The 56,820-nt window shown below is 63.5% G+C and carries 51 protein-coding genes and 2 tRNA genes; 19 read left to right on the forward strand and 34 right to left on the reverse strand.

The window, feature by feature from the left end; translation table 11 throughout:
* The 3 genes from HFRIS_RS18135 to HFRIS_RS18145 all read left to right on the forward strand — a co-directional run.
* Positions 1–472: elongation factor 1-alpha C-terminal domain-related protein (locus tag HFRIS_RS18135; RefSeq protein WP_006712766.1), on the forward strand; the 472-nt coding region annotated here is incomplete at its 5' end.
* 38 nt (positions 473–510) lie between these two features.
* The gene (gene cobA, locus HFRIS_RS18140; protein ID WP_006712769.1) at positions 511–1,272 is read left to right on the forward strand and encodes a uroporphyrinogen-III C-methyltransferase; all 762 of its coding nucleotides are present in this window, start codon (positions 511–513) and stop codon (positions 1,270–1,272) included.
* Between the two features lie 167 nt (positions 1,273–1,439).
* Positions 1,440–1,811 (forward strand): tRNA-binding protein, encoded by a 372-nt coding sequence (locus tag HFRIS_RS18145; protein ID WP_006712771.1) that lies wholly within the window; start codon positions 1,440–1,442, stop codon positions 1,809–1,811.
* 93 nt (positions 1,812–1,904) lie between these two features.
* Here HFRIS_RS18145 and HFRIS_RS18150 read toward each other — a convergent pair whose 3' ends face one another.
* Genes HFRIS_RS18150 through lptF form a run of 3 tightly spaced genes read right to left on the reverse strand, consistent with a single transcriptional unit; the run spans position 1,905 to position 4,587 of the window.
* On the reverse strand, positions 1,905–2,276 hold the full coding sequence (locus HFRIS_RS18150) for a sirohydrochlorin chelatase (protein ID WP_006712773.1): 372 nt from the start codon (positions 2,274–2,276) through the stop codon (positions 1,905–1,907).
* 48 nt (positions 2,277–2,324) lie between these two features.
* Positions 2,325–3,455 carry an LPS export ABC transporter permease LptG gene (lptG, locus tag HFRIS_RS18155; RefSeq protein ID WP_006712775.1) on the reverse strand — a complete coding sequence of 377 codons (1,131 nt, stop codon included), beginning with the start codon at positions 3,453–3,455 and terminating at the stop codon, positions 2,325–2,327.
* Position 3,456: 1 nt separating this feature from the next.
* Entirely contained in the window at positions 3,457–4,587 is a 1,131-nt protein-coding gene (lptF, locus tag HFRIS_RS18160; RefSeq protein WP_006712777.1) for an LPS export ABC transporter permease LptF, read from the reverse strand.
* A 154-nt stretch (positions 4,588–4,741) separates the two neighbouring features.
* On the opposite strand from lptF, the gene HFRIS_RS18165 reads away from it, so the two are divergent.
* From HFRIS_RS18165 to xth, 5 genes are all read left to right on the forward strand, one after another.
* Positions 4,742–6,262, forward strand: a complete 1,521-nt coding sequence (locus tag HFRIS_RS18165) for a leucyl aminopeptidase (protein ID WP_039876372.1) — start codon at positions 4,742–4,744, stop codon at positions 6,260–6,262.
* 268 nt (positions 6,263–6,530) lie between these two features.
* A complete protein-coding gene (locus tag HFRIS_RS18170; protein ID WP_006712780.1) occupies positions 6,531–7,655 on the forward strand; it encodes an alkene reductase in 1,125 nt (374 codons plus the stop codon).
* Positions 7,656–7,892: 237 nt separating this feature from the next.
* Positions 7,893–8,660, forward strand: a complete 768-nt coding sequence (locus tag HFRIS_RS18175) for a MipA/OmpV family protein (protein ID WP_006712782.1) — start codon at positions 7,893–7,895, stop codon at positions 8,658–8,660.
* Between the two features lie 470 nt (positions 8,661–9,130).
* Positions 9,131–9,703 carry an FxDxF family PEP-CTERM protein gene (locus tag HFRIS_RS18180; RefSeq protein WP_006712785.1) on the forward strand — a complete coding sequence of 191 codons (573 nt, stop codon included), beginning with the start codon at positions 9,131–9,133 and terminating at the stop codon, positions 9,701–9,703.
* 297 nt (positions 9,704–10,000) lie between these two features.
* Positions 10,001–10,768, forward strand: coding sequence for an exodeoxyribonuclease III (xth, locus tag HFRIS_RS18185; protein WP_006712787.1), 768 nt, complete (start codon positions 10,001–10,003; stop codon positions 10,766–10,768).
* A 38-nt stretch (positions 10,769–10,806) separates the two neighbouring features.
* Here the strand turns inward: xth and HFRIS_RS18190 are convergent, their stop codons facing one another.
* The 6 genes from HFRIS_RS18190 to prpB all read right to left on the reverse strand — a co-directional run bounded on the left by HFRIS_RS18190 (position 10,807) and on the right by prpB (position 16,694).
* Complete coding sequence (locus HFRIS_RS18190; protein WP_006712789.1) at positions 10,807–11,079, reverse strand: hypothetical protein; 273 nt, start codon at positions 11,077–11,079, stop codon at positions 10,807–10,809.
* Positions 11,079–11,582, reverse strand: a complete 504-nt coding sequence (locus HFRIS_RS18195; protein ID WP_006712791.1) for an arsinothricin resistance N-acetyltransferase ArsN1 family B — start codon at positions 11,580–11,582, stop codon at positions 11,079–11,081. The genes HFRIS_RS18190 and HFRIS_RS18195 overlap by 1 nt, the downstream gene beginning before the upstream one ends.
* Before the next feature lie 106 nt (positions 11,583–11,688).
* Positions 11,689–13,575 (reverse strand): propionate--CoA ligase, encoded by a 1,887-nt coding sequence (locus HFRIS_RS18200; protein WP_006712793.1) that lies wholly within the window; start codon positions 13,573–13,575, stop codon positions 11,689–11,691.
* Positions 13,576–13,921: 346 nt separating this feature from the next.
* Positions 13,922–14,350 (reverse strand): hypothetical protein, encoded by a 429-nt coding sequence (locus HFRIS_RS18205; RefSeq protein WP_006712794.1) that lies wholly within the window; start codon positions 14,348–14,350, stop codon positions 13,922–13,924.
* A gap of 250 nt (positions 14,351–14,600) precedes the next feature.
* Positions 14,601–15,755, reverse strand: coding sequence for a bifunctional 2-methylcitrate synthase/citrate synthase (gene prpC / locus HFRIS_RS18210; protein ID WP_006712797.1), 1,155 nt, complete (start codon positions 15,753–15,755; stop codon positions 14,601–14,603).
* 48 nt (positions 15,756–15,803) lie between these two features.
* Positions 15,804–16,694 (reverse strand): methylisocitrate lyase, encoded by an 891-nt coding sequence (gene prpB, locus HFRIS_RS18215; protein ID WP_006712799.1) that lies wholly within the window; start codon positions 16,692–16,694, stop codon positions 15,804–15,806.
* 341 nt (positions 16,695–17,035) lie between these two features.
* Between prpB and prpR the strand changes: the two genes are divergently transcribed.
* Together prpR and HFRIS_RS18225 are read left to right on the forward strand one after the other, a co-directional pair.
* Positions 17,036–18,694, forward strand: coding sequence for a propionate catabolism operon regulatory protein PrpR (prpR, locus tag HFRIS_RS18220; RefSeq protein WP_006712801.1), 1,659 nt, complete (start codon positions 17,036–17,038; stop codon positions 18,692–18,694).
* Positions 18,695–18,948: 254 nt separating this feature from the next.
* Positions 18,949–20,232, forward strand: coding sequence for an MFS transporter (locus tag HFRIS_RS18225; protein WP_006712803.1), 1,284 nt, complete (start codon positions 18,949–18,951; stop codon positions 20,230–20,232).
* A gap of 206 nt (positions 20,233–20,438) precedes the next feature.
* Here the strand turns inward: HFRIS_RS18225 and ntrC are convergent, their stop codons facing one another.
* The 3 genes from ntrC to glnA all read right to left on the reverse strand — a co-directional run bounded on the left by ntrC (position 20,439) and on the right by glnA (position 24,728).
* Positions 20,439–21,938 (reverse strand): nitrogen regulation protein NR(I), encoded by a 1,500-nt coding sequence (gene ntrC, locus HFRIS_RS18230; RefSeq protein ID WP_006712804.1) that lies wholly within the window; start codon positions 21,936–21,938, stop codon positions 20,439–20,441.
* 136 nt (positions 21,939–22,074) lie between these two features.
* Complete coding sequence (gene glnL / locus HFRIS_RS18235) at positions 22,075–23,148, reverse strand: nitrogen regulation protein NR(II) (protein WP_006712806.1); 1,074 nt, start codon at positions 23,146–23,148, stop codon at positions 22,075–22,077.
* 164 nt (positions 23,149–23,312) lie between these two features.
* The gene (gene glnA / locus HFRIS_RS18240; RefSeq protein ID WP_006712808.1) at positions 23,313–24,728 is read right to left on the reverse strand and encodes a type I glutamate--ammonia ligase; all 1,416 of its coding nucleotides are present in this window, start codon (positions 24,726–24,728) and stop codon (positions 23,313–23,315) included.
* A 488-nt stretch (positions 24,729–25,216) separates the two neighbouring features.
* On the opposite strand from glnA, the gene HFRIS_RS18245 reads away from it, so the two are divergent.
* Complete coding sequence (locus HFRIS_RS18245) at positions 25,217–25,678, forward strand: rhodanese-like domain-containing protein (RefSeq protein ID WP_006712810.1); 462 nt, start codon at positions 25,217–25,219, stop codon at positions 25,676–25,678.
* 20 nt (positions 25,679–25,698) lie between these two features.
* Here HFRIS_RS18245 and HFRIS_RS18250 read toward each other — a convergent pair whose 3' ends face one another.
* Positions 25,699–26,403, reverse strand: a complete 705-nt coding sequence (locus HFRIS_RS18250; RefSeq protein ID WP_039876378.1) for an Hpt domain-containing response regulator — start codon at positions 26,401–26,403, stop codon at positions 25,699–25,701.
* Between the two features lie 23 nt (positions 26,404–26,426).
* A complete protein-coding gene (locus tag HFRIS_RS18255) occupies positions 26,427–27,149 on the reverse strand; it encodes a response regulator transcription factor (RefSeq protein ID WP_039876380.1) in 723 nt (240 codons plus the stop codon).
* A 496-nt stretch (positions 27,150–27,645) separates the two neighbouring features.
* On the opposite strand from HFRIS_RS18255, the gene HFRIS_RS18260 reads away from it, so the two are divergent.
* Both HFRIS_RS18260 and HFRIS_RS18265 read left to right on the forward strand, forming a co-directional pair.
* Entirely contained in the window at positions 27,646–29,160 is a 1,515-nt protein-coding gene (locus HFRIS_RS18260; RefSeq protein ID WP_006712816.1) for a DUF1800 domain-containing protein, read from the forward strand.
* Positions 29,161–29,179: 19 nt separating this feature from the next.
* Positions 29,180–30,499 carry a DUF1501 domain-containing protein gene (locus HFRIS_RS18265; protein ID WP_006712818.1) on the forward strand — a complete coding sequence of 440 codons (1,320 nt, stop codon included), beginning with the start codon at positions 29,180–29,182 and terminating at the stop codon, positions 30,497–30,499.
* 71 nt (positions 30,500–30,570) lie between these two features.
* Here HFRIS_RS18265 and iscX read toward each other — a convergent pair whose 3' ends face one another.
* The 9 genes from iscX to iscR form a co-directional block, all read right to left on the reverse strand.
* Positions 30,571–30,765 carry a Fe-S cluster assembly protein IscX gene (gene iscX, locus HFRIS_RS18270; RefSeq protein ID WP_006712820.1) on the reverse strand — a complete coding sequence of 65 codons (195 nt, stop codon included), beginning with the start codon at positions 30,763–30,765 and terminating at the stop codon, positions 30,571–30,573.
* 34 nt (positions 30,766–30,799) lie between these two features.
* Positions 30,800–31,138, reverse strand: a complete 339-nt coding sequence (gene fdx, locus HFRIS_RS18275) for an ISC system 2Fe-2S type ferredoxin (RefSeq protein WP_006712821.1) — start codon at positions 31,136–31,138, stop codon at positions 30,800–30,802.
* A gap of 44 nt (positions 31,139–31,182) precedes the next feature.
* Positions 31,183–33,048, reverse strand: a complete 1,866-nt coding sequence (hscA, locus tag HFRIS_RS18280; RefSeq protein ID WP_006712822.1) for a Fe-S protein assembly chaperone HscA — start codon at positions 33,046–33,048, stop codon at positions 31,183–31,185.
* A gap of 25 nt (positions 33,049–33,073) precedes the next feature.
* A complete protein-coding gene (locus tag HFRIS_RS18285; RefSeq protein WP_006712824.1) occupies positions 33,074–33,700 on the reverse strand; it encodes a LysE family translocator in 627 nt (208 codons plus the stop codon).
* A 16-nt stretch (positions 33,701–33,716) separates the two neighbouring features.
* Entirely contained in the window at positions 33,717–34,232 is a 516-nt protein-coding gene (hscB, locus tag HFRIS_RS18290) for a Fe-S protein assembly co-chaperone HscB (protein ID WP_006712825.1), read from the reverse strand.
* A gap of 196 nt (positions 34,233–34,428) precedes the next feature.
* Positions 34,429–34,752: an iron-sulfur cluster assembly protein IscA gene (gene iscA, locus HFRIS_RS18295; protein WP_006712826.1), complete on the reverse strand. Its 324-nt coding sequence runs from the start codon at positions 34,750–34,752 to the stop codon at positions 34,429–34,431.
* Between the two features lie 60 nt (positions 34,753–34,812).
* Positions 34,813–35,211, reverse strand: a complete 399-nt coding sequence (gene iscU, locus HFRIS_RS18300; protein WP_006712827.1) for a Fe-S cluster assembly scaffold IscU — start codon at positions 35,209–35,211, stop codon at positions 34,813–34,815.
* A gap of 82 nt (positions 35,212–35,293) precedes the next feature.
* On the reverse strand, positions 35,294–36,547 hold the full coding sequence (locus HFRIS_RS18305; protein WP_006712829.1) for an IscS subfamily cysteine desulfurase: 1,254 nt from the start codon (positions 36,545–36,547) through the stop codon (positions 35,294–35,296).
* 16 nt (positions 36,548–36,563) lie between these two features.
* Positions 36,564–37,058: a Fe-S cluster assembly transcriptional regulator IscR gene (gene iscR / locus HFRIS_RS18310; RefSeq protein ID WP_006712831.1), complete on the reverse strand. Its 495-nt coding sequence runs from the start codon at positions 37,056–37,058 to the stop codon at positions 36,564–36,566.
* 340 nt (positions 37,059–37,398) lie between these two features.
* Here iscR and HFRIS_RS18315 point away from each other — a divergent pair, with 340 nt between their 5' ends.
* Positions 37,399–38,169, forward strand: coding sequence for a FadR/GntR family transcriptional regulator (locus HFRIS_RS18315; protein WP_006712834.1), 771 nt, complete (start codon positions 37,399–37,401; stop codon positions 38,167–38,169).
* 320 nt (positions 38,170–38,489) lie between these two features.
* On the forward strand, positions 38,490–39,410 hold the full coding sequence (gene kdgD / locus HFRIS_RS18320) for a 5-dehydro-4-deoxyglucarate dehydratase (protein ID WP_006712835.1): 921 nt from the start codon (positions 38,490–38,492) through the stop codon (positions 39,408–39,410).
* 184 nt (positions 39,411–39,594) lie between these two features.
* Here the strand turns inward: kdgD and HFRIS_RS18325 are convergent, their stop codons facing one another.
* The 4 genes from HFRIS_RS18325 to HFRIS_RS18340 form a co-directional block, all read right to left on the reverse strand.
* The gene (locus tag HFRIS_RS18325; RefSeq protein ID WP_006712837.1) at positions 39,595–41,385 is read right to left on the reverse strand and encodes a methyl-accepting chemotaxis protein; all 1,791 of its coding nucleotides are present in this window, start codon (positions 41,383–41,385) and stop codon (positions 39,595–39,597) included.
* Between the two features lie 295 nt (positions 41,386–41,680).
* Entirely contained in the window at positions 41,681–42,793 is a 1,113-nt protein-coding gene (locus HFRIS_RS18330) for a lactonase family protein (protein ID WP_006712839.1), read from the reverse strand.
* Positions 42,794–42,872: 79 nt separating this feature from the next.
* Positions 42,873–44,441 (reverse strand): galactarate dehydratase, encoded by a 1,569-nt coding sequence (gene garD / locus HFRIS_RS18335; protein ID WP_006712841.1) that lies wholly within the window; start codon positions 44,439–44,441, stop codon positions 42,873–42,875.
* A 77-nt stretch (positions 44,442–44,518) separates the two neighbouring features.
* Positions 44,519–45,862: an MFS transporter gene (locus tag HFRIS_RS18340; RefSeq protein WP_006712843.1), complete on the reverse strand. Its 1,344-nt coding sequence runs from the start codon at positions 45,860–45,862 to the stop codon at positions 44,519–44,521.
* Between the two features lie 399 nt (positions 45,863–46,261).
* On the opposite strand from HFRIS_RS18340, the gene HFRIS_RS18345 reads away from it, so the two are divergent.
* Positions 46,262–47,341 carry a permease gene (locus HFRIS_RS18345; protein ID WP_039876384.1) on the forward strand — a complete coding sequence of 360 codons (1,080 nt, stop codon included), beginning with the start codon at positions 46,262–46,264 and terminating at the stop codon, positions 47,339–47,341.
* 7 nt (positions 47,342–47,348) lie between these two features.
* Here the strand turns inward: HFRIS_RS18345 and mnmH are convergent, their stop codons facing one another.
* From mnmH to HFRIS_RS18370, 5 genes are all read right to left on the reverse strand, one after another.
* Positions 47,349–48,470 (reverse strand): tRNA 2-selenouridine(34) synthase MnmH, encoded by a 1,122-nt coding sequence (gene mnmH, locus HFRIS_RS18350; RefSeq protein ID WP_006712845.1) that lies wholly within the window; start codon positions 48,468–48,470, stop codon positions 47,349–47,351.
* Positions 48,470–49,504: a selenide, water dikinase SelD gene (gene selD, locus HFRIS_RS18355; protein WP_006712847.1), complete on the reverse strand. Its 1,035-nt coding sequence runs from the start codon at positions 49,502–49,504 to the stop codon at positions 48,470–48,472. Before selD ends, mnmH begins: the two co-directional genes overlap by 1 nt.
* Before the next feature lie 225 nt (positions 49,505–49,729).
* Positions 49,730–49,805 (reverse strand) — tRNA-Asn (locus tag HFRIS_RS18360).
* Between the two features lie 181 nt (positions 49,806–49,986).
* Positions 49,987–50,062 (reverse strand) — tRNA-Asn (locus HFRIS_RS18365).
* 127 nt (positions 50,063–50,189) lie between these two features.
* The gene (locus HFRIS_RS18370) at positions 50,190–51,407 is read right to left on the reverse strand and encodes an amino acid aminotransferase (RefSeq protein WP_006712848.1); all 1,218 of its coding nucleotides are present in this window, start codon (positions 51,405–51,407) and stop codon (positions 50,190–50,192) included.
* 421 nt (positions 51,408–51,828) lie between these two features.
* Here HFRIS_RS18370 and uvrB point away from each other — a divergent pair, with 421 nt between their 5' ends.
* Both uvrB and HFRIS_RS18380 read left to right on the forward strand, forming a co-directional pair.
* Positions 51,829–53,910 (forward strand): excinuclease ABC subunit UvrB, encoded by a 2,082-nt coding sequence (gene uvrB, locus HFRIS_RS18375; protein ID WP_006712849.1) that lies wholly within the window; start codon positions 51,829–51,831, stop codon positions 53,908–53,910.
* Between the two features lie 100 nt (positions 53,911–54,010).
* Positions 54,011–54,829 carry a uracil-DNA glycosylase family protein gene (locus tag HFRIS_RS18380; protein ID WP_039876395.1) on the forward strand — a complete coding sequence of 273 codons (819 nt, stop codon included), beginning with the start codon at positions 54,011–54,013 and terminating at the stop codon, positions 54,827–54,829.
* Between the two features lie 287 nt (positions 54,830–55,116).
* On the opposite strand, the gene HFRIS_RS18385 is transcribed toward HFRIS_RS18380, so the two are convergent.
* Positions 55,117–55,371 carry a hypothetical protein gene (locus tag HFRIS_RS18385; protein WP_006712851.1) on the reverse strand — a complete coding sequence of 85 codons (255 nt, stop codon included), beginning with the start codon at positions 55,369–55,371 and terminating at the stop codon, positions 55,117–55,119.
* A gap of 103 nt (positions 55,372–55,474) precedes the next feature.
* Between HFRIS_RS18385 and HFRIS_RS18390 the strand changes: the two genes are divergently transcribed.
* Positions 55,475–56,413: a LysR substrate-binding domain-containing protein gene (locus tag HFRIS_RS18390; protein WP_039876387.1), complete on the forward strand. Its 939-nt coding sequence runs from the start codon at positions 55,475–55,477 to the stop codon at positions 56,411–56,413.
* Between the two features lie 23 nt (positions 56,414–56,436).
* Here HFRIS_RS18390 and HFRIS_RS18395 read toward each other — a convergent pair whose 3' ends face one another.
* Positions 56,437–56,754, reverse strand: coding sequence for a putative quinol monooxygenase (locus HFRIS_RS18395; RefSeq protein WP_006712853.1), 318 nt, complete (start codon positions 56,752–56,754; stop codon positions 56,437–56,439).
* Positions 56,755–56,820: the final 66 nt, after the last annotated feature.

Raw genomic sequence — 56,820 nt, forward strand, 5'->3', positions numbered from 1 at the left:
GCCCAGCGGCCAGAGCGCGACCGTCAAGGACATCCAGACCCTGGATGGTTCCCTGGAGTCGGCCACGGCCGGCCAGTCGGTGACCATCCTGCTGGACGAATATCTGGACATCTCGCGCGGCGACCTGCTGGCCGCCGCCGCCCAGCCCTCGACCATCCTCAAGACCGTCAACGCCGACGTCTGCTGGCTCTCCGAGGAACCGCTGGACCTGCGCCGCAAGTACTGGCTCAAGCACACCACCAAGCAGGTGGCTGCACGGGTGGCCAAAGTCGATACGCTCCTGGACATCAATACCCAGGAACGCCGCCCGGCCGAGACCCTGAAGCTCAACGACATCGCCCGCATCAGCGTCAACGTGCAGCAGCCCATCGCCGCCGATGCCTACCAGGATATCCGCGCCACCGGCGCCTTCATCCTGATCGACGAAGTGAGCCACCAGACGGTCGCCGCTGGTATGATTCGGATCGACTGAATTTCCTTCGATCCGCAATCGTACCTTGTACCAAGGCCATGGCCACCGAACAGGCAGCAAACCCATCCTCTTCCGACACTCCCGCACCCAGCCCGGACCATCCGGGCCAGGTGTGGCTGATCGGCTCCGGCCCCGGTGCGGCTGACCTCTTGACGGTGCGCGCCGCGCGCCTGCTGGCGCAGGCCGACATCGTGCTGCACGACGCCCTGGTCACCGAAGAAATCCTGGCCCTCTGTCCGCAGGCGGTGCAGGTGTCGGTGGGCAAGCGCAGTGGCCAGCGCTCCACCGCCCAGCCGGTCATCAACCAGAAACTGGTGGAAGCCGCCCAGCAATACCGCCGCGTGGTGCGTCTCAAGGGTGGGGACCCCATGCTCTTCGGCCGCGCCGACGAGGAAATGCGGGCCCTGGAAGAACACCATATCCCCTACGAGATCGTCCCCGGCATCACCGCCGCCCTGGCCGCCGCCTCGGCCGCCAAGCGCCCGCTGACCCGGCGCGGCATCGCGCGTAGCGTGTCGCTGTTCACCTCCAGCACAGGCGTGGACGAACCGGATGAAGTGCGCATGCCCAATGGCGATACGCTGGTGCAATACATGGGCGGGCGCGAAGCCACGGCCACTGCACAGCGCCTGCTGGCACTGGGTCATGCGCCCGATACCCCGGTGGTGGTAGTGGAAAACTGCAGCCGCCCCGACCAGCACATCTACCACCTGCAACTGGCGGGCCTGGAAGCCGGGCTGCAAGCCTGCAGCGGACCGGTGCTGGTGATGATCGGCCCGGCATTGGCAGACAGGGAGTAAGGAACTGCCCCCATTGATGGGCTCACCACTGACCGTTCGACCTGAGTAGCGGCAACGCCGCGTATCGAAGGCGCTCCGCCTCTGCGCCTTCGATACGGCCCTGACGGGCCTACTCAGTCCGAACGGTTGTCAGCCTGATTTACTACCGTTGCTGAGATCACTGTCCTATGCACCTCCTGCACGACACCAATGCCCCCGCCGCCGATGCCATCGATTTCGATGCTTTCCTGAAGGTCGATATCCGCATCGGCACCATCGTCTCGGCCGACGCCTTCCCCGAAGCCCGCAAGCCGGCCTTCAAGCTGAAGATCGACTTCGGCCCCGGCATCGGCGTGCGCCAGAGCAGCGCCCAGATCACCACGCATTACACGCTGGACCAGCTGGTGGGCCGGCAGGTGGCAGCGGTGGTGAATTTCCCGCCGCGCCAGATCGGCAAGTTCATGTCCGAAGTATTGACGCTGGGCTTCCCCGATGCCCAGGGCGAGGTCGTCCTCTTCAAGCCCGACCAGGCGGTGCCGAACGGCGCGCGCCTGTTCTGACCCAGCCACCGCCAAATCAGCTGCCCCAAAAGAAGATGGCCCGTTCATTCAGGACGGGCCATCTTCTTTTGTACTGCCAGGGGCGCGAACTGCTCAGCTCTGCAAGGTCCCGATGCAATAGGCGGCAATCGCCTGCAACACGGCCTCATCCTCGCCCACTGCCGGCACGGTGCGAATCTCCACCTCCGGATGCGCCTGGCGCAACTGCTCCAGCAATTGCGGCAAGTCGCGCCTTACATGGCCACCCTGCCCCAGGAATACCGGAATCACCGTCACGCGCCGGCTGCCGGCCGCCACCTGCTGCGCCACCACGGTGGGCAGGTCGGGCTGCATCAGTTCAAGGAAGGCCAGCTCCACGCCGACAGCCGGCATGGCGGCGCGGGTCAGCGCGCGCAGACGTTCGAAGGGTGCGGCCCAGGCCGGGTCGCGGGCGCCATGGGCGAAGAGGATCAGGCTTTCTTGCATAAGGACGTCGGTTCAGGTTGGGACAGGATCAGCTGGGTTCAACTGAGATCAGGTGCGTTCCACCCACCACAGGGCGCCGATCGCCAGCGCCATGAACAGCAGACTGGGGAGCGCCGCCGTGACGAAGGCCGGCCAGGTATTGAGCAGGCCCAGGTGCGAAAAGAGGCTGTTGATCAACTGGAAGCATACCCCGATCATGATGCCGGTGAAGATCTTCAGGCTCACGCCACCGGCGCGGAAATGCAGATAGGCGAAGGGCAGCGCCAGCGCCATCATCACGAAGATGGACAGCGGGTAGACGATCTTCTTCCAGAAGGCGATTTCATAGCGGTCGGTGCGCTGGTTGTTGGCTTCCAGGTGCTTGGTGTAGGCCAGCAGGTCATAGGCCGACATGCGGTCCGGGTCGGCGAACAGCACCGACAGGATTTCCGGCGTCACCTCCGAGACCAGCTTCATCTGCGCCGTCTTCACGGTCTTGACCGGCTCGGTGATCTTGCGGTCACGGCCGCCGGTGAAATCGGATTGCACCACCTCATTGAGCACCCACTGGTGATTGCCCTCGTACAGGCCGGACTTGGCGGTGATCATGCGGGCCATGTGGAAGTCGGTATCAAGCTCGTAGAGCTTGACGCCCTCAATGCGGCCATCGGGCTGCACGGTCTGGATGTTGATGAAGCGGCTGCCGGTCACATTGCCTTCCAGGCCCTTGTCCTTGATCACGTCCTTGGCCCACATGCCCGAGCGGAACTGCGAGGACATCGACGCCCCCTGCGCCTGCAACTTGAGCTTCTCGGCCCACTCGCTGGCCTTGGGCGCAATCAGCTCGCCGAAGACGATGGTCAGCACCGCAAAACCGACGCCGATGCGCAGCAGCACCTTGGCCGCCATGCCGGTGGACATGCTGGAGACCCGCATGATGGTGAATTCGGAGCGCGCCGCCAGTTGCGACAAGGTATAGATGGTGCCGATCAGCACGGCCGTGGGCATCAGTTCATAGACGTTGCCGGGCAAGCCCATGAGCACGTAGAACACCGCCTCCTGCAGCTTGTAGCCATTGCGGCCGACCTGCTCCAGCTGGCCCATCATTTCGAAGAAGGCGAACAGCGCCAGGAAGGCCGCCAGGGCGAACAGCACCGAGCGCGTGATCTCGGAGGTGAAGTAACGTTGGATGACTCTCATCTCAGGCCTCGCGCTGGAACGTCATGGCGCGGCGTATACGGCTCCACAACCGGGATGGGTGATAGGGGTGGTTGATGTTGAGTCGCAGCACGAACATGCCCACGATCAGTGCCGCCACGATCACGTGCACCGGCCACCAGGCCATCATGAAACTGGTGCGCTGCTGCGCCACCGAGGCCTGGAACACGCTCACCGTATTGCTGTACACCACGAACAGCAGCAACGCCACCAGCAGCCCCAGGGAACGGCCGGCACGCGGGTTCACGAAGGACAGCGGAATGGCCAGCAGCATCAGGGCCAGTGCCATCAGCGGCAAGGCGATGCGCCACAGCAGTTCGCCGCGCGCATAGCCGTCGCTCTTGGCTACCAGTTCCCCCATCTGCAGCGCCCGCGCCGAACGCTCACCGGCAGCCGCCTGCGACTGGTTGCCGATCAGCAGGCCATAGCGTTCGAAGTCGACGATCTGGAAATCCGGCAGGCTGGGAGAACCGTCATAACGGCGGCCCTTGTTCATGACCACGAACTTCTCGCCATCGGGATCGATGACGGTCTCACCTTCCTTGGCCACCACCACGCTGTTCTTGCCGTCGGCATTGATGGTGTTGACGAAGATGTTGCGCACCTTGGAGGCATCGCCGGAAATGCCTTCGACGAAGAAGATGCGGTTGGCCGCGGCCGATTCCTGGAACTTGCCGGGGGAGACGCGGGCGATGTCCTCGCGCTGCTCGAAGCGGCTGCGGTATTCGCTGCTCTGTTCATTGGCCCAGGGCGTGACCACGAAGGACAGCGTCGCCACCAGGGCCACGATGGGCCAGCCGAATTTCAGTATCGGCACGATCCAGCGCGTGAGCGACAGACCGCAGGCGAACCAGACCACGATCTCGGAATCCTGGTAGCTGCGCGTCATCACCAGCAAGACCGAGATGAAGCCGGTCAGGATGAGGATGATGGGCATGTAATTCAGGGACTGGAAGCCGATCAGGGCGATCACGTCCTGCGAAGCCACCTGGCCGCCGGCCGCCTGGCCGAGGATCTTGATCAGCATCACGGTCAGCGTGATGGTAAACAGCGTCGTGAAGACCCCACCTGCGGTGCTGGTCAGTTCGCGACGCAGAGCGCGCTGGAAAATCATGGGAATGCTGGAATTGTCTCTGGTATCGGGGTCAATGAATCGGTGGCCTGGCCCTGCGACGCATCCGGCACTGGCCGGGCTGGCGCGAACTCACGCGCGCGTGGCGTCGAAATGGGCTCTATAATTGCCAGGTAATTCATACAAAGGACGAACGATGGACTTTAGCACAAAAACATTGGACGCAAAAAACGCCGTGACCGCCGTCAAGACCGGCGCGCTGGTCGTTGGCATCTATGAAAACCGCAAGCTGTCCAAGGCAGCCGGGGCGCTGGACAAGCTGGGCGCGATCAGCGCCGCGCTGAAGTCGGGCGACATTTCCGGCAAGCCGGGCTCGACCCTGCTGCTGCGCGGCGTCACCGGCATCGCCGCCGAACGCATCGTGCTGCTGGGCCTGGGCGCCGAGGAAGAGATCGCCGACAAGAGCTTTGCCGCTGCCAGCGCCGGCCTAGTGCGCTGCCTGGCCACCCTGGGCTGCGACGACGCCGCCCTGGCCCTACCCTTCGATGGCATCAAGGGCCGCGACCTGGCCTGGGCCATTCGCAACGTGGTACTGGCCGGCCGCGATGCGATCTATCGTTCCGACACCCTGAAGAGCAAGAAGGACCCCGCTCCCACCGGCGTCAAGAAGATCACCCTGCTGGTGAACGCCGCCGACGGCGTGACCGCCAAGGCCGCCCTGGGCGAAGCCGTGGCCCTGGCCAACGGCATGGCGCTGACCAAGGAACTGGGCAACCTGCCCGGCAACGTCTGCACCCCGACCTACCTGGCCAATACCGCCAAGAAGCTGGCCAAGGAATTCAAGCTGGGCGTGGAAGTGCTGGACCGCAAGCAGCTGGAAGCCCTCAAGATGGGCAGCTTCCTGTCGGTCACCAACGGCAGCGACCAGCCGCCCAAGTTCATCGTATTGAAGCACCTGGGCGGCAAGTCCAAGGACGCCCCGGTAGTGCTGGTGGGCAAGGGCATCACCTTCGACACCGGCGGCATTTCGCTCAAGCCGGGCCTGAACATGGACGAGATGAAGTACGACATGTGCGGCGCCGCCTCCGTACTGGGAACCTTCCGCACCATCGCCGAACTGGGCCTGAAGCTCAATGTCATCGGCGTCATCCCGACCTGCGAAAACATGCCCTCCGGCCGCGCTACCAAGCCGGGCGACATCGTCACCTCGATGTCCGGCCAGACCATTGAAGTGCTCAACACCGACGCCGAAGGCCGCCTGATCCTGTGCGACGCCCTGACCTACGTGGAACGCTTCAAGCCGGCCGCCGTGATCGACATCGCCACCCTGACCGGTGCCTGCGTGGTCGCCCTGGGCCATCACAACACGGGCCTGTTCACCCGTGAAGACGAGGCCCACGACCAGCTGGCCAACGGCCTGCTGGCCGCCGGCCGCGACAGCGGCGACACCGCCTGGCGCATGCCGATCCAGGACGTCTACCAGGAGCAGTTGAAGTCCAACTTCGCCGATATCGCCAACATCGGCGGCCAGCCCGCCGGCAGCGTCACCGCCGCCTGCTTCCTGGAGCGCTTCACCCGCAAGTACACCTGGGCGCACCTGGACATCGCCGGCACCGCCTGGAAGAGCGGCGCCGCCAAGGGCGCCACCGGCCGCCCGGTGCCGCTGCTGACCACCTGGCTGCTCGGCCAGGCGCGCGCCCGCTCGGCACGCGGCTGAGGCACACCGCTCAGGCAGGGCCAGGGCAGGAGCTGGCCCCTGCCCGCGCAGCAACCGCAGTACCCGCCACCGCGCAAGCGGTGGTTTTTTTTCGTCCCCGCATCGCGAATTGCCACCTGGCAAGATCCAGGCAGGTGCCCGACCGCCAGCAAGCAAAGCGCTTCCCGTCTAGACTGTTGATCCATTTCCGGAACGCTGCCGATCCGCCGTGGTCGGTAACAGGGTCGACCACTGTCGCCCCCTTCAATGCCAACAAGAAAGGAACAGCATGACCAACGCCAATACCAGTGCCAATGCCAACGTCCACGCCAGCAGTGACCTCTTCAAGCCCATGCAGCTGGGCGCGGTGCAACTACAGAACCGCATCGTCATGGCCCCGCTCACACGCAGCCGCGCCCAGGCTGGCGATGTCCCCACGCCACTGGCGGCCGAATACTACGCCCAGCGCGCCAGCGCCGGCCTGATCATCGCCGAGGCCACGCAGATCTCGCCGCAGGGCAAGGGCTACGCCTGGACCCCTGGCATCTACGACCAGGCCCAGGTAGCCGGCTGGAAGAAGATCACCGATGCCGTGCACGCCAAGGGCGGCCGCATCTTCCTGCAGCTGTGGCACGTGGGCCGCATCTCCCATCCCGACCTGCAACCGGGCCATGCCCTGCCGGTAGCCCCCTCGGCCGTCAAGCCCGAAGGCAATGCCTTCACCGAAACCGGCTTCAAGCCCTTCGTCGAACCGCGCGCGCTGGAACTCTCCGAATTGCCCGCCCTCGTCGAGCAATACAAGACCGCCGCCCAGCTCGCCATCCAGGCCGGCTTTGATGGCGTGGAAATCCACGCGGCCAACGGCTACCTGCTGGACCAGTTCCTGCGCGACAAGACCAACCAGCGTACCGACGCCTATGGCGGCAGCATCGAAAACCGCGCCCGCCTGCTGCTGGAAGTGGTGGCCGCCGTCACCTCAGTGGTGCCCAGCGAACGCGTGGGCATCCGCCTGTCCCCGATCAGCCCGGCCAACGACATTGCCGACAGCGATCCCAAGGCCCTCTTCAGCTACGTGGTGCAGCAGCTGAACCGCTACAAGCTGGTCTACCTGCACGTGGTGGAGGGCGCGACCGGCGGCCCGCGCGAAGTGGCTGGCGGCTTCGACCTGCAGGTACTGCGCGACCTCTTCCAGGGCATCTACATCGCCAACAACGGCTATGACTTGGAAATGGCCGCCAAGGCACGCCAAGGCAACCTGGCCGACCTGGTGGCCTTCGGCCGCCCCTTCATCGCCAACCCCGACCTGGTGGAACGCTTCAAGGCCGGGGCTGCACTGGCCGACTTCAACCAGGCCACGCTGTACGGTGGCGGTGCCGAAGGCTATACGGACTACCCGCCCTTGCGAGCGTCCTGAGGCTTCGTCGCCGACGAAGGCTGATCAAGGCTGACGAAGGCTGAAGAAGGCTCAACACGCGCCGACAATGGCCTGCCGCAATGGCAGGCCATTGTTCGTCGTTGTTCATCGTTGTTCATTGCCACGTTGCCTCGGCTGTGGCTGACCGGCCGCATCCAGCCAGCGCCACGGCATACAAGCCGGCGCAGCGCCCTGGCGACCGCTACAATGCCATCTGCCCCACCACCACTGCCCATCATGAAAACAATATTCGCCACCCTGACCCTGGCCTGCTGCGCCCTGCCCGCCCTGGCCCAGCAAGCCGATGCCGGCAACGGCAACGCCGATCCGCTGCAACTGCACGACCGCATCACCGGTGACCTCGGTGCCGGCGGCTACCGGCTCGAACGCAATGGCCTCGACCGCAGTGCCCGCAACACGGTCCTGCCCTACGCCTACTTCGACTATGGGCGCTTCTTCGCCCGGCTCGATACCTTCGGCATCAAGACCGCGCGCATGGGCTACGGCTACCTGGAACTGGCCGGACGCGTCGACCTGCAAGGCTTCGATGCCGACCGCGGCCTGCAACGTCGTTCCGATCCCATCCCGCTGGGCCTGGGCACCTACCAGGAAACCCCGTTCGGGGCCTTCTTCCTCAACGTCTTCCGTGACTTCAACAAGTCCCATGGCACCCTGGCAGAAGCCATCTATGCCGCCCAGTTCGATGTCGGACCGGTGAGCTTCTACCCGCAGCTCGGCGTCGAATATCGCAGCGCCAGCTACAACGATTACTTCTTCGGCGTCTCCGCCAGCGAATCTGCCGCCAGCGGCGTGCGTCAGTACCGCGCCGGCGCCTCCACCAGTCCCACCCTGGGACTGGCAGCCGATGTACCGCTCACCGGCGACTGGCACCTGAACCTGCACTGGCGTCGCAAGTGGCTCGACAACAGCGTCAGCGACAGCCCGCTGGTACGCCGCCACACCGACGACACCGCCATCGTGGCGGTGAGCTACCGCTTCAAGTAATTCAAGCAATCCCTCCTTCTCTGGCTCTGCAGGATCGCGACAAGCACTGCAGAGCTTGCCTCAACGGATGAGCTTCATCGAGCTCATCCGCATCGACAAGTCAGATTTCCTGACGCATTTCCACCGCAAATTTCCAGCCCACGGGAACGCCTTGGTGCTCGAGAAAAACTTAGTTTCCGCATCCAAACAAATCCGCACGGAAATTTAAGCTCATCGTCGGAAACCCTTTACCAGTGGGACTTCCAGGAATCCTACAGCGCAACACCGGTTACCGGTAAAACGTAATATTTAGTTGTAATAGTTAGTAATTTTCCATTATTCTCTGCACGTCCCGTCGAACAAAAATCACAAACTGGGACGCCCCCGCGTCGACCTCGCCAACATCAACAATAAAACCCGTCGACGTAAAAAATCCCCCTTGCAGTGCTTTCAAAATCAACCAATCAATCGAACCCGAAAGAGGTATCCCAATGAAAAAGCTGTTGAGCAGTTTCCTGATCGCGTCCGCCTTCGTCGCCATGGCATCCTCGGCCAGCGCCGCCGATCTGGAACGCACGCGCGAACTGGTCTGGACCGACGCCACGTCGACCTTCAGCGCCCGCTATGGCGATGGCACTACCGGCCAGAGCTTCCTGGAAAACTTCACCTTCAACGTCGGCGGTGCTGGCACTGCGGTGTCGTCGGCCCTGGTCTCGATCGCACTGGATGGTCTCTCCCGCGTGGGCATCAGCAGCTTCACGCTCAGCGGCAACGGCCAGACCTACACCGGCACCCAGCTCTCCAGCGGTGACCTGCAGACCTTCAGCCTGCGCACCAACGGCCTGACCAGCGGCCTGTACACCCTGTCGGTGGCCGGCACCGTGCTGGGTTCGGCTGGCGGCAGCTTCGCCGGCAACATCAGCGTGGCACCGGTGCCGGAAGCCTCCACCACCGCCATGATGATCGGCGGCCTGGGCCTGGTCGGCTTCGCCGCCTATCGTCGCCGCCGCAAAGCCGGTGACGACGGCGCGCAGATGACCAGCGCACAGATGATGCCGGCTTGATCGTCGCCGCACTCTGATCGTTGAAAAGTGCAAGGGGAACGGCCGCGAGGCCGTTCCCCTTGTCATGTCAGGTCAGGCAATCGAGGGCCAGGATGTCGGCGGGAAATTCGTTTAAAAAATCTGCCAGCATGGCCTCTGCCCTCCAAGCGGAAGCGACCAGGCCCGGTCGCTGATGCTATAGTGCCGTCCACGCTCATTGTTGCGCCGGCATGCATCTCCCTGTGGTGATCCGGCAATCGTCCCACGATTGCCACGCTTGCGGCGCACACCCGCACTACACAAGGATTGCGCACACTCATGAAAATCGCCACCTGGAACGTCAACTCCCTCAAGGTCCGCCTGCCGCAGGTCCTGAAATGGCTGGAAGAAAATCCGGTCGACGTGCTCTGCCTGCAGGAAACCAAGCTCACCGACGACAAGTTTCCCGCCGCCGAAATCGCTGCCGCCGGTTACCTGGTGGAATTCTCGGGCCAGAAGACCTACAACGGCGTGGCCATCCTGTCGCGCCATCCGATGAGTGACGTGGTCAAGAACAACCCGCTGTTCCCCGATGAGCAGCAGCGCATCATCGCCGCCACCATCGAAGGTGTGCGCTATGTCTGCGCCTATATTCCCAACGGGCAGTCGCTGGAGTCCGAAAAGTATCCCTACAAGCTGAACTGGCTGGCGGCGCTGCACGAGTGGCTGGCGCAGGAAAAGGCGAAGAACCCGCGCCTGGCGCTGCTGGGCGACTACAACATCGCACCCGAAGACCGCGATGTGCACGATCCGGTGGCCTGGCAAGGTCAGGTGCTGGTGTCGGAGCCGGAGCGCGAGGCCTTCCGCAAGCTGCAGGCGCTGGGCCTGACCGACTCCTACCGACTGTTCGAACAGCCGGAGAAGATGTATAGCTGGTGGGACTACCGGCAGATGGGTTTCCGCCTCAATCGTGGCCTGCGGATCGACCACATCCTGCTGTCCGAAGAACTGCTGCCGCGTTGTACCGCCTGCGTCATCGACAAGGTGCCGCGCAAGTGGGAGCAGCCTTCCGACCACGCGCCGGTGATTGCGACCCTGGCCGACTGACGCCGCCCACGGGCCAGCCAGTATCGACGAACGCCGCCTCAGGGTGGCGTTTGTTCTTTCTTGTTGCGCATGTTCTTTTCGAACTGCACATCGAGCTTGCTGACGCGCTTGGCCTTTTGCGGTCCCTGGGCGTTGACGAAGCTGACGAAGTCGTCCAGTTCCATTGCTTCATTGAGCTTTTCCAGCGGCTGGCCGGCCACGCGGCGGGTCAGGATGAAACGCTCATCGGAGGTGCGCAGCATGGAATACTCGCGCGATTCGGTGCGGTTGTTCAGGCGCTCGATGGCGCTGGCGGCGCGGGTCGATCTCATCATTGGGCCTCTTGCAATTTGAGCTGCCAGTAACCGACGTCGATCCAGCGTCCCATCTTGTAACCGACCTCGCTGAAGACGCCGCATTTCACGAAGCCCAGGCTCTCGTGCAGGGCCACGCTGGCCGCATTGGGCTGGGCGATGCCACCGATGACCAGATGCACGCCCAGGGGTTTCAACTGCGCGAACAGCTCACCGTACAGCAGCTTGCCAATGCCGCGTCCGCCGGCGTCGTGACGCAGGTAGACCGAGCTTTCCACCGAGCGCTGGTAGGCCGCGCGCGGCTTCCATTTGCTGGCGTAGGCATAGCCCAGCACCTCGCCCTCCTGTTCGAATACCAGCCAGGGAAACTGCGCCTGCACATCCGCAATGCGGGCGGCCATGCCCTCGACAGTCACCGCTTCGGTCTCGAAACTGATGACGGTGGTGTCGACGTAGTGGTTGTAGATGCCACAGATGGCAGCGGCGTCGGCGGCAGTGGCCGGGCGGATTGAGGGATGCATGACCGGAAGCTTTGAAGAGGGACGATGGGATGAAGTTGCCAGTGTAACCAAATTACGGCATCAGCGGCGGCCAGGTCCGGTATCGGCCGCCGCTTGCTGGCAGGGATCAGTCGCGCAGCGCCAGTCGCACCTGCTCCAGCGCTGCCGGGTCCTCGATGGTGGGCAGGTCGCCCGGATCGCGGCCTTCGCAGATCGACTGGATGGCCCGCCGCAGCAGCTTGCCGGAGCGCGTCTTGGGCAGGCCGGTGACGAAGAACACCCGTGCCGGGCGGCCGACCGCGCCGATCTGCTTGTCGACCACACCCATGATCTCGGCTTCCAGCGCCTTCCTCTGCTCCGGGGTGGCAATCGCGTCGGCCTGTTTGGCGATGGCAAAGGCAATCGCCACCTGCCCCTTCAACTTGTCTTCCACTCCGACCACGGCCACTTCGGAGACGTTGGGATGGCTGGAGATGCTCTCCTCGATCTCGCGGGTCCCCAGACGGTGGCCGGCGACGTTGATGACGTCGTCGGTGCGACCGAGGATGAAGTAGTAGCCATCCTGGTCCTGGATGCCCCAGTCGAAGGTGGAGTAAACCTCCCGTGGCAGGCTGCGCCAATAGGTGTTGACGAAGCGCGCATCATCGCCGTACACGGTCTGCATGCAGCCCGGCGGCAGCGGGCCTTCGATGGCGACCACGCCCTTCTGGCCGGCTGCGCAGGGCTCGCCGCTGGCCTCGTCGAGGATGGCCAGGCGGTAGCCCGGCATGGGCACGCCGGGGCTGCCAAGGCGGGTCGGCTTGTCGCTGATGCCCTTGGCGATCGAGATGATGGGCCAGCCCGATTCGGTCTGCCAGTAGTTGTCGATCACCGGCACCTTCAGCGCCGCCGAGATCCAGTTGGAGGTGGTCTCGTCCAGCGGTTCGCCGGCCAGATAGAGCGCCTTGAGCGAAGAGGTGTCGTAGCGTTCCATGCATTCGGCCGGCTGCTTCTTGAGCACGCGGATGGCCGTCGGTGCGGAGAACATGCGGGTCACCTTGTACTTCTCGACGATGCTCCACCAGATGCCGGCATCAGGCCGGATCGGCAGGCCTTCGTAGAGCACGGTGGCCATGCCGGCGATCAGCGGGCCATAGACGATGTAGGAGTGACCTACCACCCAGCCGATGTCGGAGGTGCAGAAATAGGTCTCGCCCGGCTTGCCGCAGAAGATGTGCTGCATGGACGACGCCAGCGCCACCGCGTAGCCGCCCACGTCACGCTGCACGCCCTTGGGCTTGCCGGTGGTGCCGGAGGTGTAGAGCACGTAGCTGGTTTCGTTGGACTCCAGCCAGGTCACCGGGACCGGCTGGTCCAGGTACTGTGCGCGCAGGCCGGCAAAGTCGACATCGCGCTCAGGCGTGCGCGCCATCGGCGCCAGGCCGCGATCGACCAGCAGCACACGCTGCGGCTTGTGCTGGGCCAACTGGATAGCATCGTCCAGCAGGCCCTTGTAGGGAATCACCTTGCCACCGCGCGAGCCGGCATCGGCCGAGACGATCAGGCGCGGCTGCGCATCATCGATGCGCGAAGCCAGGCTGTTGGACGCAAAGCCGCCGAACACCACCGAATGCACCGCCCCGATGCGGGCGCAGGCCAGCATGGCGAACACCGCCTCGGCGATCATGGGCATGTAGATCAGCACCCGGTCGCCGCGCTGCACACCCAGGGCCAGCATGGTGGCGGCCATGGCCTGGACTTCGCGATGCAGTTCGGCGAAGTCGTAGACGCGTTCGCTGTTGGTCTCGGTGGAAATGGCGATCAGCGCTGCCTGCGAGGCGCGTTCGGCCAGGTGACGATCGACGGCGTTGTAGCAGAGATTGGTCTTGCCGCCGATGAACCAGCGCGCAAAGGGCGCGCGCGAATAATCCAGGGTGCGGGTGAAGGGCTCTTCCCAGTGGATGCGCTGTGCTTCTTCGGCCCAATAGGTGTCGGGATGCTCGATGGAGCGGCGATAGAAATCCTCGTATTGCATGACGTCTCCTCATGTCTTTCGTATTGGAAAACTGTGTTCGCCCTGGACATGCGTGGTCTGCGGGTCGATCGTCGACGGCTTGATACCGGGTGCCGGCTTGCAGCACCCCCTGTCCGGCCTTCATGCGACGTTTGATCCAGTCTTGCACCTGAAGCTTATGGGTGGCTGAATTCGCCCAGCCGGCGCCGCTTTGCGGCTGATGCAGATCAAGCGCGACGACGAAAAAAGCGGATGCGATGTCACCGGTACGAGACCGGCGACATGCCAGAAGAAGAGGAAACGAAGGAGGAGGGAGAAACGCGCCGCGGTCAGCTCATCGCCACGGCACGCTGCACAGAGGATGCAATCAGCGCGTGCGGCAATCGTTGGCGAGCTGCTGCCCGATCTTCGAATTGAGCAGCATGGACTTCGACGGAATCTGGATCCACACCAGGCCTTCACCCTTGTTCTCCAGTCGCACTGCACCGGTCGAGGTGCTGACCGGGTTCATCATGTAGCTGCTGCCCTTCCACACCAGGGTCACACCATCGGTCACGCGGCCATCCATGCGGATCTCGACCTTGTTGCCCATCTCGCAGCTGAAGGCGCCGGTCTTGAGCTGGGTCGCCCAGCTGGGCTGGGTGGCCGCCGGGGCCTGCAGCAGTTGTGGCAAGACCGGCTTGGTGTCGCTCACTGGTACCGGGGTGTTGGAAGAACAGGCGGCCAGCACGGAACTGGCGGCCGCGCACAGGCAGACCTGCTTGAAAAAACGACGGGAAGCGATGGCAGCAATCATCGGATGATCCATGGAGAGTCGGGGGCGGAGATGGGCCGGAAGCGGGCCAAAAACGAGCCGAAAACGGCCCGACCGCATCTTAGCAAGTAATTACACCGGACTCGACCACATGTAACGCTTGTTACAAATCCGGAAGGCGACGGCCGCTCCCGCGGGCCGTCGCTTCCATCGCTGCACTGCTTCACCACTATTGCACTGCGGCGCTACTACTCCCCTTGCTCCCCTCCCCCTACCCTGCTGCCCGCTCGCCTTACTTGCGCTTGGCGATGGGCACGAACTTCAGATCTTCCGGGCCGACATAGTTGGCCGACGGGCGGATGATCTTGTTGTCGATGCGCTGCTCGATGATGTGCGCCGCCCAGCCCGAGGTGCGGGCAATGACGAACAGCGGCGTGAACATCGCGGTGGGCACGCCCATCATGTGATACGACACGGCCGAGAACCAGTCCAGGTTGGGGAACATCTTCTTGATGTCCCACATGACCGTTTCCAGGCGTTCGGCGATGTCGAACATCTTGGTCGAGCCGGCTTCCTTGGAGAGCTTGCGCGCCACTTCCTTGATGACCTTGTTGCGCGGGTCGGAGATGGTGTAGACCGGGTGACCGAAACCGATCACCACTTCCTTGTTCTCCACGCGACGGCGGATGTCGGCTTCGGCTTCATCCGGGTTGTCGTAGCGCTTCTGGATCTCGAAGGCCACCTCGTTGGCGCCACCGTGCTTGGGGCCGCGCAGCGCGCCGATGGCGCCGGTGATGGCCGAGTGCATGTCCGAGCCGGTACCGGCGATGACGCGACCGGTGAAGGTGGAGGCGTTGAACTCGTGCTCCGCGTACAGGATCAGCGAGGTGTGCATGGCCTTTTCCCAGGCATCGGATGGCTTCTCGCCGTGCAGCAGGTGCAGGAAGTGGGCGCCGATGGAATCATCATCGGTTTCCACTTCGATGCGGTTGCCGTTGTGGCTGTAGTGGTACCAGTACAGCAGCATGGAACCGAGCGAGGCCATCAGGCGGTCGGCGATGTCGCGCGCGCCGGGGGTGTTGTGGTCATCCTTCTCCGGCAGCACGCAACCCAGGGCCGAGACGCCGGTACGCATCACATCCATCGGATGCGAGGCCGCAGGCAGCCATTCCAGCGCCGCCTTGACGTTGGCCGGCAGGCCGCGCAGGGCCTTGAGCTTGGCCTTGTAGGCGCGCAGTTCGGCGGCGGTGGGCAGCTTGCCATGCACCAGCAGGTGGGCGATCTCTTCGAACTCGCAGTTGTCGGCCACGTCCAGGATGTCGTAGCCGCGATAGTGCAGGTCATTGCCGGTCTTGCCGACGGTACACAGGGCGGTGTTGCCGGCGGTGACGCCGGAGAGGGCAACGGACTTCTTGGGCTTGAAACCTGCGGCTTGTTGTTCGCTCATCGTGTTCTCCTCGTAGCGTGTTCGGTGAAACTGAATTGTCGGAAGGGATTACTTGTTCTTCTGCTGGGCAAACAGCGCATCCAGGCGCTGCTCGTAGCTGTGGTAGTCGATGCGGTCGTACAGTTCCATGCGGGTCTGCATGGTATCGACCACGTTCTTCTGGGTGCCGTCTCGGCGGATCGCCTGATAGACGTTTTCGGCCGCCTTGTTCATGGCGCGGAAGGCCGACAGCGGATAGAGCACCAGGCCGACGTCGGCGCCCTTGAGTTCGTCCACGGTGAACAGCGGGGTCGAGCCGAATTCGGTGATGTTGGCCAGGATCGGCACCTTCACCGCATTGGCGAACTGCTTGTACATACCCAGGTCGGTGATGGCTTCCGGGAAGATCATGTCGGCACCGGCTTCGACGCAGGCCACGGCGCGCTCCACGGCGGCTTCCAGGCCTTCCACGGCCAGTGCATCGGTGCGCGCCATGATGACGAAATTCTCATCGGTACGGGCATCCACGGCGGCCTTGATGCGGTCCACCATTTCCTGCTTGCTGACGATTTCCTTGCCGGGACGGTGACCGCAGCGCTTGGCGCCGACCTGGTCTTCGATGTGCATGGCGGCGGCACCGAACTTGATCATCGACTTCACGGTGCGGGCCACGTTGAAGGCCGAGGCGCCGAAGCCGGTATCGACATCCACCAGCAGCGGCAGGTCGCACACGTCAGTGATGCGGCGCACGTCGGTGAGTACGTCGTCCAGGTTGGAAATCCCGAGGTCGGGCAAGCCCAGGGAACCGGCCGCGACGCCGCCGCCGGACAGGTAGATCGCACGGAAGCCGGCGCGCTTGGCCAGCAGGGCGTGATTGGCGTTGATCGCGCCGATGACTTGCAAGGGGGATTCTTCCTGGACGGCCTGGCGGAACGCTGCGCCTGCGGAGTGGAGAGCCATGATGGACACCTTCTGTAAGGGTTGCTGGAGGTAGCGGACTATGGAGGGCCTTATTGCAACGGCCGTGCCATCGCACTGCAACATCCTGCGAAACCTGGCGGGCCTCTTTTGGGGTGATGTGAAACTTCCTTCCAGATCAATGACTTGCGAACAAAACCTGGCTCCCCTGCCACGCCAGCAGGCAGACCGGACGGGCGCTCCGGAGGCACGCCACCCTGTTTCATCAGTGTTACACTAATGTTTCACTGAAACATGGTGAACGTTTCTTCCTGGCTGGCTTCAGGCCTTTCCAGCCACCCTGAGTCGTCGTCCATCACCCTCAGCCACCCAGCGCCACGCCCATGAAACGCCCTGCCCCCACCGACCGCCACGCCGACAAACCCGTGATCTGGACCGCTTCGGTATCGCGCCTGTCGGAGCTGTTCCGCGACATCACGCTGGAGTTCGACGCGCTGGCCGACATCGAGCCCATCCACCTGGGGTTCGACGAGGCCGTGCGCGAGATCCGCGAACGCCTGGCCACGCAGCGCTGCGACGTGGTCATCTCGGCCGGCTCCAACGGCGCCTACCTCAAGAGCCGGTTGCCGGTGCCGGTGGTGGTGGCGCGCGCCAGCGGCTTCGACGTGATGCAGGCGCTGGCACGGGCGCGCCAGATCACCACGCGCATCGGCCTGGTCAGCTATCAGGAAGAGATGCCGGCACTGGCCGAGTTCCAGCAGATGTTCGGACTGGACATCGCCCAGCGCACCTATGCCACCGAGGAAGATGCGCGGGCCGTGGTCAATGAATTGAAGGCCGGTGGCATCGAGGCCGTGGTGGGTGCCGGCCTCATCACCGACCTGGCTGAAGAGGCCGGCATGCACGGCATCTTCCTGTATTCCTCGGCCACGGTGCGCCAGGCCTTCGAGGATGCGCTGGAACTGGCGCGCCTGACGCAACTGGAGAGCACGCGTGGCGCGCTCCTGCCGGTGGCCGACAGCCTGCGCGCACGTCATCACCTGAAGGACCTGCGGGGCGAATCGGCTGCCATGGAAGCGGTACGGCAATCGATCACGCTGTTTGCCCGTTCACCGGCCAGCGTACTGATCCAGGGCGAGACCGGCACCGGCAAGGAGCTGGCGGCGCAAGCCATCCATCGCGCCCATCCGCTGATGCAGGGCAAGACCCACGCAAGCCATCCCTTCGTGGCCATCAATTGCGGCGCGCTGGCGGAGTCGCTGCTGGAGTCCGAACTGTTCGGCTATGAAGAAGGTGCCTTCACCGGTTCGCGCCGGGGTGGGCGTGCCGGCGTGTTCGAGGCGGCCCATCGCGGCACGCTGCTATTGGATGAAATCGGCGAGATGCCGCTGCCCCTGCAGACCCGCCTGCTGCGCGTGCTGGAAGAGCGCGAGGTGGTGCGCGTCGGTGGCACGCGGCCGATCCCGGTGCAGGTGCGCATCATCAGCGCCACCCATTGCGACCTGGAGGCCAGGGTGCGCGAGGGCCGTTTCCGGGCCGACCTGTATTACCGGCTCAGCGTGCTGCGCCTGCCCCTGCCACCGCTGCGCGCACGCAGCGACGACGTGCCGGCACTGGTCGAGTGGCATCTCAAGCATGCACTGGCGGCGCTGGATGCCCGCCCGCATGCCAACCTGGGTGCGGAAATCCTGCGCTGCTCACCGCTGCTGTGCGCCTACGCCTGGCCGGGCAATGTGCGTGAACTGCGCAACCTGATGGAACGGCTGGCCCTGTTCCTGGCGGCCGAGCCGCTGCAGGCGCTGACCCCGGCCCTGATCCTGCGGGTAGCACCGGAACTGGCGCAGCACGCCAGCATGGCCAGCGCGACCGTGCAGGAGCCAGATGTCGTCACGGCCGCACCTGACGATGCGCAGATCCAGGCCGTGCTGCGCCGCTATCGCGGCAATCGCGCTGCCGCCGCACGCCATCTGGGGATGAGCCGGACCACCCTGTGGCGCCGCTTGAAGCAGCTATCGGATGAGGTCGACGAAGCTCAGCAATGAGCCGTCCGGCGTCAATCATTTACCCGATGCGACAGGCTTCCTGCGTCCTGATAATCCACCGCAGCGCGCCTTGACAGCCCCGCACTGCGGCGCCTATCCTCGCCCGCTGTAACGCCCACGGCCGATCGCATTTGCCCCGTGAGCGCGACAGGGAGCCCATAACCATCATTCAACCAGCCAGGCAGTCGTCCGCCCCGCCCGGGCGAGACCGGCGCGCAGCTCCTCCATCCACAGTCATCCATCAGGGAGTCTCCATGACCAGCAACACCACGGCGCCTGGCGCCGCCACCACGCATCCGCAGGCGCGGCGCGCGATCATCTCGTCTTCCATCGGCAATGCGCTCGAATGGTTCGACATCCTGATCTACGGCGCCTTCGCCGTGGTCATCGCCAAGCAGTTCTTCCCCACCGGGGACGACAGCGTTTCGCTGCTGCTGACGTTCGCCACCTTTGGCGTGTCCTTCTTCATGCGTCCGCTGGGCGCGGTGGTGCTGGGTGCCTATTCGGACCGCGCCGGCCGCAAGGCGGCACTGATGCTGTCGATCATGCTCATGACCATCGGCACCGCCATGATCGCCTTCATGCCCAGCTACGCCAGCATCGGCCTGCTGGCACCGGCCGGCATTGCACTGGGAAAGATGATCCAGGGCTTCTCGGCCGGTGGCGAGTTCGGTAGCTCCACCGCCTTCCTGGTGGAACACGCACCGCATCGCCGTGGTTACTTCTCCAGCTGGCAGGTGGCCAGCCAGGGCATCAGCCTGTTGCTGGCGGCGATCTTCGGCGCCGTGCTCAACAACATGCTCACGCCCGAGCAACTGGCTTCCTGGGGCTGGCGCGTGCCGTTCTTCTTCGGCCTGCTGATCGCACCGGCGGGTATCTACATCCGTCGTCACCTGGATGAAGCACCGGAATTCAAGGAGTCCAGCGAAAAGACCAATGCGCCCCTGCGCGATACCTTCACCAGCCAGAAGCTGCGCCTCCTGATCGGTTCGGGCAGCGTCATCATGGCCACCGTCTCGGTCTACCTGTCGCTGTACATCCCGACCTACGCGGTCAAGCAGCTGGGCCTGCCGGCATGGTCGTCGTTCGCCGCGATGTCGGTGGCCGGCCTGATCATGTTCATCGGCTCGCCGCTGGTGGGCGCAGCCTCCGACAAGATCGGCCGCACGCCGTTCATGATCGTCAGCAGCGCCCTGTACATCGTGCTGACCTATCCGATGTTCGTGTTCCTGACCAATTCGCCGGGCTTCCTGCAGCTGCTGTTGCTGCAGACCGTGATCGGCGTGCTCATGACCATGTACTTCGCCGCCATGCCGGCCCTGCTGGCCGACATCTTCCCGGTGGCCACGCGCGGCACCGGCATGTCGCTGGCCTATAACATCGCGGTGACCATCTTCGGCGGCTTCGCTGGCCTGATCATCACCTGGCTGATCGACTTCACCGGCAACAAGCTGTCGGTGAGCTACTTCGTCATCTTCGGCGCGGTGCTGAGCCTGATCGCTTCGGCGGCGGCGCGTTATGTGCTGAAGCTGCGCTGAGCGGCGATCGCGTAAATGATATAAATCGTTTCTCCCGGCAGTGTGGCGGGAGAAAATAAAAATGGCCTGGATCGCGAGATCCAGGCCATTTCCTTTTTTGTTTGCCGCCGCCTCTTCCCCTTGTTGCTCCTGCCCACGCGGCGGCACGCGGGCAGGCCTCCCCTGCTTGACTCGAGTTGGATCAGATGTGATCCGGTGCTAGCCGATCAATCGTCCTCGGCACCGCCAATACCCAGCTCCTGGATCTTGCGGGTGATGGTGTTGCGGCCGATGCCCAGGCGCACGGCGGCGTCGTTCTTGCGGCCGTGGGTGTGCTTGAGGGCGATCTTGATCAGCGCGGCTTCGAACTGGCGGCCGAGGATATCCATCACCTCCGGCTGCTCCGAGGCCAGCATCTGCGCGGCTTCGGTTTCCAGCAGCGAGATCCAGTTGCCGGCGACGGCTTCAGCCGGTGCCGCGCCTGCCGACAGCTCGGGCTGGGCCAGCGGTGCAGGCGTTCCGGCAGCCGAGGCCGGTGCCGACACGATCTGCGCCGGTTGCGGTGCATGCACGCGTTCTTCCACCAGGTCCTGCGGCAGGTCCTTGATTTCCACGGTCTGGCCCGGGGCCATGACGGTGATCCAGTTGCACAGGTTTTCCAGCTGGCGCACGTTGCCGGGGAATTCCAGTTGCGACAGGAACTGCATGGCCTGCGGTGACAGGCGCTTGGCTTCCACGCCCAGCTGGCGGGCGCTCTGGGTGAGGAAGTAGCGCGCCAGGATGGGAATGTCTTCGCTGCGCTCGCGCAGGCTGGGCAGGCGCAGGCGGATGACGTTGAGGCGGTGGTACAAGTCCTCGCGGAACAGGCCTTCGCGCACCCGGTGTTCCAGGTTCTGGTGGGTAGCGGCGATGACGCGCACGTTGGCCTTGAGCGATTGATGGCCGCCGACGCGATAGAAGTGGCCGTCGGAGAGCACGCGCAACAGGCGCGTCTGCAGGTCCAGCGGCATGTCGCCGATTTCGTCGAGGAACAGGGTGCCGCCCTCGGCCTGCTCGAAGCGGCCACGGCGCATGGCTTGCGCGCCGGTGAAGGCGCCGCGTTCATGGCCGAACAGTTCGGATTCCAGCAGGTCCTTCGGGATAGCAGCCGTGTTCAATGCCACGAAGGGCTGGCTGGCGCGCGGGCTGTGCTTGTGCAGGGCGCGTGCCACCAGTTCCTTGCCGGAGCCGGACTCACCGGTGATCAACACCGTCACGTTCGATTGCGACAGGCGACCGATGGCGCGGAACACGTCCTGCATCGCGGGCGCCTGGCCGAGGATTTCGGGGGTCTGTGCGGCACCTTGCTCGATATCGGTTTCGCGCAGGCTTTCATCCAGGGCGCGACGGATCAGTTCGACCGCCTTGTCGACGTCGAAGGGCTTGGCCAGGTATTCGAAGGCGCCGCCCTGGAAGGCCGAGACGGCCGAGTCCAGGTCCGAGAAGGCGGTGATGATGATCACCGGAATCCCGGGGTGCTTGGCCTTGACGGTCTGCAGCAGTTCCAGCCCGGAGGCGCCGGGCATGCGGATGTCGGAAACCAGCACTTGCGGCGTGCCGTTCTGCAGGGCCGCCATGGCATCGCGTGCGCTGGAAAAACTCTGCGTGGCGAGATTTTCTCGGGCCAGTGCTTTCTCAAGCACCCAGCGTATCGATTCGTCGTCGTCAACAATCCAGATCGGTTTCATAAATAGCTTTTTCCTGCGTTGGTCATGCTGTTAATGCTCCCGCGGCCACGACGCTTCTGACGCCGTGCCACAGCCCCCATGATGACGGGATGCCTTCCGTCATTCCGGCTTTGGCGCGCCGCCTGCGGCCATGGGCTCACGGCAGCGGTATAAGTATTCTGAAATCGGTACAACCCGGCCGGCTGTCGCATTCGATCACGCCCATGTGCTGATGCACGAAGGTCTGCGCCAGGGTCAGCCCCAGTCCGCTACCACCCTCCCGACCCGACACCAGGGGATAGAAGATTCTTTCCTGGATGTCTGGCGGAATACCCGGACCGTTATCGATGATATGCAAGTCTAGTGCCAGCCGGTATCTGACCTTGGATAGCGTCACCTGGCGGGAAACGCGGGTACGCAGGATCAGCTCGGCGTCACCCGCACGGATGCGGTCGGCCAGGGCCTGGGCCGCGTTGTGGACGATGTTCAATACCGCCTGGATCAGCTGTTCCTTGTCGCCCCGGAATTCGGGGATGGAAAGATCATAGTCGCGCTTGATGGTCAGCCCCTGCGGGAACTCGGCCATCACCAGGCTGCGCACGCGCTCGCACACTTCGTGGATGTTGACGTCGCCCACGATGTGGGGATGGCGGTGCGGTGCCAGCAGGCGATCGACCAGGGTCTGCAGGCGGTCGGCTTCCTTGATGATGACCTGGGTGTATTCGCGCAATTCCTTGAGGTGGCGCTCGGGCAGTTCCAGCTCCAGCAACTGGGCTGCGCCACGGATGCCGCCCAGCGGGTTCTTGATCTCGTGGGCCAGGTTGCGGATCAGTTCCTTGTTGGCCTGGCTCTGGTCGAACATGCGCTCTTCACGGTCCAGCTTCAATTGCTGGACGTTCTCGCGCAGCTCCAGCAGGACCGGCATGTCGGTGCTGTCCAGGGGCGTAACGATGGTGTGCACCTGCAACGGTTCGCGGTTGGCGCGTTCCAGCACCAGGTCCAGGCGCTTGTCGGCAAACTGGTGTTCGATGGCCTGGTAGAACAACGCGGTCAGCTCCTTGCCATTGAGGAAGAGCTCCGACAGCTTCTGCTGCGAGAGCACCTTGAAGGAACTCTCCAGCAGGTTCTCGGCGGCGGCGTTGGCATAGACGATGCCACCGGCAGCGTCCAGGATGATGACGGCCGAGGCCAGCAGGTCAAGACCATCGAGGGAAGGAAGAGGTGTCTTCATGGGAGGATTCGTGATGCCAGGGGTCATGTCGTCTTGCTCGGGCTAATGCAGTCATTGACCAGTCTGTCTAGCAATTTTCGGGCGCGCTGCCCGCCGTGGTCGGCGCCGCTGCCCATAAAAAAAGGGGAAGCAAGCTTCCCCTTTTTCTCCGGATGCGGATTCGATTACAGCGAGTAGTACATGTCGAATTCGATCGGGTGCGTGGTCATGCGGAAGCGTTGGACTTCCTGCATCTTCAGCTCGATGTAGGCATCGATCATGCTGTCGGTGAACACGCCACCACGGGTCAGGAACTCGCGATCCTTGTCCAGGTGATCCAGGGCTTCATCCAGCGAGGCGCAGACGGTCGGGATCAGCTTGTCTTCTTCCGGCGGCAGGTGGTACAGGTCCTTGGTCGCAGCTTCGCCCGGGTGAATCTTGTTCTGCACGCCATCCAGACCGGCCATCAGCAGCGCCGAGAAGCACAGGTACGGGTTGGCCAGGGGATCCGGGAAGCGGGTTTCGATACGACGGCCCTTCGGGTTGGCGACGTGGGGGATACGGATCGAGGCCGAGCGGTTACGGGCCGAGTAGGCCAGCTTGACCGGGGCTTCGAAGCCGGGGACCAGACGCTTGTACGAGTTGGTGCCGGGGTTGGTGATGGCGTTGAGTGCCTTGGCGTGCTTGATGATGCCGCCGATGTAGTACAGCGCGAATTCCGACAGGCCAGCGTAGCCGTCGCCTGCGAACAGGTTCTTGCCATCCTTCCAGACGGATTGGTGCACGTGCATGCCGGAGCCGTTGTCGCCGACCAGGGGCTTGGGCATGAAGGTAGCGGTCTTGCCGTAGGTGTGGGCAACGTTCCAGATCACGTACTTCAGGGTCTGGGTCCAGTCAGCGCGCTCGACCAGGGTCGAGAACTTGGTGCCCAGTTCGTTCTGGCCAGCGCCAGCCACTTCGTGGTGGTGCACTTCGACGGGGATGCCCAGGGATTCCAGGATCAGGGACATTTCCGAACGCATGTCCTGGAAGCTGTCGACCGGAGGAACCGGGAAGTAGCCGCCCTTGACGGTCGGACGGTGGCCGGAGTTGCCGCCTTCGATCTTGGCGCCGGTGCTCCAGGAAGCTTCTTCGGAGTCGATCTTGACGAAGGAGCCGGACATGTCAGCACCCCAACGCACGCCGTCGAAGATGAAGAATTCGGGTTCCGGACCGAAGTAGGCGGTGTCGCCCAGGCCGGAAGACTTCAGGTAGGCTTCAGCGCGCTTGGCGATGGAGCGCGGATCACGGTCGTAGCCCTTGCCGTCGGACGGCTCGATCACGTCACATTGCATGAAGAGGGTGGTCTCTTCCATGAACGGGTCGATGTTGGCGGTGTTCGGGTCCGGGATCAGCAGCATGTCGGAGGCTTCGATACCCTTCCAGCCGGCGATCGACGAACCGTCGAAGGCGTGACCGGATTCGAACTTGTCGATGTCGAAATGCGAAACAGGCACGGAAACGTGCTGTTCCTTGCCACGGGTGTCAGCGAAACGGAAGTCAACAAACTTGACTTCGTTGTCCTTCACCATCTTCAAAACCTCTGCGGCCGTCCTTGCCATGCGAATCTCCTAAAACGAGGAAGTAGTATAAATTGGGGTGTGAGCCGTTTTCTGCGACTGGATCTTTGCATTTGATACAACGGTCTTGCGCCGAACTCAGTCGCGGATGATAGCAGATTCCATGCCATCGACCTTTGGGGTAGCCCGATAATGGAATATTTTAGGGAGGACGCGGCCTTCGGGCCGTTCCCCACGGTGCAGGAATCAGCATCACAAGCCTTGTTTTGGTGCATTTTTCTTCTTTTGCACCAAATTACTGCATTTTTTGATGGGACCAGCCGATTTGCACATTGATGGTGCGTGCGCCGTACTGGGGCATCCTGTAACTCCGGCTGCGCAATGCACCGACTTGGAAATTGCCGAAATGTATATATTGTTTAGAATCAAGTCTTTCATCGGGCTGCGCGGCTGATCCTGCCATCGTCGGCCTCACCCATGTTGACCCGTTCCGAGAATTCCACGCCCCCTTCTTCCCGAGATCAAATGCCATGAGCCCCCAAGACATCCTCTCCAAAGCCCAGCAACGCGGCACCGACGGCCAGTTACCCTATGCCGGCGCAGTCACCCCGCAGGAAGCGCTGGCCCTGATCCAGGCCGACACTAGCGTGAAGCTGGTGGACGTGCGCACGCGCGCCGAGCGCGACTGGATCGGGACCGTGCAGATTCCGGCGGCGCAGCACCTGGCGGTGCAATGGAATCTCTACCCCGAGGGCAAGTCCAATCCGGAATTCCTGCCGCAATTGAAGGAAGTCACCCTGCCCGATGAAGTGCTGCTGTTCCTGTGCCGCTCCGGCGTGCGTTCCAAACACGCAGCCAAGCTGGCCACGGAACATGGCTACACCCGCTGCTTCGACATCCTGGAAGGCTTCGAAGGCAACAAGGACGCGGCCGGACATCGCAAGACGGTGGAAGGCTGGTGCTTCGGCGGGCTGCCCTGGGTGGGCGCCTGAAGCCAACCCGGTATCGCTGATCAGGATTGCAGGCTGCGCGCCTGCAGTGCATTGCCCAATGACTGCAGCAGCAGGCTGATCGCATCGGCAGCGCCAGGGCCGCCGAGCAGGGCCTCGTCCACGCATTCCAGCAAGGCCACGATCTCGGCCCGGCCCATGGTCAGCGCCGCGCCCCGCATACGGTGGGTGAGCCGGCTCATACGGGCGGCATCACCCTCCTCCCGCGCCTGCTGCAGTGCCTGCAGATCATGCAGGGAAGTCGTCAGGAACAGCCGGGCCAGGTCCTGGTCGTGTTCTTCCTCGGGACTGGCGGCCTCGCCTTCCTCGCCCAGCTCGTGATCGCACCACAGCGCCAGCAGGCGGCGGATGGCCAGGGTCTGCAAGGGCTTGTCGAGCATCCCATCCATGCCGCTGTCCAGGCAGCGCTGTACGTGCGCAGGATCGGCCTCGGCCGAGATGCCGATCAGCGGCGTGTAGGGCCGCTCGGGCTGCGCCTGCTCCAGCTGGCGGACCTGGCGCGCCACGTCCTGGCCCAGGATGTCCGGCAGGAAGCAATCCAGCAGCACCAGCCCATAGGGGCGGGCCTGGATTGCCGCCAGCGCGGCGCTGCCGTCGGCGACGCTGTCGACCTCGCAACCCATCAGCTGCAGCCGGCTTTGCATTGCATACCGGATGGTGGCCGAGTCATCAACGAGCAGCACCCGCGGCCCACTGTCCTTCATCATTGCAACTCCCTATGTGGTGCGCTTTACAGGTCCTTGATCTGGTATTCGATCTTGAACAGTTCATTGTCGCTGCGCACGCCCAGCTTGCGGAAGGCCGATTGCTTCTGCCCGCTGATAGTCTTGACGCTGCGGGCAAACTTGTCGGCGATGTCAGTCACCGACAAGCCATCCAGGCAGCAGCGCAAGACTTCGCGTTCGCGTGGCGACAGGTTGGGCATGTCCGACAGCGAATCCGAGGAAGGCGGTGTCGTGCGCGCACGGCGCGCCGGACGCGCTTCGGACTTGCCGCCGGATACCGGCTCAGCCACCTGCATGGCCGCCAGTTCGCGGGTCAGGGCCGCATTGTGGTACTCCCGCCCCAGCCCGATGGTGCGGATGGCCTGGATCAGTTCGCCCAGCTCCTGCGACTTGCCCACAAAGCCCCGCGCCCCCGCCTTCATGGCCATGGCCACGGTGGCCGCATTGTGATGCGCCGAGGTGACCAGAATCTTGCTGCGGGGGAAGCGCACGCGCAACGCCCGGATCAGGTTCAGACCATCGATGTCATTGCTGCCCAGCGAATAATCGATCAGCAGCAGGTCCGCTGGCGACGCGCGCAGCGCGGTCATCAACTCCTTGCTGGTGGCGAAGGCGCCGACGACCTCGAAGTCCGGCTCCTCGGCCAGTCGCTTCGCCAATCCGTATCGAACCACGGCGTGGTCGTCAAGCAAGGCGATGCGCATCGCCGAAGCCAGTGTCCATGTCATCCTTGCCCTTTGCTCTCTGTCGTTGTTCGATTTTTGTCCGTTTTATATCCGCTTTTCCCCCGAATCCGGCGCGGCGGCGAGGCGCCATTGTGGGGCGCTGGCCCCGCATCGGCAAGCCAGTATCTGTTGCTTAAACAGGTCTTGAATCCGGCTCCGGTTTTCGAAGGCGCTATTGTGGTGGAGCCCAGGCCCAGGGCGCATAAGAATCGTCTGAAAAATATCGCTCTCTCGCAAAACTTCTGCCGTTTTGGGGCAGCTCGGCTCCCGCGTGACAAGAGACTGACAAACAGTCACAGGAAGCGTGTGCGAACGACAACCATCCCTGCCCCGATGGACGGGCTGCTCATCTGCTGCTCATAAGCTGCTCAGCGAGATGTCAGCTGACCGGCCTATGATCGGCGCTGCTTGCATTACACTTTTTTACAGCCATCAAGTGAAGCATTGCGCATACTCGGCAAGAATTTCTCAACAAATTTCGAGACCACGAGGCTCATCCATGCGTCCGCTGCGCCCAGCCCCGGTGTTGTTGTCGGCCTTGCTGATCTGCAGCCTGGCACGCGCCGCCACGCCGGTCGACGAGATCCCGCTGTCGCCCTCGGAACGCGCTCTGCACGTGCTCAACCGCCTGGGCTACGGACCCCGCCCTGGCGCGCTGGAAGAGGTCGAGCAGATGGGCGTTGCACGCTACATCGACCAGCAACTGCACCCCGAACGCATTCCCCTGCCGGCCGACCTGCAGGCTCGACTGGCTGCCCTGCCGGCACTGCAGATGACAACGTCGCAACTGTTCATCGATTACGGTCCGCCCTCCTTCAACCCGAAGGCCAGCAAGGAAGAACAGCAGGTCGCCCGCCAGCGCGCACCACGCGAACTGACCCCGCAATTCCACATGGCGCGCCTGCTGCAGGCCACCGAAAGTCCGCGTCAGCTGGAAGAAGTGATGACCGAATTCTGGGCCAATCACTTCAATCTCTTCGAGGGCAAGGATTGGGTGCGCTACTGGGTGGGTGACTACGAAAAGAACGCCATCCGTCCCTATGCCCTGGGCCACTTCCGCGACCTGCTGGGCGCAGTGGCGCATCACCCGGCGATGCTGTACTACCTCGATAACTGGCTCTCCAGTGGTGTCGGTACGCCCGGTGCGCGGGGCCGCTTCAAGGGACTCAACGAAAACTACGCACGTGAACTGATGGAGTTGCACACCCTGGGCGTGGATGGCGGCTACCAGCAGGCCGATGTCATCACCCTGGCGCGCATCCTCTCGGGCTGGACCATCGACGTCGATGCCATGAAGGCCGGCGCGGCGCCCTTCAGCTTCAACGCCCAGCGTCATGACGCCGCCCCCAAGGTCTTCCTCGGCAAGCCACTGGCGGCCAGCGGCTACCAGGAGGGCGAGGCGGCGCTGGACATCCTGGCCAGCCATCCTTCGACGGCGCGCTTCATCTCCACGCAGCTGGTGCAGTACTTCGTCTCCGACCAGCCCGATCCGGCGCTGGTGCAAAAGCTTGCGCAGACCTTCCTGTCCACGCGCGGCGACATCCGCGCCGTCCTCAAGACCTTGTTCGACAGCCCGCAGTTCTGGGCGCGCAGCAATTACCAGACGCAGTTCAAGACGCCGTATCAATTCGTGGTCTCGTCCCTGCGCGCAAGCGATACGACGGTGCGCAACGGCAAGCCGGTCAGCGGCGCGCTGGCACAGTTCGGCATGCCGCTGTATGGCTGGCTCACACCAGAAGGCTACAAGTATTCCCAGGCGGCCTGGCTCAATCCGGACGCCCTGCTGCGACGGATCAACTTCGCCGGTGGCCTGGCCGGTGGCAAGTCGCCGATCGCGCGCCTGGAAGGCGCGCCGCAACCCACCGATAGCGAGGCCCGTCCACCCGATCCGCAACAGCTGCTGCGCACGCTGGGCCCGGCCATCACACCCCAGGCCGTCGCCCGTATCGATACCGCACCCGCGAATCAGCGCACCGCCCTGATCCTGGGCAGCCCCGATTTCATGAAACGCTGATCCACCGTCGAGGACTTCCATGAACCGTCGCGATTTCATCCGTTACCTGGGCGCCGCCGGCTGTGGCGCCGTGCTGGTGCCGATCGGACTGTCGGGTTGCGCCGTCGTCCCCGCCGGCGACCACGGCATCAGCCGCGCCGGCCACACGCCGGGCCAGGTGGCCTACGGCTCTCCTGCCCCGCGTGCGCGTGCCAGCGGTGACGGTGCCCCGCGCATGGTGGTGGTGTTCCTGCGCGGCGCGGTGGATGGTCTGAACGTCGTGGTGCCCCATGGCGATCCGCTGTATTACCAGGCCCGCCCGAGCATCGCCGTGGCGCGTCCCGGGCAGGCCAATGGCGTGCTGGACCTGACCGGCTACTTCGGTCTGCATCCATCGTTGCAGCCGCTGCTGCCGTACTGGGAGAGTGGCCGGCTGGCCTTCGTGCAGGCATCCGGTTCACCCGACGGCTCGCGCTCACACTTCGAGGCGCAGGACATGATGGAAACCGGGACACCCGGCCAGCACAACACGCGCGACGGCTGGCTCAACCGGGTCATGGACTACCTGCCGCCGGCCGAATCACCGCTGCAGGCCATCAACGTCGGCAGCGCCACGCCACGCATCCTGAGCGGCCGCAATGTGGTGGCCAACCTGCAGAGCGGACGCGAAGCCACCCGCCCCGGCATGATCGACCAGCCGCGCTGGAGCCAGCTGTTCGACCCGCTCTATGGCGCCGACGATGCCCTGGGCAAGGCCTATCGCGACGGCATGGCAGCGCGCAAGCAACTCATTGCCGAGATCAACAGCCAGGAACAGCAGATGGCCAACAACGGCGCGCCGCTGCCCAACGGTCTGTCGCTGGACACCGCCCGCCTGGGTCGCCTGATGCGCCACGACCCGCGCATTCGCCTGGCCTTCCTGGCCGTCGGTGGATGGGATACCCACATCAACCAGGGCAATGGCACCGGACAATTGGCCGGCCGCCTTTCGCCGCTGGCCAGCGGGCTGGCGACACTGGCGCAGGAACTGGGGCCGGCCTTCAACGACACGGTGATCGTGGTGATGTCCGAATTCGGCCGCACCTTCCGCGAGAACGGCAACGGCGGTACCGATCATGGTCACGGCAATGCGATGTGGCTGATGGGCGGCAACCTGCACGGCGGCAAGATCTACGGACAATGGCCGGGCTTGAACCAGGCGGCCTTGAATGAAGGGCGCGACCTGGCCATCACGACGGATTACCGGGCCGTGCTGTGCGCATTGGCCGAGCGGCATATGCGCATCCCGGATCGGGCGCTGGACAAGGTCTTTCCGCAATATGCCAGTGGCGCCAGAGGTGTACCGAACCTGTTCATCTGAAGTACGTTAATCGTGGGACGAAAAAAAACGCATCGATGTCGATGCGTTTTTCATGGGCGCAGCAAAGTGGCTCACTCTGCCTCGGCAATCCAGGCCGCCTGGATCGCTTCGAGGATGCGCTCTCCAGAGCGGTTGGGATCGTCGTCGAATCCGTCGAGCTCCATCACCCAGCGATGCAGGTCGGTGAAGCGGATGGTCTTGGGATCAGTATCCGGGAACTTGTCATAGAGTTCCTCGGCGATCTGCTGGGTGTCGGTCCATTTCATGTCGATCTCCCGGCACGGCCGATGCCGTGCCCGCTCAATGGTTTTCGGAGGCGTGGTTGATGGTGTACTTGGGAATTTCGACGGTCAGGTCTTCTTCGCCCAGCACCACCTGGCAGGACAGGCGGGAGGTGGCCTCCAGGCCCCAGGCCATGTCCAGCAGGTCTTCTTCCTTGTCGGTGGGGTCGTCCAGCGAATTGAAGCCTTCGCGGATGACCACATGGCAAGTGGTACAGGCGCAGGATTTTTCGCAGGCGTGCTCGATGTCGATGTCGCTGTCCAGCAGCGCGTCGCACAGGGTCTTGCCAGCCGGGGCGTCGATCACCGAGCCTTCGGGGCAGAGGACCGGATGGGGGAGGATAACGATCTGGGGCATGGTGGCTCTCGGGTCTTTCTACAGTGTTCGGGTCAGGACGTCGCTCAGGCGACTTCATCCAGCTTCTTGCCGGCCAGTGCGGCATGGACGCTGCGGTCCATGCGGCGGGCGGCGAATTCTTCGGTGCCATGGGCCAGGGCGTCAACCGCGGCCTTGATGGCGAGGTGATCGTTGCCCTGGGCAGCGGCGGTGACGGCTTCCATCTGTGCTTCGATGTCAGCACGCTCCTGTTCGGACAGCAAGGCAGCATCGGCCTGCAGCGCCGAGCGGGTGGCCAGGACGATGCGTTCGGCTTCGACCTGCTCTTCCCGCAAGGCACGACGTTGCATGTCCTCATCGGCAGAACTGAAGGACTCTTGCAGCATGCGGGCGATCTCGTCGTCCGCCAGGCCATAGGACGGCTTGACGGTGATGGAGGCTTCCACGCCGGAGGTCATCTCGCGGGCTGACACGGCCAGCAGGCCGTCGGCGTCGACCTGGTAGGTCACGCGGATGCGCGCCGCACCGGCGGCCATGGGGGGAATGCCGCGCAGTTCGAAACGCGCCAGCGAGCGGCAGTCGGCCACCAGTTCACGCTCGCCTTGCACCACGTGGATGGCCATGGCGGTCTGGCCGTCCTTGAAGGTGGTGAATTCCTGGGCACGCGCGCAGGGAATGGTGGAGTTGCGCGGGATGACCTTCTCGGCCAGGCCGCCCATGGTTTCGATGCCCAGCGACAGCGGGATCACGTCCAGCAGCAGCCAGTCGTCGCCCGGCGCACGGTTGCCGGCCAGCAGGTTGGCCTGCACGGCCGCGCCCAGCGCCACCACCTTGTCGGGGTCGATGTTGGACAGCGGATTGGTCTTGAAGAACTCGCCCACGGCGCGGCGGATGTGCGGCATGCGGGTGGCACCGCCGACCAGCACCACGCCATCCACGTCTTCCACGGTCAGGCTGGCGTCGCGCAGAGCCTTGCGTACCGGCGCCATGGTCTTGGCCACCAGGTGCTGGGTGATCTCGTTGAATTGCGCGGCGGTGATGGAGAGATGCACTTCCTCGCCGGAGCGGAGCACGGCGTCGATCTGCACTTCGTCCTTGGTGGAGAGCAGTTCCTTGACCTCACGTGCCTTGACCATCAAGAGACGGGTGTCTTCGTCCGACAGCGGCTGCAGCTGGGCTTCGTGGCTGATCCAGCAGAACAGGCGGTGGTCGAAGTCGTCACCACCCAGGGCCGAATCGCCACCGGTGGCCAGCACTTCGAACACGCCACGGGTGAGCTTGAGGATGGAAATATCAAAAGTACCGCCACCCAGGTCGTAGACCGCGAAGATACCCTCGGAGGAATTGTCCAGGCCGTAGGCGATGGCCGCCGCCGTCGGTTCGTTCAGCAGGCGCAGCACGTTGATGCCGGCCAGTTGCGCGGCATCCTTGGTGGCCTGGCGCTGGGCATCGTCGAAGTAGGCCGGCACGGTGATGACGGCACCCACCAGGTCGTCGCCCAGGGCGTCTTCGGCGGTCTGGCGCAGCGTGGCCAGGATCTGCGCCGATATCTCCACCGGGCTCTTCACGCCGGCCACGGTCTTGATCTGCACCATGCCGGGCTGGTCCTGGAAGTCATAGGGCATGTTCTCGGCGTGGGCGATGTCCTTCAGGCCACGGCCCATGAAGCGCTTGACCGAGATGATGGTATTGCGCGGATCGGTGGTCTGCGCGGCCTGTGCCTTGTAGCCGATGTTGGCGTGGCCGTTGGGCAGGTAGCGCACCACCGAGGGCAGCAGCACGCGGCCGTCGTCGTCGGCCAACACTTCGGGGATGCTGTTGCGCACGGTGGCCACCAGCGAATTGGTGGTGCCCAGGTCGATGCCGATGGCCAGGCGACGCTGGTGCGGCGCGGTGGACATGCCCGGTTCGGAAATCTGCAGTAAAGCCATAGGTGTTGTGACTCGTCGTGATGCGTTATTCAGGTAAGGCCATCCGGATGCCGAGGCCGATGAAGGCACAACCTGCAAGGCGGTTCAGATGGACGGAGGCGTTGGCGCGGCGACGGAACCAGGCGCCGACCGTGCCGGAAAACAATGCGATGGCGCTGAAGATGAGGAAGGCCTGGGCAATGAACACCAGGGCCAGCACCAGCATCTGCAGGGCTTCGTGACCGGCTTCGCGCTGCACGAATTGCGGCAGGAAGGCGATGAAGAACAGGGTCACCTTGGGATTGAGCATGTTGGCCAGGACGCTTTGCCAGTAGATGCGACGCAACGGCACGGCGGCCGCAGCCTGCCCTTCTCCGGCCAGCGCGATACCGGCCGAGGCCGAGCGCAAGGTGCGATAGCCGAGGTAAGCGAGATAAGCCGCGCCCGCGTATTGCAGGGCATGATAGGCCGGCGGATAGGCCTTGATCACGGCAGCGAAGCCCAGCACCGCCAGCAGGGTATGGAAGATCAGTCCCGAGCTGAAGCCGGCAGCAGCCACCAGACCCGCCTTGCGGCCCTGGACGATGCCGCGCGTGAGCACGTAGATGTTGTCCGGGCCGGGGGCCAGGGTCAGCGTCATCGCGGCCAGCAGGAAGAGGAACAGGTTGGGCATGGTGGCGGCTCCGCAATCAGCCTTCGATCAGGGCGAAGGCATCGCCGATCTCGGCGCCGAACTTGTCCAGGAACATCAGCTGGCGCACCAGCTGGCCGGCGCCGGCGTAGTCGCCCGCGTCCAGCAGCGCTTCGATGCGGCCGATCTCGGCCTTCTTCTCGCTCAGCAGTGCGGTGTTGAGCTGTTCCAGCGCATCGAGATCCTTGCCGGCTTTGGCGTCGTCCAGGGTTTCGCGCCATTCCATCTGCTGCATCAGGAAGGCCGGTGCCATGGCGGTGTTGGATTCGGTCTGCAGGTCCACGCCGTGCAGTTCACACAGGTAGCGCGCACGCTTCAAGGGATTCTTCAGCGTCTGGTAGGCCTCGTTGGCGCGGGTGGCCCACTGCATGGCCACGCGCTTTTCGGCATCGCTGGCATGGGCGAACTTGTCCGGGTGGGCCTGGCTCTGCACCTGGTGGTAAGCCTGCTCCAGCGCCTTCTGGTCGATGGCGAAGCGCTGCGGCAACTGGAACAGGTCGTAGTGGTTTTGCATGGCTGAAAAATAAAAAGCCTGTCGGACTGCAACAGGCTTGGCACATCAGGGACGGCAAACGGTGACCGGGTCAGCTCCGCAGGGAGCGATCACGAGGCTGTCACGGTATCGGCTAAGCACTGGCCGCCTCGCGGCTGGGCCGGCGCGACGGCTTGGTTCAGGATCAGAAACTCAGAAGCAGAATCAGATGCAGCGATCAGATGCGGAAGCTTTCGCCACAGCCGCACTCATCCTTCACGTTCGGGTTCTGGAACTTGAAACCTTCGTTCAGGCCTTCGCGCGCGAAGTCCAGTTCGGTACCGTCGATGTAGGGCAGGCTCTTGGGATCGACGAAGACACGCACGCCATGCGACTCGAAGACGGTGTCTTCGGACGATTGCTCATCCACGTACTCCAGCTTGTACGCCAGGCCGGAGCAGCCGGTGGTACGTACGCCCAGGCGCAGGCCGATGCCCTTGCCACGACGCTCCATGTACCGGCTGATGTGTTTTGCTGCCTTCTCTGTCAACGTGATTGCCATGATGCTTGCCTTACGAAATCGAAAACCACGGAGCGGGTACCTGCTGTCGCAAAAGGCCGATCAGGCGGCCTTCTGTTCCGCGCCGTGCTTGGCCTTGTAGTCCTGCACCGCTGCCTTGATGGCGTCTTCGGCCAGGATCGAGCAGTGGATCTTCACCGGCGGCAGTGCCAGCTCTTCGGCGATCTGGGTGTTCTTGATGGACAGCGCTTCGTCCAGGGTCTTGCCCTTGACCCACTCGGTCACCAGCGACGAGGAGGCGATGGCCGAACCGCAGCCATAGGTCTTGAACTTGGCGTCCTGGATCACGCCATCGGCGCCGACCTTGATCTGCAGCTTCATCACGTCGCCGCAGGCCGGGGCGCCGACCATGCCGGTGCCGACCGTGTCGTCGCCCTTTTCGAAGGCGCCGACGTTGCGGGGATTTTCATAGTGATCGAGTACTTTTTCCGAATAAGACATGTTCTTGCTCCCTAGATGATGGTATCGACCATCGCCCCTGCACTGTGCTGTGGTTGCTGGCGATGGCTGGCAGAATCCGTGTTTAGTGGGCTGCCCACTGGATGGTGGACAGGTCCACGCCGTCCTTGTACATGTCCCACAGCGGGGACAGTTCGCGCAGCTTGCCGACCTTGCTCTTGATCAGATCGATGGTGAAATCGATGTCTTCCTCGGTGGTGAAGCGACCGATGGTGAAGCGGATCGAGCTGTGTGCCAATTCATCGCTGCGGCCCAGTGCGCGCAGCACGTAGGACGGTTCCAGGCTGGCCGAGGTGCAGGCCGAACCGGAAGAGACGGCGATATCCTTGATGGCCATGATCAGCGATTCACCTTCCACGTAGTTGAAGCTCACGTTCAGGTTGTGCGGCACGCGGTGTTCCATGTCACCGTTGATATAGGTCTCTTCAATCTCTTGCAGGCCCTTGGCCAGGCGATCGCGCATGGCGCGGATGTGGGCCAGTTCGCTGTCCATCTCTTCACGGGCGATGCGGAAGGCTTCGCCCATGCCCACGATCTGGTGGGTGGCCAGGGTACCGGAGCGCAGGCCACGCTCGTGACCGCCGCCATGCATCTGCGCTTCGATGCGCACACGCGGCTTGCGGCGCACGTACAGGGCACCGATGCCCTTGGGGCCGTAACTCTTGTGGGCGGAGAAGCTCATCAGGTCGACCTTCCAGTTTTCCAGGTCGATCTTGACCTTGCCGGTAGCCTGGGCGGCATCGCTGTGGAAGATGATGCCCTTGGAGCGGCAGAACTCGCCGATTTCCGGCACCGGCTGGATCACGCCGATTTCGTTGTTGACCAGCATGACCGAGACCAGGATGGTGTCCGGACGCACGGCCGCGGCGATCTGCTCGACCGTCACCAGACCATTGTCCTGCGGCTGCAGGTAGGTCGCTTCGAAGCCCACGCGTTCCAGTTCGCGGAAGGTATCCAGCACCGCCTTGTGCTCGGTCTTGACGGTGATGATGTGCTTGCCCTTGGACTTGTAGAACTGTGCCGCGCCCTTGATGGCCAGGTTGTTGCTCTCGGTGGCGCCGGAGGTCCAGATGATCTCGCGGGAATCGGCATTGACCAGCTTGGCCACTTCTTCACGCGCCTCTTCCACGGCCTTTTCGGCGGTCCAGCCATACATGTGGCTGCGCGAAGCGGGATTACCGAACTGCTCGCGCAGGTAGGGAATCATCTTGTCGGCCACGCGCGGATCGACCGGGGTGGTCGCCGAGTAGTCCATGTAGATCGGGAAGTGCGGAGCCTTGATGGTCTCCAGCAGGCTTTTTTCCAGGGGTGCGTTCATAGGTCCTTGCTCCAAATCAGGCTGCGGCTTGCGGGCGGTGCATCACCACCACGCTCTGCGAGTCGGCGGCACGATGCTCCGTCGGCTTGGGTTCTTTTTGCTGGTCGACCAGATCCTGGAGCGATACCGAATCCAGGTACTCGACCATCTTTTCGTTCAGGGTAGACCAGAGGTCATGCGTCATACAGCGCGTGCCGCCCGGGTGCACCGCGCTGTGGCAGTTTTCCTTGCCGCCGCACTGGGTCGCATCCAGCGGTTCGTCCACCGCGATGATGATGTCGGCCACCGAGACGTCGGCGGCCTTGCGTGCCAGGTTATAACCACCGCCGGGCCCTCTCACGGACTCGACGATCTGGTGTCGTCGCAACTTGCCGAACAACTGCTCCAGATATGATAGAGAAATTTCCTGGCGCTCGCTGATGGCCGACAACGTGACGGGGCCCTTGCCCTGGCGCAAGGCCAGATCAATCATCGCCGTCACGGCAAAACGACCTTTGGTGGTAAGACGCATGGAGTTCGCTCCAGAAACAAATGAACCGGCGGTGCCGATTGCCCTGAATTCCCGAATATTTGAGTCAAGTATATCAAACCCGAGTAATTCTGTCAGGTACCGTGCATGCGCAATGTCGGAGCATCCAAGCGACCAGATCAAATTTCCTGCAATTGGGAAGGAAACTTGTCTGACCTCTTGTCGAAATTGGGCTACTCTCTGGGCTACGGCTGGCATCGGCGTCGACCCTCTTGATCCGTCTGGTAAGATGGCGCGACAATTTTCTTCTGGCCAGATGCGGACCGCCCACTAAAACACAAGCCGGGTCCGCCAGCGCCGCCCTCCCAAGAAACAGAACGATATGGATGTGAGCGATACCCCCAATCCGCTGCTGCGCCCGCGCCGCAAGCCCCAGAGCCTGTCGCAGGAGGTCGTGGCAGCGTTGTCGGCAATGATCGACAACGGCAGCCTCAAACCCGGCGACAAGCTGCCAACGGAATCCGAAATCATGCAGACCCAGGGTGTCTCCCGCACCGTGGTGCGCGAAGCCATCTCACGCCTGCAGGCGGCCGGCCAGGTGGAGACCCGGCACGGCATCGGTACCTTCGTACTGGAAGCCCGCAAAGGCTCCAACATCAATATCGACCCGGCCACCATCACCACCATGCGCGACCTGCTGGCGCTGCTGGAGCTGCGCATCAGCCTGGAAACCGAAACCGCCGGGCTGGCAGCCGCCCGCCGCAGCGAAGAACAGTTGCAGGAAATCCGCGAGGCGCTGGACCTGTTCCGCGCCAACCAGCAAGCTGGCGGCGATACGGTAGGCCCGGACTTCCGCTTCCACTTCGCCATCGCCAATGCCACCGGCAACCGCTATTTCATCGAGATCATCAGCCACCTGGGCATGGGCGTGATCCCGCGCAAGCGCATCAACACCGCCGAACTGGCGCACGACCAGCAGGCCAGCTACCTGGACCGCGTGCAGCGCGAGCATGAAGACATCTTTGAGGCCATCGCCCGTGGCGACGCCGAGGCCGCCCGCGCCGCCATGCGCAATCACCTGACCAACAGCCGCGAGCGCCTGCGCCGGGCACAGCAGGAAGCGGAATCGGGCGCAGCCGGCAACGCCAGTTGAGCCCCGCGTAGTTCATCCCACCGCACGTCCCCACCGTTGGCAACCCAAGCCCTGCCAGCGGTGGGCACCCGCCAGCCCTCCCCGGCCGCTGCACCATCCTCCGCCCCCTGCCTCACCTCACCTGCAGCACCTCCTCCCTGGCTCCCCTCCTTAGTCCAACACGTCACAATAAATTGCTGGATTTCTGAAATCTTATGTTGTACGATGACTGATGTCATATGCAGTTTTGATCGGAACCCGGTGTCCGTCCCGCTGACTTGCGCCCGGGCCTCCGTTTCCACCCTATTTCCAACTGATTTCCAACGGCGTCGAGCGAAAACATGTCCCAGTACACACCCCAAGACCTCAAACAGATCCTCTCTTCCGGCCTGCTGTCCTTCCCGCTGACCGACTTCGACGAGCAGGGCGATTTCCGCCCCAAGACCTATATCGAGCGCCTGGAATGGCTGGCTCCGTACGGCGCCAGCGCCCTGTTCGCCGCTGGCGGCACGGGTGAATTCTTCTCTCTGGTGCCGGGCGAGTATTCGGACATCATCCGCACCGCCGTGGATACCTGCCGTGGCAAGGTGCCCATCATCGCCGGTGCCGGCGGCTCCACCCGCGCAGCCATCGCCTATGCCCAGGAAGCCGAACGCCTGGGTGCGCACGGCATCCTGCTGATGCCGCACTACCTGACCGAAGCCAGCCAGGACGGTATCGCCGCCCACGTGGAAGCGGTCTGCAAATCGGTCAATTTCGGCGTGATCATCTACAACCGCGCCGTCTGCAAGCTCAACGCCGAGACCCTGCAAAAGCTGGCCGACCGCTGCCCGAACCTGATCGGTTTCAAGGACGGCGTCGGCGAGATCGAGCCGATGGTGCACATCCGCCGCAAGCTGGGCGACCGCTTCACCTACCTGGGTGGCCTGCCGACGGCCGAAGTGTACGCCGCTGCCTACAAGGCACTGGGCGTGCCGGTCTACTCCTCGGCAGTGTTCAACTTCATCCCCAAGACGGCCGTGCAGTTCTACGAAGCCATCGCCAAGGACGACCACGCCACCGTGGGCAAGCTGATCGACGACTTCTTCCTGCCCTACCTGGAAATCCGCAACCGCAAGGCTGGTTACGCCGTCTCCATCGTCAAGGCCGGTGCCAAGATCGTGGGTCACGATGCCGGTCCGGTGCGTACCCCGCTGACCGATTGCACCCCGCAGGAGCATGAAGAGCTGGCTGCGCTGATCAAGAAGCTGGGTCCGCAGTAAGGATGTAATGAGCCCGCTTGGGCTCGCATGAGAATCAGCAAGACCAAGGGCCGCAGAAATCTGCGGCCCTTTTGCTTGACCGCCCCGCTGACGGGGTGCGTGCACGAAAAAAAACCTCCGACGCCAGTGCGACGGAGGTTTCTTTCCACTCAGGTCCGGCCAGGCCGGCATCCTGATGACGGGTTCAGAACTCTTCCCAATCCTGGGCGTCGTCCTTGCCCCGGGCGCTGGCCGATGAGCTCGCCGATGCGCCGGCCGGCTTGGCCGGCTTGGCTGGTTTGGCCGGGGGCAGCTTGGGCGCGGCAGCAGGAGCGGCCTTGGGCGCAACCGGCGCGCTGACCGACGCCATCGCAGGCGCAGCCTGGGGTGCCGGTGCTGCCTTGGGCATGGGGCGCGCCTTGACCGACGCACTGGCGACCTGATGCGCATCGATCTTGAAGATGCTGACTGCAGCCACCAGGTTGGTGGCCTGCGCCTGCAAGGACTGGGCGGCGGCCGCGGCTTCTTCCACCAGCGCCGCGTTCTGCTGGGTCACCTCGTCCATCTGGGTGATGGCCCGGTTGACCTGCTCGATCCCGGTGCTCTGCTCGCGGCTGGCTTCGGCGATCTCGCCCACGATGTCGGTGACGCGCTGCACGCTGGTGACCACCTCGCTCATGGTGGCGCCAGCCTGCTCGACCAGCTGGCTGCCGGCCTCGACCTTGTCCACCGAATCGTCGATGAGGGACTTGATTTCCTTGGCGGCAGCGGCGGAGCGCTGGGCCAGGGAACGCACTTCCGACGCCACCACGGCAAAGCCGCGGCCCTGCTCGCCGGCACGGGCCGCTTCCACCGCTGCGTTGAGCGCCAGGATGTTGGTCTGGAAGGCAATGCCGTCGATCACGCTGATGATGTCCACGATCTTGCGCGAGGATTCATTGATGGCCTGCATCGTATCAACCACCTGCGATACCACCTCGCCACCCTTGCTGGCGGTGGAGGAAGCCGAATGCGCCAGCTGGTTGGCCTGCAGGGCATTCTCGGCGTTCTGCTTGACGGTGCCGGTCAATTCCTCCATCGAGGCGGCGGTCTCTTCCAGGGAGCTGGCCTGCTGCTCGGTGCGCGAGGACAGGTCCATGTTGCCGGCGGCGATTTCCTTGGCATTGGTGTCGATGCTGTCGGAACTGCTGCGCACGCTGGACACCGTCGTCAGCAGCGCCTGCTGCATGCTGCGGATGGCGGCGAACAGGCGACCGATCTCGTTCTTGCTTTCGACGTCGACCTTGGTGGTCAGGTCGCCATTGGCCACCAGGTCCAGCAGGTGCACAGCGCGATTGAGGGGCGTGAGCACGATGTTGCGCAGCATGAAGTGCACGCCGATGACCAGGAACATGGCACCGATGAGACCGGCCACGACCAGCCACACCACCAGGTTGTATTCACGCTGGCGTTCGGTGGTGGCCTTGTCGTTGAGCTCCATGGCCCGCTTCTGGTAGACGTCCAGCGCGGTCGAGAAGCGCGCGCCACCCTTGCTGATGAAGTTGTTGTTGAGCTGCGAATAGGCGGCGGCATCACCGCTCCTGAGCACCTCGGTGGCCTTCTTCAGGATCTCGTTCAAGGCCTTGGCCGATTCGATCAATTCGGTCTTGGTGGCAGGATCCTGGCCCTCCAGATCGGGGAGCTTGGCGTAGTCGTCCAGGTATTTGAGACTACGTTCGTAGGTGGTCTGGGCGCTCTTGAAGGCCGCGTCGATCACGGCCTGGTCACCCTTTTCCATCAAGGTCGAATAGATGCGGGACTGCGCTGCGCGGGTGCGCGTGGTGTCCTTGTAGGCATCATTGATCAACAAGGCGCGCTCGGTGATCTCGTGCACATACTCGGTCGCATGATTGGCCCGGCCCAGGGCAAAGATGCCGACCGCAGCACCGACCACGATCATGCAAGAAAACAGCGCAAGCGCGCTCATCAGGCTGAAGCGAACCGTAAGATTCCGCATTCCCTCTCTCCGCTTAATTTTTGGACAACATTAGAAATGAGACTAGCACCTGACGATACAGCAGCCGCCCCTTCTCCAATCGGACGGCAACCAGACCAAAACCACCCTATTTCCCGGTTAGGGCGGCCAGCAGGCTGTCAAGCGGCATTGTGCAATGGCAACGCGAGGCGCCGCCTGTCCTGGATCAAGCTGCGTGCAAAAGAGACAGAAATTGGCCTTGTCATATGAACATCATGACAAGGTCGGTCGCCCATCAGACGCTGGGCCGGGTAGCCCGGGGCTGTATGGGGAAGGATCACGGCAGGTCGATGATCTCGACCCAGTTGGGGTTGCGGCCCAGGGTATAGCGCAGGACCGGCGTGAGGGCGCCAGTATCGCGGTCGATGGCGTAGCTGGTCAGGCCGGCCTTCTGCCCGACCGCCAGCAGGTAGCGGCCACGCGGGTCGATGTTGAAACCGCGCGGCTGGGTTTCGGTGGGGATGTTGAGGATGCGGGTGAGCTTGCCGCTGGCGGGGTCGACCCTGAAGCCGGTCAGGGTATTGGAGCTGCGCTCGGAAGCGTAAAGGAAACGGCCGTCCGGGGTCAGGTGCAGATCGGCCGCGGCCAGTTGCTCGCTGGTCTTGAAGCCCTCGGGCAGGAGCGAGTCGCTACCCAGCAGGCTGAGGGTGCCGTTCTGACGGTCATAGGCGTAGGTACTGACGGTGGCATCAAGCTCATTGGTCGAATAGACGAAACGCTGGTCCCGTGAAAACACGAAATGACGCGGCCCCGCCCCGGCCTGGGTGCTGACTGCGGGCGGCGTATTGGCAGTGAGCTTGCCGGTGGCGGCGTCGAAACGGTATTGCAGGATCACATCGCTGCCCAGGTTGCTGGCGAAGACGTGCGTATTGTCAGGGTCGACCTGTACCGAGTGGGCGTTCTTGCCGGTAGGGATCACGGCCAGCGGCGGGGTCTGCACCACGCCATCGGCACCAATGGCATTGACCGATATCTTGTTGCCGGAGTACGACGCCGCCAGCAGGTAGCGCCCGGTACGGTCGGTGGCGATGTTGGCCATGTTGTCGGCCAGCGGCGTCTTGGAGAGCGCCTTGAGCATGCCGCTGGCGGGGTCGATGGCGTAGCTGAGCACCGCGTAAGGCTGGCCGCGCAGGGCGGCATACAGGTATTTGTGATCGGGGCTGATGGCCAGCGGCATGACGGTACTGCCGGTGTCGACCCGGTCGATCAGGTTCACGCTGCCGTCGCCATTGAGGCGCAGCACATAGATGTCCTGGCTGTCGGCATTGGAGACATAGGCCACCGTGGCGGCGCCGGCCTGGACAGCGGCCAGGCTGAGGACGGAGGTGGCGATCAAGGTGGCAAGGCGGGACGGGGTAGCGGAAGGGTTGCGGGCGCTGTCGTGGCTCATGGTGTCTCCTGTCAATTCATATTGTTGTTCGAAAAACTGAAGCAAAAAAAAGGACCCGCAAGCGGGCCCCAAGGAAGGATCAGGTCACTGGCGCCGGATTGAACAGGGTCAGCGCGTTATGCAGTTTCCACTGCTCGGCCCAGGTGCGCTTCTTGCCGCTGGCCACATCCAGCATCAGCTGGAACAGTTCCCAGCCCACGTCCTCGATGCTGGCCTCGCCGCTGGCGATGCGGCCGGCATTGACGTCCATCAGGTCGTGCCAGCGCCGCGCCAGGTCGTTGCGGGTGGCGACCTTGATCACCGGCACCGCTGCCAGGCCATAGGGGGTGCCACGGCCGGTGGTAAAGATATGCAGGTTCATGCCGGCAGCCAGCTGCAGCGTGCCGCAGATGAAGTCAGAGGCCGGCGTGGCGGCATAGATCAAGCCCTTCTGCTGCAGCTTGTCGCCCGGCGCAAGCACGCCCGAGATCGGGCTGGAGCCGGACTTGACGATGGAGCCCATGGCCTTCTCGACGATATTGGCCAGACCGCCCTTCTTGTTGCCGGGGGTGGTATTGGCACTGCGGTCCACGCCGCCCTGCTTGAGGTAATTGTCGTACCAGTCCATCTCGCGGATCATGGCCTGCGCCACTTCCTCGTTGACCGCGCGCGAGGTCAGCTGGTCGATGCCATCGCGCACCTCGGTCACCTCCGAGAACATCACCGCTGCCCCGGCCCGCACCAGCAGGTCGGTGGCGAAGCCCACGGCGGGGTTGGCGGTCACGCCGGAGAAGGCATCGCTGCCACCGCACTGCACGCCCACCACCAGGTCGGAAGCCGGGCAGGTCTCGCGACGGCGCTTGTCGAGCTCGGTCAGGCGCGCCTCGGCCATCTTCATGATGGAGTCGATCATGGAGTTGAAGCCCACGTGCTCCGCATCCTGCAGGCAGACCACATAGGGCTCGCCGGCCTTGTGGATGGGGATCATGTTTTCAGGCAGCAGGCGATTGGGCTGAAGCTTTTCGCACCCCAGGCTGACCACCATGGCCTGGCCGCCGAAGTTGGGATTCAGGCTGATGTTGCGCAGCGTGCGGATGGGGATGCCGGCATTGGGCGCATCGATGGCCACGCCGCAGCCATAGGTATGCTCCAGCGCCACCACATCTTCCACATTGGGATACTTGGGCAACAGTTCGGCGCGGATGCGCTTGACCGCGTGCTCCACCACGCCCGCCACGCATTGCACGGTGGTGGTGATGGCCAGCAGGTTGCGGGTGCCGACCGAACCATCGGCATTGCGATAACCCTCGAAGGTATAGCCTTCCAGCGGCGGCTGCGGCGCCGGCTTCTTGGTGGCGATGGGCAGGTTGTCCAGTTCGCGGGCCGGCGGCATCTGCACCAGCGATTCATCGATCCAGCTGCCCTTGGGGATATCGCGCACCGCATAGCCGATGGCCACGTCATAGCGCGTGATGGCCTCGCCCTGCTTGAGGTCGCGCAAGGCGATCTTGTGGCCTTGGGGAACACGGTCCACCAGGGTCAGCCCATCCGGGAAGACGGTGCCGGCCGGCAGGCCGCCGTCGTTGACGACGATGGCGACATTGTCGGTGTCGTTCATCATGATGTAGCGCGGGGTGGTTGCCTGGCTGGCGGCGATATCGTTGCTCATGCTAAGTCCCATACGACAGAATGCTGCGAATCAAATGAAACGGCGGCGCGTCAGGACGACGGCCGCCGGCAAGGTCTTCAGGCGTCCTTCAATTCGACGCGCTTGATTTCCTTGACGATGACAAGATAGCTGATCACCGTGATCAGTGCATTGATCCCCACGAACACCAGCGCGCCCGAGAAGGAACCGGTTTCCTTGACGATGTAGCCGATGACGATCGGAGTGGTAATGCCGGCCACGTTACCGAACATGTTGAACAATCCACCCGACAAGCCCACGATCTGCTTGGGGGCGGTATCGGCCACCACGGCCCAGCCCAGTGCGCCCACGCCCTTGCCGAAGAAGGCCAGCGCCATGATGCCCACCACCATCCACTGCGCCTCGACATAGTTGCACAGGATCATGGTCATGGACAGCAACATGCCGCCCACGATGGGGATCTTGCGCGACCAGGTCACCGACATGCCGCTCTTGATCAGGCGATCCGAGATCAGCCCGCCGACCACGCCGCCGATGAAGCCGCACACCGCCGGGATCGAGGCCACGAAACCGGCCTTGAGGATGGACATGCCGCGCTCCTGCACCAGATACACCGGGAACCAGGTCAGGAAGAAATAGGTGATCACGTTGATGCAGTACTGGCCGATATACACGCCCAGCAACATGCGGTTGGACAGCAGCTGGCGGATATACCCCTTGCCCTTGGTGGAGGGTGCAGCCACCTTGCGGTTGTCCATGTCCACCAGGCCACCGCCGGACTCGATGTGCTGCAGCTCGGCCTGATTGATGCGCGGATGGTCCTTGGGGCTGTAGATGATCTTGCCCCAGATCAGGGCCAGCGCGATGCCGACCACGCCCATCACCGTGAATACGTGGTGCCAGCTATAGGTATGGACGATCCAGGCCATCAGCGGCGTGAACAGCACGGCCGCGAAATACTGCGCCGAGTTGAAGATGGCCGAGGCCGTACCACGTTCCTTGGTCGGGAACCAGGCCGCCACGATACGGCCGTTGGCCGGGAAGGACGGCGCCTCCGCCAGACCCACCATGAAGCGCAGCAGGAACAGCGACATCACGGCCGCCCCGGTGCTCATCCAGGTCACACCCGCTTGCAGGAAAGTGAAGACCGACCACAGACCGATACTCCACATGTAGATCTTCTTGGAACCGAAACGGTCCAGCAGCCAGCCGCCCGGCAATTGCGCCAGCACATAGGCCCAGCTGAAGGCCGAGAAGATGTAGCCCATCATCACCGGGTCCAGCGACAACTCGGTCTTCATCGCCGAGCCGGCGATGGACAGGGTGGCGCGGTCGGCATAATTGACCGTGGTCACCACGAACAGCAGGAACAGGATCAGGTAACGGATATGGGTGGGCTTGCCCGCCCCGCCGGCCAGGCCGGTGTCATTGCTTTGCGCCAATTGCTTTCTCCAGGTCTCGACTCGCCTTGCAGGACCGGCCCGGTGGGCGCAGACATCCTATGACGTATTGTTGTTGATGGGTATCGATTGAATTGTTATAAGACGTCATACAACAGCACGCGCAGTATAACAGGAAGAAAGCCAACCGCAAGCGATGAATGCTTTTCCGGGCCGGGCCGCCGACTGCCCCCGGGCAGAGGCCTGAATCCCACCATCCGCGCGGGCCGCGCGGCCATTTCCCGCAACATTCACACGCCCCGACAGACGCTCGTGGGGACCATGCAAACGGGTTCGAAGCGCCGTCGCACCAGATGAAGTTGTACGACATGCTGGCCGCACCTGACGTAGCGCGCCGGCACGCGTATCATGCGCGCATTCGTCCATTCCCATGCTTCAACCATGAATACCACTCCCTCCCTGCCACCATCGCGCCCGGCAGTCCCTTGGCTCAAACCCCTGCTGTTCGTGCTGGTGGCAGCCATCGGCTTGTATTACGTCAAATGGTCCCCGTATTACCTGAAGTCTTTTGTGGCCGCCGACAAACACAGCATCGGCGCGTCCATCCTGTCCAACGCACCGACGGCGCCGTGGTCGGCGGCACTGGAATATGCCGGCGTCTACTTCGCAGCGATCTGGAAGGCCGCCGTACTGGGCGTATTGCTGGGGTCGCTGGTACAGGTCCTGGTTCCGCGCGACTGGCTGTTGCGCGTGTTCGGCCGCGCCGGTCTGGGCTCCACGCTGCGTGGCGGCCTGTTTGCACTGCCCGGCATGATGTGCAGCTGCTGCGCCGCGCCCGTGGTGGCCGGCATGCGCCGCCAGCAGGTATCGGTCGGGGCGGCGCTGGCCTTCTGGATGGCCAATCCGGTACTCAATCCGGCCACGCTGGTATTCATGGGCTTCGTGCTGGGCTGGCAGATGGCTGCGCTGCGGCTGGTGGCGGGCATCTTGCTGGTGGTGGGCGTGGCGCTGGTGGCGCAGCGCGTCTCGCAGGCCCAGGCGCAGCCAGCAGCTCTGCCGCAAGCCGCACTGGATGCCGTAGCCCAGGCAGATCAAGGCGAACAGGCAGACAGCGCCCGCCCCTTCCTGCTTCGCTGGGGTCGTCAACTCTGGCAATTGTTCTGGAGCACGATCCCGATTTACATCGTGGTGGTCCTGGCCCTGGGCGCGGCCCGTGTATGGCTGTTCCCCCAGGTGGATGCCAGCATGGGCAACAGCCTGCTGTGGATCGTGGCGCTGGCCGTGGTGGGCACGCTGTTCGTGATCCCGACGGCAGCCGAAATCCCCATCGTGCAATCCATGCTGTCCCTGGGCATGGGCGTCGGTCCGGCTGTGGCGCTGCTGATGACACTGCCCAGCATCAGCCTGCCCTCGCTGCTGATGCTGCGCAGCTCCTTCACGCCGCGCGTGCTGGTGACGGTAACCGTCATGACAATCCTGATCGGTGCGGCCAGCGGTCTGGCCGCCGTGGCCCTGTTCTAGGGCCTGCTCAGGCCTGGGCTTGCGCCATCGACCTGGGCTGCGGCCGATGCTGGCGCAGGAAGTCGACCACCTCGGCCTGCTTGCCTGCGAACAGCAGGCGCGAGCGTTTGGCTTCGCGCTGGAAGGCATAGACCGGGTCGTAGTAGTCCGTCAGCAGGGACTCGATCCAGGCCCGGTGCAGGTCGACCACGCCATCTTTCTCCTGGCGCGCCAGGGCGGTTTCCATCAGCTGCAGCAACTGCCGGTAGCGCTGGTCGCCCAGGCGCTTGACCAGCTTGCCCAGCGCGGCCAGCAAATGGGCCCGATAGCGATCGAAACCGTGACGCGGGTCCAGCGCCAGATACTCCTCGCTCAAGCCACTGACATAGTCGCGCAGGATGCGCTCCACGCGCCCTGCCCGGCTGTCTTCCAGCCACACCATGGGCAGACTCTGCATGCGCTGGTGCAGCGCCAGTGGCAAGGCGCAGGCGCCGATCAGGCGGCTCTCGTCTTCCAGCGCGAACCAGTGATGGCCCTGCGCACGCAGCTTGATCATGGCAATCGCCAGCCGGTGCTCGAAATCGATGGGTGCCGGCTGCGCCGAAGCGCGCTTGCCGAAGCTGGAGCCACGGTGGTTGGCGTAGGCTTCCAGATCCAGCGCATTGTCCAGCTGCAGCAGCACATCGGTCTTGCCGCTGCCGGTCATGCCGCCCACTACCACGAACTGGCATTGCGCCAGCGCCTCTTCGATGGACTGCATCAGGAAATGCCGCAGCGCCTTGTAGCCGCCAGCCACGCGGGGATAGGCGATGCCGGCTTCACTTTTCAACCATTGCTGGGTGATCTGCGAGCGCAGACCACCACGAAAACAGTACAGGCAGCCCTCGGGATGCGCCTGCGCAAATCGCGCCCAGGCGGCAATGCGCGCTTCCTTGACCGGCCCGCTGACCAGCTGCTGCCCCAGTTCGATGGCCGATTGCTGCCCCTCTTCCTTGTAGCGCAGGCCGACCTGATGGCGCTCGCTATCGTTCATCAGCGGCAGGTTCACTGCCGTCGGAAACGCCCCTTTGCCGAATTCCACCGGCGCCCGCGCATCCAGCATGGGCGTATCGGCCAGAAACAGCGCCTGACTGGGCTGGATATCGGCCATCAGAGGACCTCGACGGCGTATCGCTGTCGTTCCACCAGTTCGCCGATGGGAGCCAGTTCCAGGCCCAGCGCAGCCGCCGTGGCGAGGAATTCGGGATTGGCCTCGGGGCGTACCGCCACCAGCAAGCCGCCGCTGGTTTGCGGGTCGCACAGCAGGTGCTTCTGGCTATCGCTCAGCGGGCTGATCCTGGCGCCATAGCTCTCGAAATTGCGCAAGGTACCACCCGGCACGCAGCCTTCAGCGAGGTAATACGGCACGCCCGGCAGGCTCGGTACGCGACCCGATTCGATGCGCGCCGTCAGGCCACTGCCGTCGCACATCTCGACCAGGTGACCCAGCAGGCCGAAGCCGGTCACGTCGGTCATGGCGGTCACCCCGGCCAGCTTGCCGAAGCGGCTGCCGGGCTGGTTGAGCTTGCACATCCAGTCACGCGCGCTGCCCACGTCTTCGGCACGCAGCTTGCCCTTTTTCTCGGCGGTGGTAAGGATGCCGATGCCCAGTGGTTTGGTGAGATAGAGCAGGCAGCCGGCGGTGGCGGTGTCATTGCGCTTCATGTTGCGCTTGTCGACCACGCCCGTCACGGCCAGGCCGAAGATGGGCTCCGGCGCATCGATGGAATGGCCACCGGCCAGCGGGATGCCGGCCGCATCGCAGGCCGCGCGGCCGCCGCGCACCACTTCACGCGCCACCTCAGGCGGCAGCACATTGACCGGCCAGCCCAGGATGGCGATGGCCATCAGCGGGTCGCCGCCCATGGCGTAGATGTCGCTGATGGCATTGGTGGCGGCGATGCGTCCGAAGTCGAAGGGATCGTCGACGATGGGCATGAAGAAATCGGTGGTCGAGACCACGCCACGCTCTTCGTCGATGGCATAGACGGCAGCGTCATCGCGGGAGGCGTTGCCCACCCACAGCTTGGGGTCCAGATGCTGGGCGCCACTACCGGCGAGGATCACTTCCAGCACCTGCGGTGAAATCTTGCAGCCGCAACCGGCACCATGGCTGTACTGGGTCAGACGAATGGGTTCGCTCATGGGAATGTCCTGGCTGTTCGGAGGGGATGCCGATTCTAGCAGCGTTTGAGGGGGCTCAACGCACGGTAGCTCAAGCACAGCAGGCGGTAAGATGATGCGCCAGAAATTGGCTCGAATGCGCTGGTTTCCAGCGCATTCCGCATGGTACCAGACAGACTTTGCCCCATGCCGACGCGGCACCAAAAACAAAAAGCCCCGCAAGAAACTTGCGAGGCTTTCGTATTCTGGCTCCCCGACCTGGACTCGAACCAGGGACCTGCGGATTAACAGTCCGTCGCTCTACCGACTGAGCTATCAGGGATCAATTGAGGGCGCGATTATGAACGATTTTTTTCCGAATGACCAGAGAGGAAAACGAAAATTTTTTACACCGTTCTGCATCGTGGCGGCATAGCCCTGCCGCCCTTGCGCACGACCTGCATCACAGGTCTCACACACATTGAAAAGGCCCCGCAATTGCTTGCGAGGCCTTCGTCATTCTTTGGCTCCCCGACCTGGACTCGAACCAGGGACCTGCGGATTAACAGTCCGTCGCTCTACCGACTGAGCTATCAGGGAACAGCTGAGAAAAAGATTATGACCCGATTTTTACTTCATGTCAAAACTTTTTTCAGGGAAACGGCCATTTCCTCATAGGAGAAACTGCCTTCCCGCCCGTCCGAAGACGGGACGGGAAACACCCTTCTTACAGCACCTTGGCGATGGCGTTGACGACGGCGTCGATGTTCTTGCTGTTCAACGCGGCCACGCAGATGCGGCCGGTATCGACAGCGTAGATCGAGAACTCGTTGCGCAGGCGATCCACCTGGGCCTTGGTCAGGCCGGAGTAGGAGAACATGCCGCGTTGGCGGGTAACGAAATCGAAGTCATGGCTGGGCGCCTTTTCCTTCAGCTTGGCGACCAGCAGCTGACGCATTTCGCGGATGCGCACGCGCATCTCGGCCAGTTCGTCTTCCCACAGCTTGCGCAGTTCGGGCGATGCCAGGGCGGTGGCGACCACCTGGCCACCGTGGATCGGCGGGTTGGAGTAGTTGGTGCGGACCACGCGCTTCAGTTGCGACAGCACGCGGGCGGCTTCCTCGGCGCTGGCGGCGGCGATGGACAGTGCGCCCACACGTTCGCCATACAGCGAGAAGGACTTGGAGAAGGAGTTCGACACGAACAGCGGGCCGCCGGCTTCGGCGAAGCGGCGCACCACCTGACCGTCTTCGGCGATACCGTCGCCAAAGCCCTGGTAGGCCATGTCCAGGAACGGGACCAGGCCGCGCGAGGTCACCACTTCGATGACCTGGGTCCACTGGTCGTCGGTCAGATCGGCGCCGGTGGGGTTGTGGCAGCAGGCGTGCAGCAGCACGACCGAACCAGCCTTCATGGTCTTCAAGGCGTCCAGCATGCCGGCGAAGTTCACGCCGCGGGTGGACGGGTCATAGTAGGGATAGGCGTTGACCTTGAAGCCGGCCATCTCGAATAGGGCGCGGTGGTTTTCCCAGCTCGGGTCGCTGATCCAGACTTCGGTGCCGGCCGGCGAGAAGTGCTTCAGGAAGTCGGCGCCCAGCTTCAGGGCACCGGTGCCGCCCAGGGCCTGCACGGTGATCGCACGCTTTTCGGTCACCACGGCGCTGCCGGCGCCGAAGACCAGCTCCTGCACGGCGCGGTCGTAGGTGGCCAGGCCGTCGATGGGCAGGTAGGTACGCGGGGCCAGCTTGGCCGCCAGTTCCGCCTCGGCTTTCTTCACGCATTCCAGCAGGGGCACCTTGCCGTTGTCGTCGTAGTAGACACCCACGCCCAGATTGGTCTTGGCCGTGTTCTGGTCGGCGTTATAGGCTTCGGTCACGCCCAGGATAGGGTCGCGCGGCGCCATTTCGATGGCGGAAAACAGGGAGGCGGAGACAGGTGCGTTCATCGTGATAACATGAAAAGTTAGCTGCAACAAAGCGCAGCAGAAGGAAATGGATGCAGGTCCAAGCGGCCGGACATGCACCTTTTTGCAACACTGCATTCTAACAAAAGTGGATGCCCAATCACAGATACAGCCGGGGTGAATTGCCTGCCGAATCTGCATGAGCCCATGCAGAGACGACATAACCCGCGCCGCGCAGTGTCGCGGTCTGGCACCGATGAGCTGCCGCCTGACGCCACTTTGCGTCCGGTCGCGCTGATCCCGGCATGACGTTTGCGTCTTGAACTTCCACATCCCGGCAGCATTTGATGAATATTCACGCCACCACATTGCCTGCGTGCAATGCCCCGAATCCGGGCATTGCTGCGACCCTGCGCACTGCGGCGGCCCACCGAGCAATCGAGCGACAGAGGCGAGCGACACCATGGCAGAACTGACCCCCATTAGCACCGAGCTGGACGAGAGCAAGTTCATCACCTTTCCCGACTCGCCCTTCAAGCTCTACCAGGTCTTCCCGCCGGCCGGCGACCAGCCGGCGGCCATCGACAAGCTGGTCGAAGGCGTCCACGACGGTCTGTTCTACCAGACCCTGCTGGGGGTGACCGGCTCGGGCAAGACCTACACCATGGCCAATACCATCGCCCGCCTGGGGCGCCCGGCCATCGTGTTCGCGCCCAACAAGACGCTGGCGGCGCAGCTCTACAGCGAGTTCCGCGAATTCTTCCCGCACAATGCGGTGGAATACTTCGTCAGCTACTACGACTACTACCAACCCGAAGCCTACGTCCCCCAGCGCGACCTGTTCATCGAGAAGGATTCCTCGATCAACGAACACATCGAGCAGATGCGCCTGTCCTGCACCAAGTCGCTGATGGAGCGGCGCGACGTGGTGATCGTGGCCACCGTCTCGGCCATCTACGGTATCGGTAATCCCAATGAATATCACCAGATGATCCTGACCCTGCGCGCCAAGGACAAGGTTTCGCAGCGCGACGTCATCGCCCGCCTGATCCAGATGCAGTACACCCGCAACGAAGTGGACTTCGGCCGTGGCACCTTCCGCGTACGCGGCGACACCATCGACGTGTTCCCCGCCGAGCACGCCGAACTGGCGGTGCGCATCGAGACCTTCGATGACGAGATCGACAGCCTGCAACTGTTCGACCCGCTGACCGGCCGGGTGCGCCAGAAGATTCCACGCTTCACCATCTACCCCGGCTCGCACTACGTCACGCCGCGCTCCACGGTGCTGCGCGCCATCGAGACCATCAAGCAGGAACTGGCCGAGCGCCTGGAATTCTTCCGCAAGGAAAACAAGCTCATCGAAGAACAGCGGCTGGAACAGCGCACCCGCTTCGACATCGAGATGATGACCGAGATCGGTTTCACCAAGGGTATCGAGAACTACTCGCGCCATCTCTCCGGCGCCAAGCCGGGCGATCCGCCGCCCACCCTGGTGGACTACCTGCCGCCGGATGCGGTGATGTTCCTGGATGAATCGCACGTGCTGATCGGCCAGTTGAACGGCATGTACAACGGTGACCGTGCGCGCAAGGTGAACCTGGTGGACTACGGCTTCCGCCTGCCCTCGGCGCTGGACAACCGGCCGCTGAAGTTCGACGAGTTCGAGAAGAAGATGCGCCAGACCATCTTCGTCTCGGCCACCCCGGCGGACTACGAAAACACCCATTCCGACCAGGTGGTGGAACAGGTGGTACGTCCCACCGGCCTGGTGGACCCGATCATTTCCGTGCGTCCCGCCACCACCCAGGTGGATGACCTCATGCAGGAAATCAACGACCGCGTCGCCCGCGACGAACGGGTCCTGGTGACCACACTGACCAAGCGCATGGCCGAGCAGCTGACTGAATTCCTCTCCGACAACGGTATCAAGGTGCGCTACCTGCACAGCGACATCGATACCGTGGAGCGCGTGGAGATCATCCGCGACCTGCGCCTGGGCACCTTCGATGTGGTGGTCGGCATCAACCTGCTGCGCGAAGGCCTGGACATTCCCGAAGTCTCGCTGGTGGCGATCCTGGATGCGGACAAGGAAGGCTTCCTGCGTTCCGAACGCAGCCTGATCCAGACCATCGGCCGCGCGGCGCGTAACCTGAACGGCATGGCCATCCTCTATGGCGATGTGGTGACCGACTCCATGCACAAGGCCATCGGCGAGACCGAGCGCCGCCGCGCCAGGCAGATGGCCTTCAACGAAGCCAACGGCATCGTCCCCACCGGCATCAAGAAGGAAATCCGCGAACTGATCGACGGCGTCTTCAACCCGGCCCAGGCGCGCAGCGAGCTGATGGTGGCCGAAGAGAAGAAGAACTACGAGTCCATGAGCGAGAAGCAGATCAGCAAGGAGATCAAGCGCCTGGAAAAGCAGATGCAGGAACACGCCAAGAACCTGGAGTTCGAAAAGGCGGCCGCCGCCCGCGATCAGTTGCACGTGCTGAAGCAGCAACTCTTCGGCGCGCCCGGCAGCGATACGGCCGTCGCCTGAACGCAGGCGCCAGGGTAGGCGCCATGGGAAGGCCGGCCTGGCGATCAGGCGGTATACAATGCCGCCACTTTATCGCTACGGCCGTCTGCCTTTCCCGCCCATGTCCACCGCCACTCCCGCCGCCACACCCTTCCCCGCCCTGCCCGCCGCGCTGCTGGACCTGATCCACAGCGCCCACCCTTCCTGGCACCCGGCCTTGCGCGCCGGGCTGGAGGCGATCCAGCAGGCCGATCCGGCCTACCTGGGGGCACTCGCCCAGGATGACTACCTGCCCACCGAAGGCCGGCTCTTCGCCGCCTTCCGCCAGCCTATGGACCAGGTGCGTTACGTGCTGGTGGGCGAAGGCCCCTACCCGCGCGCGGCCAGCGCCACCGGGGTGTGCTTCATGGATGGGGCGGTGGGGTCGCTGTGGTCGGACAAGGGCTTGTCCAAGCAGGTCAATCGCGCCACCTCGCTGCGCAATTTCATGAAGATGCTGCTGGTAGCCGATGGCCGCGTGCCAGCCGGCCAGACCAGTGGCGACGCCCTCGCCGGCATTGCGGCCCAGGCCCAGGCCGATACTGCCGGCACCATCCAGACCCTGGTCGACCTGCAGGACAACCTGACGGCGCACGGCTTCCTGCTGCTCAATGCCAGCCTGGTCTTCCGCGCCAACGTGGCGCCGGTCAAGGACGCCCGGGCCTGGAAGCCCTTCTTCGATACCGTGCTGCGCGCCCTGGCCGAGCACGGCGCACAACAGGCGACGCCCTTGCCCACCCTCGTCCTGTGGGGCAAGATCGCCGAACAGCTGGACAGCCTGCCGCTGGTGCAGTCCTTCCCGCGTGCCGTGGCCGAGCATCCCTATAACCTGAGCTTCATCGAACACAGCGGCATGCAGCAGCTGTTCGGTGCCATGCGGCTGCTGGAGAAGCGCCCGTAAAAGGCAGACGTCAATCCGGGTGCCGTAAACGACAAATCCCCGCTAATGGCGGGGACAGGTTCTGCGGCGCTGGGCTGCCTGCATCGCGGGTGCGATGCTGCTGGGGGTGCGATGCTACTGGGCTGCGGCTGGTGCCGCCTTCGGTTCCGACCATACGGAACCGGTCTCTTCTTTTTTCTTCAGGCGCATCGGGCCTGGTGCTGCAGGTACTGCTGACATCTAGCGGTATTTCAACTTGAGCGTCGCGCCGGAATGCGGCCGACCTACCGTCGATAGTCGAAGTCGGTTCAGATCTGCGATTGCAGCTTCCACACGGCGTGCAGGTGGCTGTGATCCAGTTGACGCAGACGGACTTCCATTTCGAAGTGATCGGTCACGCCGTCGAAATAGGCGGCATCCTGCATCTTGGCAGCATCGTTGCGCACAGGCTTGAGGGCGTGGGCGGCGATGACTTGCTGGACGGCAAACTTCACCAGCTCGACCAGCGAGCGCAAATTGTTAGAAAAACCGGCATCTTTTGCCAATATACTCACGGAGTTCATTGCAACTTCCTTCTGTTTAACGTTTGGGTGATTGAAGAATAAGGTCGCCCCTGGCGTTTGCAAAGCAACATTTTCCGACACCACTATAAGTTTTTCTTACATCATGTCGTCTTCCCTGCCCCCGTTGAAAGCCCTCAAAGTGTTCGAAGCGGCAGTCCGGACGCGGAGTCTGACGCTGGCGGCCCATGAACTTTTCATCACCCATAGCGCGGTCAGCCAGCAGATCAAGTCACTGGAAGAGTACTTCGAACAACCGTTGTTTTTACGCCAGTCGCGTGGCGTGGAGCCCACAGAAGCGGCCCTGGCCTTCTATGCCGAGGTCAAGGCCAGTCTGGACCGCATCGCACTTGCGGCAGAGCAACTGTCACTGGCCGGCAAGAGCCGCGTGGTGCGCCTGATCGCTGCGCCCTCGGTGGCCATGCGCTGGCTGATCCCGCGCCTGTCGCAGTTCCAGATCGACAACCCGCGCATCGAGGTAAGGGTGACCACGACCATGTCGGAGTATTTCGAGGATGTGAAGGATCCGTTCGACGTGATCCTCTGGCGCAGTCCGCTGGAACGCAGCCGCTATGAATGTGTGCGCTTCCTGGATGACGTCTCGGTGCCGCTGGCCTCGCCGCACTTTCTGGAGACGCACAAGATCACGGTGCCACGGGACCTGGTGGAGGTGCCGCTGATCCACCTCTCCAGCCGCTCGGCGGCCTGGTCGCAGTGGCTGGGCAAGGCCGGAGTAGCGGTGCGGCGCAAGATGCCGGGCACCGTCTATGAACACTTCTTCCTGAGCTTGCAGGCCGCCGCCACCGATCTGGGCGTGGCCATGGGGACCTTGGCGCTGGTGGACGACGACCTCGCCCACGGCCGGCTGATCCAGCTGTTCCCGGAGGTGGTCCTGCATGGAGAGGGCTTCCACATGATGTATCGCAGCAGCGCCGAGACCAACCCGGCGCTCAAGACCTTCATCATGTGGTTGAAGCAGATGGGACAGGCGTCCGCCTTCGATGCCCAACGCACCTGGCCGGCGGACTTCCCCGGCGAGCACTGAGGCTGCACCGGAGCAGGATCGCTTCAGTCGGCCGACTTGAGCACGTGCACCTTGCGGTCGGCGATCAGGTCCTTGGACTTGTCGCGGTAATCCAGCATGTGCGGCAGGGTGAAGTGCAGGCGCAGGGCATCCTCGTCCTTCCACTTCTCGACGAAGGCGAAGGTATCCGGCCCCATCGGCGCCTGGTTCGGGCCAAAACCGTCGACATCCACCACCAGACCGTATTCGATGCAGCCGGCTTCGGCGCGCACGGCGGCCAGGTTGGCGCGGGCCAGGGCCAGCAGGTCTTCACGCTTGCCGGGCTTGGCAGTGATGATGGCGACGACGGTAACGGTGCTCATGCGGGGATTCTCCTGATGTTGTTGATGGACATGCCGCCAGCCTGGCGGCGCGGGCCATCAGCATAC

Origin of the sequence: Herbaspirillum frisingense GSF30, from assembly GCF_000300975.2 — a bacterium.
Taxonomy (GTDB): domain Bacteria; phylum Pseudomonadota; class Gammaproteobacteria; order Burkholderiales; family Burkholderiaceae_D; genus Herbaspirillum; species Herbaspirillum frisingense.

Coding starts and splice junctions, on each gene's coding strand:
- hscB (WP_006712825.1), bottom strand. CDS start 34,232: ATGCAAAACCACTACGACCTGTTCCAGTTGCCGCAGCGCTTCGCCATC.
- HFRIS_RS18285 (WP_006712824.1), bottom strand. CDS start 33,700: ATGCCCAACCTGTTCCTCTTCCTGCTGGCCGCGATGACGCTGACCCTG.
- HFRIS_RS18305 (WP_006712829.1), bottom strand. CDS start 36,547: ATGAACGCACCCCTGGAAAAAAGCCTGCTGGAGACCATCAAGGCTCCG.
- HFRIS_RS18170 (WP_006712780.1), top strand. CDS start 6,531: ATGACCAACGCCAATACCAGTGCCAATGCCAACGTCCACGCCAGCAGT.
- HFRIS_RS18225 (WP_006712803.1), top strand. CDS start 18,949: ATGACCAGCAACACCACGGCGCCTGGCGCCGCCACCACGCATCCGCAG.
- iscX (WP_006712820.1), bottom strand. CDS start 30,765: ATGAAATGGACCGACACCCAGCAGATCGCCGAGGAACTCTATGACAAG.
- lptG (WP_006712775.1), bottom strand. CDS start 3,455: ATGAGAGTCATCCAACGTTACTTCACCTCCGAGATCACGCGCTCGGTG.
- HFRIS_RS18330 (WP_006712839.1), bottom strand. CDS start 42,793: ATGAGCCACGACAGCGCCCGCAACCCTTCCGCTACCCCGTCCCGCCTT.
- HFRIS_RS18250 (WP_039876378.1), bottom strand. CDS start 26,403: ATGATGAAGGACAGTGGGCCGCGGGTGCTGCTCGTTGATGACTCGGCC.
- HFRIS_RS18395 (WP_006712853.1), bottom strand. CDS start 56,754: ATGAGCACCGTTACCGTCGTCGCCATCATCACTGCCAAGCCCGGCAAG.
- glnL (WP_006712806.1), bottom strand. CDS start 23,148: ATGAAGACACCTCTTCCTTCCCTCGATGGTCTTGACCTGCTGGCCTCG.
- HFRIS_RS18190 (WP_006712789.1), bottom strand. CDS start 11,079: ATGAGATCGACCCGCGCCGCCAGCGCCATCGAGCGCCTGAACAACCGC.
- HFRIS_RS18370 (WP_006712848.1), bottom strand. CDS start 51,407: ATGAACGCACCTGTCTCCGCCTCCCTGTTTTCCGCCATCGAAATGGCG.
- HFRIS_RS18145 (WP_006712771.1), top strand. CDS start 1,440: ATGCACCTCCTGCACGACACCAATGCCCCCGCCGCCGATGCCATCGAT.
- HFRIS_RS18205 (WP_006712794.1), bottom strand. CDS start 14,350: ATGATTGCTGCCATCGCTTCCCGTCGTTTTTTCAAGCAGGTCTGCCTG.
- garD (WP_006712841.1), bottom strand. CDS start 44,441: ATGAGCAACGATATCGCCGCCAGCCAGGCAACCACCCCGCGCTACATC.
- hscA (WP_006712822.1), bottom strand. CDS start 33,048: ATGGCTTTACTGCAGATTTCCGAACCGGGCATGTCCACCGCGCCGCAC.
- xth (WP_006712787.1), top strand. CDS start 10,001: ATGAAAATCGCCACCTGGAACGTCAACTCCCTCAAGGTCCGCCTGCCG.
- mnmH (WP_006712845.1), bottom strand. CDS start 48,470: ATGGCCGATATCCAGCCCAGTCAGGCGCTGTTTCTGGCCGATACGCCC.
- HFRIS_RS18390 (WP_039876387.1), top strand. CDS start 55,475: ATGTCGTCTTCCCTGCCCCCGTTGAAAGCCCTCAAAGTGTTCGAAGCG.
- ntrC (WP_006712804.1), bottom strand. CDS start 21,938: ATGAAACCGATCTGGATTGTTGACGACGACGAATCGATACGCTGGGTG.
- HFRIS_RS18255 (WP_039876380.1), bottom strand. CDS start 27,149: ATGACATGGACACTGGCTTCGGCGATGCGCATCGCCTTGCTTGACGAC.
- HFRIS_RS18245 (WP_006712810.1), top strand. CDS start 25,217: ATGAGCCCCCAAGACATCCTCTCCAAAGCCCAGCAACGCGGCACCGAC.
- HFRIS_RS18150 (WP_006712773.1), bottom strand. CDS start 2,276: ATGCAAGAAAGCCTGATCCTCTTCGCCCATGGCGCCCGCGACCCGGCC.
- HFRIS_RS18265 (WP_006712818.1), top strand. CDS start 29,180: ATGAACCGTCGCGATTTCATCCGTTACCTGGGCGCCGCCGGCTGTGGC.
- cobA (WP_006712769.1), top strand. CDS start 511: ATGGCCACCGAACAGGCAGCAAACCCATCCTCTTCCGACACTCCCGCA.
- iscR (WP_006712831.1), bottom strand. CDS start 37,058: ATGCGTCTTACCACCAAAGGTCGTTTTGCCGTGACGGCGATGATTGAT.
- HFRIS_RS18175 (WP_006712782.1), top strand. CDS start 7,893: ATGAAAACAATATTCGCCACCCTGACCCTGGCCTGCTGCGCCCTGCCC.
- iscU (WP_006712827.1), bottom strand. CDS start 35,211: ATGTCTTATTCGGAAAAAGTACTCGATCACTATGAAAATCCCCGCAAC.
- HFRIS_RS18195 (WP_006712791.1), bottom strand. CDS start 11,582: ATGCATCCCTCAATCCGCCCGGCCACTGCCGCCGACGCCGCTGCCATC.
- prpB (WP_006712799.1), bottom strand. CDS start 16,694: ATGGCTCTCCACTCCGCAGGCGCAGCGTTCCGCCAGGCCGTCCAGGAA.
- HFRIS_RS18200 (WP_006712793.1), bottom strand. CDS start 13,575: ATGCAATACGAGGATTTCTATCGCCGCTCCATCGAGCATCCCGACACC.
- HFRIS_RS18345 (WP_039876384.1), top strand. CDS start 46,262: ATGAATACCACTCCCTCCCTGCCACCATCGCGCCCGGCAGTCCCTTGG.
- HFRIS_RS18380 (WP_039876395.1), top strand. CDS start 54,011: ATGTCCACCGCCACTCCCGCCGCCACACCCTTCCCCGCCCTGCCCGCC.
- HFRIS_RS18165 (WP_039876372.1), top strand. CDS start 4,742: ATGGACTTTAGCACAAAAACATTGGACGCAAAAAACGCCGTGACCGCC.
- fdx (WP_006712821.1), bottom strand. CDS start 31,138: ATGCCCCAGATCGTTATCCTCCCCCATCCGGTCCTCTGCCCCGAAGGC.
- prpC (WP_006712797.1), bottom strand. CDS start 15,755: ATGAGCGAACAACAAGCCGCAGGTTTCAAGCCCAAGAAGTCCGTTGCC.
- HFRIS_RS18325 (WP_006712837.1), bottom strand. CDS start 41,385: ATGCGGAATCTTACGGTTCGCTTCAGCCTGATGAGCGCGCTTGCGCTG.
- HFRIS_RS18180 (WP_006712785.1), top strand. CDS start 9,131: ATGAAAAAGCTGTTGAGCAGTTTCCTGATCGCGTCCGCCTTCGTCGCC.
- HFRIS_RS18260 (WP_006712816.1), top strand. CDS start 27,646: ATGCGTCCGCTGCGCCCAGCCCCGGTGTTGTTGTCGGCCTTGCTGATC.
- uvrB (WP_006712849.1), top strand. CDS start 51,829: ATGGCAGAACTGACCCCCATTAGCACCGAGCTGGACGAGAGCAAGTTC.
- HFRIS_RS18315 (WP_006712834.1), top strand. CDS start 37,399: ATGGATGTGAGCGATACCCCCAATCCGCTGCTGCGCCCGCGCCGCAAG.
- HFRIS_RS18385 (WP_006712851.1), bottom strand. CDS start 55,371: ATGAACTCCGTGAGTATATTGGCAAAAGATGCCGGTTTTTCTAACAAT.
- selD (WP_006712847.1), bottom strand. CDS start 49,504: ATGAGCGAACCCATTCGTCTGACCCAGTACAGCCATGGTGCCGGTTGC.
- prpR (WP_006712801.1), top strand. CDS start 17,036: ATGAAACGCCCTGCCCCCACCGACCGCCACGCCGACAAACCCGTGATC.
- kdgD (WP_006712835.1), top strand. CDS start 38,490: ATGTCCCAGTACACACCCCAAGACCTCAAACAGATCCTCTCTTCCGGC.
- lptF (WP_006712777.1), bottom strand. CDS start 4,587: ATGATTTTCCAGCGCGCTCTGCGTCGCGAACTGACCAGCACCGCAGGT.
- glnA (WP_006712808.1), bottom strand. CDS start 24,728: ATGGCAAGGACGGCCGCAGAGGTTTTGAAGATGGTGAAGGACAACGAA.
- iscA (WP_006712826.1), bottom strand. CDS start 34,752: ATGGCAATCACGTTGACAGAGAAGGCAGCAAAACACATCAGCCGGTAC.